Genomic DNA, 46,666 nt, shown 5'->3' on the forward strand with positions numbered 1-46,666 from the left:
ACTACCTTTAGTTGCACCTTGAACGCGGTACGTGCGCCTGTAATTACCGCAGCGTCGTTGAGACGCCTGGCGTTTAACTGAGAGGGCAACTTCTCTGTCTCCGATCGCTTGTCGATCATTAACCCTTCCAGGGCATATCCATGGCCCTGGGCCCGGGTATGCTCCTGGATTACCTGGAGTGTTCTATGTCGTACTCTAAACATATCAAACGTTCTTCAAGCAATGTCATTGACGGACCTGGTAAAGCCATTGATTACGTGCGTGCGCGTGCGCAGCCCTCGGACAGCGACATGATCTATTGTCTCTACGTAGACTGTGAAAACGAGGTTTCCTACATGGATGCGTTCGTGAACGAAACCTCACGCGATGTCGTTACCTACTCACGGCAGATCCTGAAACAAGCTGTCGAGTTGAACGTACCAAGTGTTGTATTCGTTGTGAAACGCGTTGACGACGAGATGACGGATGAGGTGCTGTTTGACAGTGTCCAGCAACACATACATTCGTTGGAGACGGCGCTAACCGTTGCCGGGATCAACGTGCTGGATTGGGTGTTGCTGCCCGATACCTCGCTTAAAGCTCGCTGCCGGCAGTGGTGCACCTCCTTCGGTGAGAACCTGGGGAATATGCGCAATTGGTTTCGTCTGTCTCGTGCTCGCACGTAATTAGTTGTACGTCAATTAAACTTGGGCCGTAAGGCCTATTACGCCGCCCATGGGGATGTTCAGTACCCCCGGGTGCGAGCGTCCTTATGGGAGGGTTATTCTGTAAGGAGTCTATCATGAGATTATCTTCTCGCTTCTCAGCGGGTTCACCCATGTTGAGAGCTAATCACCCTCTGTCCGACGATCAAATTCGTTTGGTCGCTCCGTCGATTTTTGCTGAAGCGCCGCACGACAGCCGATCCGAGCGGTATACCTACATTCCAACTGGAACGGTCCTGGCAGAACTCCGGAAGGAAGGTTTTCAACCCTTTATGGTGTGCCAGACGCGAGTCAAGAACTCGGATCGACGCGAGTTCACCAAGCATATGATTCGGCTTCGCCATGCTAATCAAATTGATGGCAGCGAGGCGAATGAGATCATCATGTTGAATTCGCACGACGGTACCAGCAGTTACCAGATGCTGGCGGGTATGTTTCGGTTTGTCTGTCAGAACGGGTTGGTGTGTGGTGACAAGTTGCTGGATGTGCGTGTGCCTCACAAGGGTGACGTCACTGGGCAAGTCATCGAGGGCGCGTACGAAGTGTTGAACAGCTTTGAACGTGTACACGAATCGCGTGAAGCAATGCGCGCAGTGACGCTCGACAACGGCGAAGCCGAAGTCTTTGCTCGCGCCGCGTTGACACTGAAGTACGATGATCCAGAAAAGCCGGCACCGATTACTGAACAACAGGTAATTCGTCCGCGCCGGACCGAAGATCGTCGCTCTGATTTGTGGACAGTGTTTAATCGCGCGCAGGAAAATCTTATCCGCGGCGGGCTTTCAGGTTATGCAGCAAGTGGTCGGCGCCAGCGGACCCGGCCGGTACAAGGCATCGATCAGAATGTTCGTTTGAATCGGGCGCTGTGGGTACTGGCAGAAGGATTGCGTGAACTGAAGGGTTAACCACTTTTTAATTTTAAATGATCCCTGAAGGGTGTATTCACCTTTCAGGGTGATTGCACTCCAGGGTTTTACGATCTGGAGTCTCTATGAAATTCCTTTCATTAGTATTTTTTCACGACCCTGGGCACGGCTGGCTGCGTGTCCCTTTGCAAGTGTTGGACGAATTAAACGTTCAGGGCGATATCAGCCCGTGTAGCTACATGGACGGAGACTTCGCCTATCTCGAAGAAGACTGCGATTGCGGCGTGTTTACCACAGCGGCGAAAGCTGCCGGATATGAACTCTCGATCACAGACGAATATCAGGAAAACACACCCATCCGATCCATGGCGTGTTATTCGAGCACGGCCACGGTTTAACGACCAATACACTCCCAACCGGAGGCATCGCCGGTTGGGTGATGCCTCCTTCTTTCTAAGGTAGGCACGTATGAACAATTCAATTTATCAACGTAATTTCAATCAATTAATCGCATTAAATATTTGCGACGAACAAGGCAGCTTGCGACCCTGTGGCAAAAGCAGATCTCAAGGATATATGGACCTGGTCTATGAACGGCTCCCTATGATTGACTGTGTAAATGGATTACCCAATAAAGCGATATCGATCGCTCACTATTTCGAGATGAACGGCGACTTATGTCAAGATCCGGAGATGGTGGTGTTGGTCAACGCAAGTAGTAAGACGGCCGAGGCATACCATTTTCAGCAGGCCATGCCGCCGATCTACCAGGAAGTGTACGATGATGGAAACAGAGTCGACCCTGCACTGAAGCAGAATCTGAATACGTTTCTCGAAACCTGGCTTGCGAACCTGGTTAACCAGGGACATGGCGTTGAGTGGGAAGATTATCAGGAGTGATATTAGGCGGCCGAGAGGCCGCCTTCTTCTTGATCTTTTTAACGGAAAATGGTGTGTTCTTAAATTCTAAAAATTCCGCTGCCTATTCAACCGGGGAATATTTTGTTCGATAAAAATCTATGATTGCATCAATTTTCGTATTTAAAGATATTAGATTATTGGTTAGCGAATCCATTTTCCTTATCGTATTTGAAAGGTCTTTTTTGTATCTGCTGTTATTGGCTATGGTGCTTCTGATGAATTCATGCGATGGCTTTTCTTGACACCTTGTGGTGTATACTATTTCCAGAAAGCTATCCTGCTCGCTTATTTCTTTGTCTTTTATTTCTTCCCATAACTCAAAGAAACTTGATAGTGGATGGGAACTATAGGTGGATGGACTATATTTTTTCAGCACATTAAAATAGCGAGTATCACGACTCTTCATTCGACGAAAAGTCTCATCTTTCTCATCATCTGTCTTATCGTTTAGATAAAATCGCTGCGTACGAACTATCGCTGTAAGGTCATGCATTGGAAAATCCAAATCTCGATATGTTTCGATTAATTGTCTTATCTGTTCTCTGATTTTTATGCTCTTCGTAATATAGCGTTTTATCCTTTTATCATACGTGAGATTAATTGTAAGTGCATTTCCTGCCAGGTTTTCTTCGTTGGCTGCGGATGCGTAGAGGCTGTTATCTTTTACGCGATCAATTAGTGATAGTAGCTGCTCGTTCGCGAATTTGTTGGATGTTAATATTTTCTCAATATCCTTCCACTTCCCCTTGAAATAAGGCTCCCAGTAGACTCTTCTGTCGATGTCAAAAGTTCTAATTAATGCAATAACTGAAATTAACATTCCTGCTACAGCTGCGATAACTTTTAAGTCAATGTCGTCCATAAAGCGACCTCATTTTTCCCGTTATTCGAATATTAAAGTGGGTTAAGCCTTTGCTTTAAATTTTGAATTAGTTGCAGTAGCCATAAATACAGAGCGAAACTCTTACCATGGAGTGGCTGCGGGCCGGAATTACACGCGATTACAAACGTTTATTCGGCTATAGTTATTTTGAGAGTCACCCGCCCTGCAGTTTAAATTTCTATCCCTCGTTCCGCATGATCGTACGTCGATGCTGTGAGTCAACCCTTTATTTTGGCTAGATGACCGGCTACACTTTTCACCTTACTGCTGCTTCTAAGGATATTAAGCATGGAAATCAAAGCACCAGTGCTGGCGCTTATCTCTACGGGAATGATCACGGCGATCGGCGCAAATACCGCCATGAGCGCTGCCGCAGTGAATGCTGGTATTAGCAGCCAAGGTGAGTCAAATTATTTTAATAAACGTAACAAGCCAATCCGGTTCGCCAGTATTCCCGAGGGGGCTCTAGATCCCCTTGATAGCAGTCTCGATCCAGCTATTGAAAAATGCAGCGAGAACCATTGTTATCTGGTGAGGATAGCAGCCCGGGCATTACGGGAGTGCTTGCAATGGTTTACACCCAATGATCCGGTACCTGTCTTTCTAGCGTGTCCTGAAGTTCTGCCCAACACCTCCAATCGAGTGCGCCCGAGTTTTCTCAAGCACCTACAGATCCAATCGAAAGCCAATATTGACCTTACAAATAGCAAACTAACGTACACCGGGCGTGCAGGTGGCCTTGAGATGATAGAGCTTGCATTCAAATTTCTCGATGCTACAGGTCGTGATTTTGCCGTGGTTGGCGGGGTGGATTCTTATAGATATTGTTTGCAACAGCTAAGTATCCTGGATAGCGAGGATCGATTGCTAGTCTACGGCTCCGGAGATGGCTTCATCCCCGGTGACGCCGGAGGTTTCCTGTTATTAGCCTCTCCTACCGCTGTACAGAAGTATCAACTATCACCCCTGTTGAATATTGCCTGTCCAGCCAGTGCGCAAGAGCCTGGGCATCGCTATTCAGAAGAACCCTATCGAGGAGATGGACTGGCGGCCGCCTTCCGAAAAGCCCTTGCCAATGCGCCCGGCGTACAGATTGATGCTGTCTACTCATCGATGAATGGTGAGTCCCAAGCTAGCAAAGAGCTCAGCGTGGCGATGGTGCGTAACTCTCAGCGTTTCGTTCCTAATACGCCAATCAAGCACCCCGCCGATTGCTTTGGTGACATAGGCGCCGCCTTTGGTCCCGTACTGCTGGGGCTGATGAGCAAAACAAAAGCATGCTCCAGCTTGGCTTACTGCTCCGCCGATGGTCCCTATCGGAGCGCGGTGGTTGCTTGGAAATGAATCAGGAATAGGAAATCAGAATGACCCAGATTGGAGAATCCGTTGCGATCATCCCGCCCGGCGGGACTGAAAAGTGTGTCTTTTGCCATAAGGATCATCAGAAGAAGAAAGCGGCAAGTAAACATAACTTCGCGCGAGACATGGGCATGCTTAAAAAGGAAGGTCGCGCTTATTCCATTCAGAATTACTCGTCCTATTACCCTGGCGCAAATATGCCACCCTTAACCGAGTGGCAATCCAACATTAGCATTACCGGGGGATATAAGGCCGCCGCACACCATTGCGTTGCGCTGAAGACCGTCAGTGACCATGAAACTTCAGGGGAGTTAAATGAGGCCGGATACAACCCTAACCGGGGAAGTAATTGTTCTTTTCTACCGTATAGTAAGATCCAATTTTCCCGTGCAAGGGCCTACAATAAACCCCTTCAAAAACACCGGGGCGGCCATACCGATGCGTATTTTGATAAAGTTCGTGAACATTTGGATCGAGTCGGGAAGTTGATCAAGGCAGATTTTTGCGATAACGAACAAACCGCCGATAAAGCGACCTTGCTTTACTACATGCAACTTCAAGAGAGTGCCATATGGCGCGGCTTGGCGAAGCACAAAATGAAGGCTTATCACCTCTACAACACTTCCTACCTTGATCCCGATGCGCCGTGGGGTGATCATGAATATGAGGAAGGGAAATCAAAGGAAGATGTCATAGGCTCTGCCTCGACGCCCGATGACGAGATCGCTGAACACGAAAGTGCAGATGATCCAGAATAACAATGGTCATTTGTGAATCAATCTAGAAGCCATCTCAATAATCGTTAAAGACAAAAGGTAATCATTGTGACTGACAAGAACTATTTTATCATGCTCGCCGATCCACCTTGGGCAGGCCCCACCGTTAAGGTGTTGAAGCAGCCCGATGTCATGGTAAACGACGGGGTCTTTTTACCCGGCGTAAATGAAAAGTATGAAATGCTCCTGGCCGTCGATGAGAAGGCCAAAGATCCGCGTGAATTCCCGCCATGCGACATACACGGCCCATCGAGAACACTAATGTTTTCAAAACGATTCATCGAGTTATTGATTGGCATGGGTGTAGATAATGTTCAATACCTGGATGCCGAGGTCACCTACGAATCCACGGGTCAGAAGCTGCCTTATAAAGTGGCTAACGTCGTAGGGATAATCAGTGGGCTGAATATGGAAGAGTCTGACGTTGTATTAAGCCCTCAAGGTAACATCATTGAAATCGAAACAATGTGCTTCGACGAGGACAAGCTCAGTGGGCACAAAATATTCCGGCTACAGGAACACATCATGCTACTGATCGTCCACCGCAGTATTAAAGAAGCCGTGGAGAACGCCGGGCTAACAGGCTTTATGTTTTTGACTGATGATGAATATGAACCTGGCATGATTTAGCGCGGCCTGATCTCACAGCGAAGTTTTAGAAACACCGAAGAAGTGCCTAATACCTGTCGCGCTGCTCGTCGTATCTCCTCTGGAGCACCTTGGTATTTCAAAGCCGCCGAGCATCGCAACAGAGTTTTATTTTCTTATGGATTTCCTATTGCCGATGTATATCTCACGTCTCCTCCTTGCAATTCTTTTCATCTATTTGCTCGCACCCGACAGTGTTGCTATAGCTGCTCCAAAGACTTTTTCCCAGGCAAAGCAGCTGATGCCTTCAGTCTACGGCGATGTCCCGGAAACCTTTTACTGTGGCTGCGCGATAACCTGGACCGGTGGCCCGTCGGGCCGGCCGGATCACCCGTCCTGTGGGTATGAAGTTCGAAAGCAAACGCAATTAGTGCGGGCTGAGCGCATTGAATGGGAGCATGTGGTAGCCGCTCATACGTTCGGTCAGCAACGGCCCTGCTGGCGCACCGGAGGGCGAGATAACTGCACAGCCAATGATTCTTTATTCAAGGCAATGGAAGCGGATATGCATAACCTGGTGCCGGCGGTGGGTGAAGTTAATGGTGACCGGTCAAACTTCCGCTTTGGCGTCCTGCCTTCAACGCCGTATCGGCATGGTCAGTGTCCGGTAAAGATTGATTTTCAGCAGCGGGCCATTGAACCTCGCCCAGAGATCCGCGGTGATATCGCGCGAATCAACTTTTACATGTACGACCACTATGGCTTGAAGCTCAGCCGGCAGCAGCAACAGCTTTTCCTGGCCTGGCACCATGAAGACCCGGTATCGAAATGGGAGCTTACGCGTAACGACCGGATTGCGCGCGCCATGGGGCGAAGCAATCCCTATGTGACGGGGCTGAAGCAGTGGCATCTGAACAAGGGTGGAACTGCTGCAGCGCCGAGAGTCGCATCAATGGTTGATACCGAGCCCGTGTCAGAGAACATCCGAGGTAATCGGAATTCGAGGGTGTACCATCTGCCGGTGGGGTGTCCCAGCTATAACGCCATAAAAACAAATAACATCGTGAAGTTTGGGTCAGAGCAGCAAGCAACTGATGCGGGTTATCGGAAAGCGAGAAACTGCGAGCAACGAGAGGTTAACATTTGCGACATATTAGCCCCGTAATACTTGAGCAATTGGTGACTAAGCAGGCGCCCTGACGGTTGGAAGCCAGAGGGATTCTGGCCTGGTAGGGTGCAGCGCTCGGAGCGATTTCTCTGTATATTGTCCCACAAGTTAAGGAACCCCCTTATCTGTGCAAAAAGCGTTCAACTGGTGTGACCATGAGGTCATCGATGAGCTATCACTAGTAGCGCCCTGCGATAATTACGGCCGAGGTCCGCAGGCGCCCTTTTTCAATAAAGGTGCGGAAAGTTGGTAAGGGTGATCCCGAGGGAACTGTGTCTTTACGTGGCAAGGAAATCGGGGACAGACTATACAGGTAGTAGGCCGGGTTTAAGCTGAGAGCCGCGGAATGTTGGCTATTAACGCTGCCAGTCGGTGCTAAACCCGTGTTGGATCAGCAGAAATACCGGACTCGAGGGGCTCTGAGGTCGAAACGGTGTCGCACTGCCACTCCATACACGGATGTCGAATGAGATTATCTGACTAGGCTGACTGGTAGCTCGACTTAGGTTTACCTTTTGCGCGATTCGTGTGGGCAAAGATTCCGGATGCTAGGAATCAAGAAGCGCGCCTAATGATCGAATTGAAGTCGAAGTCAACGAACGATATGAGTAGAGTGATACTTTCGAATATGAAACATAAGAATCGACCCGTCGCAGTAGATCTATTCGCAGGGGCTGGAGGGTTTTCTTTAGCTGCGATATCGGCGGGGTTCAATATCAGTTTTGCAATCGAGAACGACGTATATGCGGTTGAAACTTACAAGGACAATATTCTTCGACGATCCGGCGGAAAGGACGCGAAGGTCTTTGAAAAGAGCATATTGAGTTACGATCCAGAGCACATCCGCCAACAGTGCCTGGACGGAACGGTCTGCGACCTCCTGCTGGGCGGCCCGCCCTGCCAAGGGTTTTCGAGGCACAGAATTTTAGACTCCGGAGTGGGTGATCCTCGTAACGAGCTAATTCTCGCATATTTCAGCTTTGTAAAGGTGATTCAGCCCCGGATATTCTTGATGGAGAATGTGCCCGGAATTCTTTGGGAGCGCCACAGACCATATATTGACAGATTCTATGCCGAGGGTGAAAAGGCTGGCTATAAGATTTTCCAACCTGTCGTGCTGGACGCTAGGGATTTTGGAGTGCCTCAACGACGCAAGCGTGTATTTATCCTTGGACTGAAGGGAGACCTGGATGATCGCTCATTTGAGTGGCCACCTAAAGCGACTCATTGCCCTCCGACAAAAAAAGACACTGGCCTGAAACCTTGGGTTTCTTGTGCGCATGTCTTTCGTAAGTCTCCACTAGGAGACGAAAACAAGATACATATGAAGCATAGTGCTGAATTAGTGGAGGTCTTCAAAAGGACTCCGGCTAACGGTGGGAGCAGAAAAGATTCCGGCCGAATTCTAGATTGTCATAAGGATCATGATGGTCATAAAGATGTATACGGTCGAATTGATCCGCGACTTCCCGCTCCTACAATGACGACAGCATGCATCAATCCATCGAAGGGACGGTTCGTTCATCCGACTCAGCATCATGGGATCACCTTAAGGCAAGCTGCCAGAATTCAAACGTTTCCTGATGATTTCATTTTCAAAGGAGGTCTGACCGCTGGGGGACGCCAGATTGGAAACGCAGTTCCTGTACAACTCGGTCTGGTGTTAATTCGTCACCTAAAAAAGCATTTGATAGATAGGCTTGGGAGGGAGCAGAGATCTACGGCGGAATCTTCTAACCTGGATAGGGAACTGGAGATCATATGATTGAAAGTCTTTCATTTCGGACGCAAGCGCGTACGCTAGATCATTTAGGGCGTGAACAGATAGCTGATTGCCCAACAGCAATTTCTGAACTGTGGAAAAATGCCTACGACGCGTACGCTCAGTCAGTAGCTTTACATATTTTTGATGATCCAGAACCTGTAGCGGTCATATTCGATGATGGCCATGGCATGAGCTATGACGAGTTTGTTGGGCGTTGGCTTGTTGTAGGTACCGATTCGAAATATCAGCAAGTCCAGGATAACCCGGCCGACAGGGGAGAGTTACCGAAGCGCACCAAGCAAGGTCAAAAAGGTATAGGTCGATTATCTTGCGCTAATTTGGGGCCACTGCTTCTGCTGGTTTCAAAGCGAAAACATCAAGACTTCGTTGCAGCCCTTGTTGACTGGCGCATTTTTGAGAACCCCTTTCTCGTATTATCTGATATCGAAGTGCCTGTCACTCGATTTACGGACCGCGACCAGCTTTTCAAGCTCCTGCCCAACTTATTCGAACGCTTAACCGATAACGTCCGAGCCAGTGAAAAGAAAACAGAGCGATCAGAACGTTTACGTGCGGCTTGGGAGGCTTATGATCATGTTGCGCTGGAAGACGGTCAGACACCAGAGAGGCCATCCGACGCAATTGCTAATACTATCATCAATGCGCGTTTTGAAACGCGGCATTTGGAGTCGTGGGGAGTTTGGACGGGGGAGTCTGAACAGGGAACGGCGCTTCTGATTTCTGATATAAATTATGATCTTAGAGCTCAGCTTCCTAGTATTGACGAGGATGGTAACGTTAAAAAGATTCGTGACTCATTCAAAGCTACGCTCTCGGCTTTTGTAGATCCGTATGTGGATGAGACGGCCAGCGAATATAATTCATTTTATCCACAATTTTCCTACGAAGTTAAAACGTGGTCAGATAGTAATGCCAGATTGATAGTTGACGACAATCGGGAAATGTTGAGCCGATCTGTTACGGACGAAATGGAGCATGTGCTTAGCGGAAACGTAGATGAGAATGGAGTTTTCCGGGGCCAAGTGAAGGCATTTGGAGAATGGCGCTCCCTAGGTAGTGATTACGTTATTCCCCCCCCAAAAGATTATATTCCTCCAAGTGGTCCGACGACCTTCGTTGGACCGTTCGCTTTATACGTAGCAACGTACGAGCGTGACAGACTCAGTTCAACACACAACGACCATGACCACGCAAGACTTAGGGAAATGCCCGACGAGTTGACTGGGTTTTTAATGTACAGGAACGGTCTCCGAGTATTGCCTTACGGCCGTGTTGATAATGATTTTTTTGAGATCGAGACGCGTCGGAGCGTATCCGCAGGTAGGGAATTCTGGAATGCTCGACGAATGTTCGGGCGTGTTGCTATCTCGCGAGAGCTTAATCCCAACTTACGGGACAAGGCGGGTAGAGAGGGGTTTATCGATAATCGTAGCGCGAAAGCACTAAGGACCTTAGTTATACATATTCTACGTCGCGTTGCTTATGAATATCTGGGGCAATCAGCAGACCTTAGGCAAGAGCTACTGCCGGATATCAAAGAGCGAAACCTCAAGGAACGAGCCGAGGTCGAGAAAAAACGACTCGCCAAAAAGAATGCAGAAAAGTTTCGGAGTCGATTGAGAAGAAATCTACCTGAGATCACTAAAATTCATGAGGAAACCAAAGTTCTCGTCGATGGGTTAGCAATTAAGGATGCGTGTGACCTTGATAACGCTCAATCTCTGATAAATGAGATTAATAGCAAATTGAGTGAGCTTCGGATCACGGGTGCTCCTGCGAAGCTGGGATCGAGTGAGGATGATTATCGTCAATTTAGAACTCGTTTCTCAGAGTTGCAGGCAACAGTGAAGGCCTTGTCGGAGATGCGGAGTGAAGCAATCGAGCGAATCAAACCATCTAGCCCTGAAGAGATAGCTGAGAAGCAACTGAAAAGCCTTGCAAGCCGCATGCACGCGCGCTTGAACTTCTGGCGAAAATCAATCACTGCACTGCAACAATCCGAAGATGATCGCGTGAGCTCTCTGTTTGACGAGCGAAACAAAGCTTTTCATGCGCTTGCGATGCCGCTGGTAGAGCAGGTCAAAAGAGGCCGATTGAGTCTGGATGAAGCACTAGAGGAAATGGGAGCGATACACGAGAAGCTTGAGGCCGAGAACGAAAACACATTTCAGTCATATCTGGACGCTCTTGAATTGATGAGTGAAAATATCAATATTGAGTTGATTGCTCGACAGGGAACAATAGAAAATATCGAGTTAAAAGATGATCTAAACCGGCTAAATCAGCTTGCTCAGCTCGGGATAACTGTCGAGATCTTAGGGCACGAGCTGAACACTAATGAAAGAATGATTCGAGATGGATTAATGCAGATCAAAACCTTGGGGAGCATTCCGGGTGCGAGAATGATCGAAACAGGCTTTGAGGCGCTCAGTCAGCAACTCGAATTTCTATCACCTCTTAAGATCTCGGGTAGTCGTACTAGAAGAACTATCACAGGTGAAGAAATAGCTAGTTATTTGAGAAGCTTCTTTGAGTCAGTAATCAAGTCCCGAAATATTACCATTGAAGCATCTGAGGATTTTTTACGGTTTAGCATTACAGAGCAGCCGTCACGGCTGATACCAGTATTCGTAAATCTTGTTAATAACAGTGTTTACTGGCTCGCAACATCGCGCACTCCGCAGCCTACAATCGAGCTTTCAGTTATCGATGAGAAAGTTGTTATCTCGGACAATGGGCCGGGCATTGATCCTCTAGATCAAGAAAGCTTGTTCAAAATGTTCTTTACACGGAAGGTAAGTGGTGGGCGAGGAATAGGCTTGTATCTATGTCGGGTTAACCTCATGGCTGGCGGTCATCTGATCGAATATTCAAATAGCAGGAAGTTTCAACGTTTATCAGGCGCAAATTTCGTCATTGATTTCAAAGGAGCACATTTTGTCTGAAGGGTTAACATTTTCTGATCTGGTGCGTGAAGCGTTCATTGATCCTCTGCGATCTGTGTTGATTATTGATGATCAGTATCCAACTTGGGAAGAAATTCTTAATGGTGTAGTCGATGAGCACGCTCTGAGCAATGGCATGCACGATGGTATACCCAGCAAACAGTGGCGCACTAACCCAGCTGCTCCTCTTTCAGTAATCAAGCAGTTTAGAGGTCGGAATCCCGGATTTGTTATCGATATTCATGATGCTGAACTGCCTCCTAAACTAATTGCATCGGAAGCATCTGAAACTCCGACTGCTATAGCAGATCATCTACATCAATCTGACCTTCTCGTTTTGGATTACAACTTAGAGGGCGAGAGTTCCGGTTTGGGTGGAACTCTCGCAAGAATTATTCTGCAAACTGTACTGAGAAGTAAGCATTTTAACTTGGTCGTCATCCACACAGGAGAGCACGATTTAAACCAGGTTCTGTATGACTGTTTACTTTCACTCATGATGCCTTGTAGCTCCGAATTTTCCGAGAGATTGCAGTTAGAAATTGAGATTTTGAATCAGAAACTTCAGGAAATGGAAGATGAGGGCGACTTCGACAGGAAGCAGTTACACATGTTTTTTGGCATCAATGAGTATATCCAGTATAGGCTAAGCGATGGAAAGCGCGCTGAATTGATTCGCGAATATATGAGAGGCCAAGGAGACTTGGCCGCGCTGGGCGATTTGGCGACACGGCTTGCCCTCAAGCCAGGCGAGCGTCGATCATTTTTATGTTGGGCTATTCGCGAATTCGAAAAAGAAAGGTCTACTCTATTCTCCTCAGCTCCCCATGAGGGGCTCGCCTGGATGAGTGCCACCGATTGTAAGTGGTTGAGGACTGTCGGAGGGTTTGTCACTTTTGTAGGAAAAGGATCCAAAGATTTAATTGATGAGTTGTTGAGAGCTCTAGAGAGTTGGCAACCAAACCCCTCCCGACTACTCTCCGCAAAATATCGCCATGAATTAAATCGCATCGGAGTAGAAGCAGAGGATCGAACGCTGCTAAAATCTCATGTTTTCGCGCACTTCTACAGCGATATTTGTAATCTTTATTCGCAGGATCTAACTGAGCCCGCAAGGACGCGTCTTACAGTTGCAAAGTTAAAGGAGCACGTCGCTCGGCAATCTGAAGCTATTTCATTTCATATCGAAAATGAAATCGTTGGTTTTGGTGAGAAAATAATCAAAGCCGATATGACTGCTGGAAATTTATTCTCCACATTTTACGGTGTGGATCTCAGTGATTCACAAGTAAAGAGAACCGCTGTTGCGCATTACAACAGCTATATTTCGACGCTTCCGCTGAAAAAAGTGGATGATCAATTGGATAGTGGCCACATCCTTGATATTAATGGTGAGTGGTGGGTATGTGCTACTCCTGCTTGTGATCTTCAACCTAATCAGAATACGATCGCATTCATCGGCAATAGCGACGACCTAAGACCTTTCACAGCATTGCGCCTCAATAAAGTAGATATTCAGTGTCTCTCCCCCGGGCACATTAACAGTGGAGAGTACTGCTTTGTTGAGGATGAACCTGGGGAAATTGTCGCATTAGGTTTACGTCTACTGCATGTTCTTCCGACCACGCCACCAAGTGATAAGGTTACTTGGCGGACCTTTCTAGCTAAAAGTGGTGGCTTAATTCAGCAGGGACATATAGGTCTTATTAGACCCAAACTTCAAGCCACAAACTTGGTTACTGAAGAGACGAGTGCCAGAGTTGTTTCAAAATTAAGATATGAGTATGCGCTGAATTATATACAGAAGGTTGGAGCAAGCGTGTCCCGTATTGGTTTGGGTTACACTTCAGTTATGGACGACGAATAAATATAGCGTCGCCGTATGCCTCCCCCAAAGGTGCAGTTTGTCTTGGACCATGCGATACCCGAAGTTGAAAAGAGCCATCAACAAATAAATGAATCCAAAGGCGGCTCAAAAAAATAGCAAAACAATCGCATGCGCAGGAAACACACTATGTGAGTAAGTCTCACAATCAATAATCTACAGAGATAGCTATGGCGGCCAAATCGAAAGACCTACGGGTACAGCAGGGAATTTTTTTCTACAGTTACGCGATTGCGTCATTTTTGATAGTGATTTTGGTGATGTCTTTTCCGGCCTTTAGCAAAAGGTGGTCCGAATAGCCTGCAGTGCTGAAATGCACGCTCTGAAAACTAATTTGCGGGCCGGGGCCGCACTATTGAACTGTTAAGCATATAGATTCTGAGTTAAATGAGTGATCCTAAGAAGGAAGCTCATAGACTCGAATACAACACATAACAAATTCAAGCAAGCGGAACTGCCGTACCGGCGGTCCCTTCTTGAGGTGTTAGCACCCAAAGGAAAATTGCCATGCATCTAAATTTAGCCAACGAAGTTTTGTCGGTGTTGCATCAGTTCGCGGAAGAGTCCGGATACTCCTCTTATGCAAGCGCCAAGAAAATCGGTGAGTATCTAGGAGTTACAGACAGGGAAAAATTAAGCAATACCGTCAAGCTACTAGAAACTAGAGGTCTCGTGCGTGTGATTTGGCTTCGAGATCCACAGTTATGCCTTTCTGAGGAGGGAGCTCTATTCCTTGAGTCAGGCAACGGCTTGGCAGATCATGCCTCCCCAGGCGGAGTCGTAACCGTAGACCAAAGCACCCATTTTCACGGCCCCATAACGGGAAGCGCAGTAAACGTCCGGTCGACAGGCGGCACGCAAAGCATATCAACTGGCGCCAATCCGGAGGCAATCATCGGAATGATCATTGATCATCTATCGTCAGACAACACAATCCCGGTGACAGAGCGTGACGACTACATCATTGATGCAGAGAACCTCGGAAGAGAACTTAAGAAAAACAAGCCGAACCAAAGTGCCGTAAGTAGCTACCTAACAAACCTAGGCTCAGTGGCATCAATTGCAGGGCTAGTTGCGTCGCTAGTTAGCCTGCTTTAGAGGCATGAGTGGTAACATCATCACCGCAGACAACTAAAAGCGCCGCTCCTTTGTTGTGCCGCTTTATGTTGCCGGTTATGGCGAACGTTATAAATCAGGGCCGAACAGTGACAATCTACCACTACACAGATGCAAATGGATTAATCGGAATAATAAGAAACAAAACTCTATGGGCAACCGACATTAGATTCCTCAATGACCATATGGAATTCTATGCAGGTATTGAGTCTACAATTAAACTCAGCAAGGAAATGGCTGACACCTGTCAACAAAGCAGCGATCACGTATACAATTCAGCAAAAAAAATATATGAGCTCTTTCCCAATATATTAAAAAAAAATCTAGCAAGAAGATGTATATATATAACCTCATTTAGCAAATCCAGGGACAATCTTAGGCAATGGATGTCCTACTGCCCTCCAAATGGAGGTTACGCAATTTCTTTCAACAAAGAAAAAATCTTAATTTCAGGTAAAAAAGAGCGAAAAAACAAAGTTGTCTGTCGACTTGAAGAAGTCGACTATCAAGGAGAAAAAATTCGGCAAATATTAGACATAGAATCAATCATAAAAAGTCTAAAAAATAATGGCTTTAGCGCAGCAAAAACAGCAATTGAGATAATGAATAATGCCTTATTTCATTGCTGCGCAATAAAGAGAAAAGAATTTTACGACGAAAGAGAAATAAGGCTAGTAACACAGTCCGACCGGAAGAGAGAGCATGCAGTACAATTTCGATCAAAATCCGGAGTCTGTTTTCCGTATTTTGAGTACCCAATTGAGCCTGCGTGGATAGAGGAAATAATTATAGGACCAACTGCAAATATGGAACTCGCCAGATTGGGCATTGAAGAGCTACTGAGAAAACACTCGATTCAATGCAAAATCGAAGAGAGTGAATGCTCTTTGAGATTGTTGTAGCTATAACAATTTGTACCAGTTGTTCCCTTCGCTCACTGGAACGGGCTAAGCCCGCTATTTATCCTTTTGCTTCATTTTCCGCTTTTGGCCGAATTGCGACTTTTAAAACGTCGGCTGTTAAGGTTAATCAAATAATAAACATGCTACGGTTACAACCGGTCAAGGTTCTATAGGAAGCCTCGACGGCCACACTTAGAGGTCAGTCGGCAGCTACTCGTTGGACCGGGCCCACCGGAACGCCGGACTTAAAGGATTTAACTTCGACCACCTGCAGGTCTGCGTATATCTTCGGCGCATTCAGTACTCGTGCAATATCGGGGTGCTCCTCATCCGCGTCACTGAGCCATAATTTCAGGAATTCCATATTATTCGGTAGGAGGAGTGGGAAAGCGTCTTCGTGAAACTCGGTAAACCGTGGATGTGGATCGCGTGTAATAATCGCGCAGCTGTACAGTCCCTCAGGAAAGGCGTTATAGATCGCTCCTATGATGAGGGGGCGGTTACTGGTCACAAGATATTGATGCTTTCGTTTACCTATTTCCCGGGATTCTCCGAGTCCGGATGCGACGACAAAGCCACGACGGTACCGGATCGCCTCACGCCAGAGCGGGAGGCTCAGGTGGCGAGCGTTGAATGAGGTTAGATGGCCCACTTCCAATTGCCCATTTTTAAATGTGCAATCAAACCACCAGATTGCCTCCACCCCTTTGATCATGCCTCCCTCCTGGATGACCAGGTCCTTGATCGTACGCCCGGGATCACGGCCGAACGCGGGGTAAAAGTGCTGCAGCTCCCCCGTCGCTTCGCCAGGGCGTGGGTTATAGTCCGTAGGTCCCAGTAATTCCATAAATTCCTTAAGTGATTGGGACCCTATATGACGTCTCACGTAACCGCACATTGTCGTTCTCCTGACAAAATGTTCTAAGCAATCGTATTGACCGTCTCACAGTCAGCTGCACTATACTGTATATAAATACAGTAAAGCCAGTTGATGTATGACGTCGATAACCCCTGATGTTCCTCCGCCCACCACCCTGGAGCAGTTATTGCGCCGGGAGGATTTGTGGCGTGGCGACTCCCAGCGCTTCGCTGCACTCCGTAGTGTAGTAGGTACTGGCTTTGACCTGTTAAACGCTGTTTTGCTCGGCCGGGGCTGGCCGACAGGCACATTGATCGAATTCTGCCAGGACGGCTGGCAGGCTGAGTGTCAGCTATTACTCCCCGCTTTACGTGAGGGAACGGGGTTGATCGTTTTGCTCAGCCCACCGGCGACGCCGTTTGCCCAGGCATTTCTCCAGGCAGGCATTGATCTTGATCGCGTGGTCGTTGTGGAAGCCACTGACGCCTCTACATTCCTCAAGTCATTTGTAGAGCTGTCCCGTGCGGACGCGTGCGATGCCGTACTGGCCTGGCAGCCCAAGGAAACGCTGACGTACACCCAGTGGCGCAAATGCCTGCTCGCGGCATCCGAGGGCTGTGGTTTATACGTCGCCTTTCGCCCGGGTGCCCATCAGCAATTAAATTCTCCTGCGAGCCTTCGTCTGCACAACCACCTCGTTCCATCTGGCCTGGAGGTGACCGTATTCAAGCAGAAAGGCCAGTTGAAAAATGTTCGACCGGTAACGGTCGAGTTGCCGGTGGAGTGGCAGGAAGCGACGGCCTATCACCTGCTGGATGAGGGCCATTCACAGCGCGGTACTGGACGATTGGCGCCGCGCCGGTTGGCAACCGTGACGCCCATCCGGGGACAGTCGTGAATGCGGGGAAGACCCGCCTGTGGCTGGCGTTGCGTTTTAGAAGGCTGCCACTGACTGTATTGGAGATTGCAGACCCCGAATTACCGACGGCCGTGATTGACGGGCAGCGGGTGAAATTTACAAATTCTGCTGCAGCCGCTGTTGGCGTACAGCCCGGTATGGATGTCACGACAACCCAAATCTTGGGTGCGCGGACTGTTGCGAGAAACTTCGCCTTGGAGCAAACGGCAATAGAGGATCTTTGTGAGCAGTTGTATCAATTTACACCCCACATTGAACGCTATTCAGATCGTGGCGAGCCCGGTCTGGTACTGGAGATCTCCACGTGCCTACAGCTATTCGGAGGGCTCCCTTCGTTTATGCAACTGATCCAGGCCTTCCTGGATGCCTTGCCTTACGGCCAGGTGGATCTGGCCTTAGGGCACACTACGGAGGCCGCCTGGCTCTTGTCCCATCATGGGTATCCGTTACGCGATGATGAGTTATTGGTATCACCGCAGTTGTACATTGATCGCCTCAATGCATTACCCATCACTGACCTGGAGTCTGATCCAGCCGTGGTGGAGCGGCTCGTGAAAAGTGGCTTTTGCGTACTGGGCGATATTGCCAGGCAAGCCGGAAGGTCGTTTGAAAGCTTTACCCGTCGTTTCGGTATCGCATTCACGGAATATATCCAGGATGTATATGGAGGGGACCAGGGCGCTGGTCAAGGCCAACTATTTGCGAAGCCAGTCGTGACCTTCACGCCAGCCGAAATTTTCACCGAGGAAGTGCAGTTCGAATACCCGGTCAGCTCAGCTGGCCAGCTGCACTTGCCCATGGAATTATTGCTGCAACAGCTGGCGACATTTTTGCGAAGTCGGCAGCTGGAGTGCCAGCAAATTGAATGGCAACTATTGGACATCACACGACGTGTCGAAGCCATTACCGTATCCAGTGATATACCGCAAATGCAGTGGCCATTGCTCTACGACCTGACGTTGACGCATCTGGAAGGTCGTGAGTTACCTTTTGAAGTCGATACGCTGCGTCTGATATGCGATGAAACCAACAGCGCACAAGGTCACGCACAAACATTACATTTTACACCGGGTAAGCGCCAGCGAGCCGCGTCCCAAGACTGCGCGCATGCGCTTGCAAAACTTAAGGCTCGTTTGGGGGAATCTGCCGTCTACAAAATCAGTTACCAGGATGCACGCTTACCTGAACACACCAATCGACTGATCGGTACGGCAGAGAAATCGTTTCAGGCGTTATCCGCGACGCAGGAACAAGGCTTACGACCTACCTGGTTGTTCTCGACGCCGGCACCTATTGAGCATCGGGGCGACCGATTATATTGGCGGGGTTACCTCAGTCTCCTCACAGCCCCGGAGAGAATTGTCGGTGATTGGTGGGAGGAGAGCATTGTCCGTGATTATTTCCTCGCGCGGCGCCAGGACAACTTGCGTGTGTGGATCTACATGGACCTGCACACCAAGCAATGGTTTGTTCATGGGGTATTTGCGTGATGCGCTACGCCCACTTACACACACTCACCAATTTCACGTTCCTCACCGGCGCCTCGCATCCAGAGGAATATGTGTACCGAGCTTACGAGTTGGGCTATGACGCCATTGCGATCACCGATGAATGTTCATTGGCAGGTGTGGTGAAAGCATTTGTGGCTGCCGAAAGCCTCGATATGAACTTGATCATCGGCAGCACATTTATGTTATCCAACGGGATGCCGCTATTAATCATTGCGCCGTCGCGTAACGCCTATGCCGAATTATCCGGATTCATCACGCTCGCCCGTCGACGCGCAGCGAAGGGCGCTTATGAGGCACATTTTGAGGATCTGCGTTTTCGCTTGCGGGAATGCCTGGTCATTTATCTCGCCGACGTTAAGCACACCGTGGATGAAGAAGTCATTGAAGAATTACAGCGCGCCTTCCGAGGGCGGGTGTGGATTGGTATGAATCATCAGTTGCTTGGTGGCGAGCAGCGGGATTTTCAGCGGTGGCTTGAACTTGGTATTACGATGGGCATTCCGCTGGTCGCTTGCGGCCGCGCGCTCATGCATGCCAAAGAACGAAAACCCTTACAAGATCTCGTCACCGCCATTCGTCACAACACGCCGTTAGAATCCATGGGCACGCGTTTGGAGCTCAACGGTGAATCCTATCTGAAATCGTTGTCGCAGCTTGAACGGCTGTATCCGGAATCGCTTTTGGATGAAAGTTGTGAAATCGCTGATCGATGTCATTTCTCCATGAACGAATTGCGGTACCAGTATCCCCAGGAGCTGGTGCCCGAGGGGCTGACGCCCATCCAGCACCTTCGCCAGCTGGTCGATGCCGGCAAACACATTCGTTGGCCAGAGGGCGTGCCAACCGACACAGAGAGCCTGATTAATAAAGAACTGGAGCTCATCGAAGAACTGGCTTACGAATTTTATTTCCTGACCGTTCACGACATTGTTCGCTACGCACGCGAGAAAAATATTCTTTGCCAGGGGCGAGGATCTGCAGCAAATTCCGTGGTGTGCTATTGCCTGTTTATCACCGAGATCCGGCCAGGCCAAATCAATGTCCTCTTTGAGCGTTTTATTTCCCAGGAGCGCGACGAGCCGCCGGATATTGACGTGGATTTTGAACACGAGCGCCGTGAAGAAGTGATCCAGTATATCTACGAAAAATACGGCCGGGAGCGTGCTGCCATTGCAGCAACCGTAATCACCTATCGCTCCAAAAGCGCCATTCGCGATGTCGGCAAAGCCATGGGATTAGAGCCATCGTTGATTGATCGGTTAACACAATCCATGGCCTGGTGGGATAGTGCCAACACGATTCCGGAGCGGTTGGAGGCAGCAGGATTGAAATCAGATAACCGGCGAATTTTTTGGTTTCTGACATTGGTCGAGCAGCTGATTGGATTTCCCCGACACTTATCGCAACACACGGGTGGGTTTGTGATTTCCCAAAGCCGGATCAGCGATTTGGTCCCGCTGGAAAATGCGAGCATGCCGGATCGCACTGTCATCCAATGGGATAAAACAGACTTAGAGTCGATGCGTTTACTCAAGGTAGATGTACTTGCCCTGGGTGCCCTGACTGCACTGCGCAAATCCCTGGAATACATTCATCAATACGATTCATCCATTCAATCAATCGCGGATATTCCCAGGGAAGACCCGGATACCTATGACATGCTGTGTGCAGCCGATACAGTGGGGATTTTTCAGATTGAATCGCGTGCGCAGATGTCGATGTTGCCCAGATTGCAACCGCGGTGCTTTTACGATTTGGTGGTGCAAATTGCGATCGTCAGGCCTGGGCCGATTCAGGGAGATATGGTTCATCCCTACCTTCGCCGTCGAAATGGGCTTGAGCCAATTACCTATGCCAGTGATGCCATCAAAGACGTGTTACAACCGACCCTCGGTGTGCCTATTTTCCAGGAACAGGTCATGCGTCTATCCATGGTAGCTGCTGGCTTCACCGGTGGTGAAGCGGATGAACTGCGACGTGCGATCACCAATTGGGGTAAAAATAGCAAGCTGTTGTTGTTTGAAGATAAATTAGTGAACGGCTTTCTCAGCAATGGCTACAGCCGGGATTTTGCCGAACGGATGTTCGAGCAAATTAAGGGTTTTGGCGGATACGGATTTCCGGAAAGCCACTCCGCATCTTTTGCACTCATTTGCTATGCCGCCGCGTGGGTCAAACGACATCACCCCGCCGCATTCTACTGTGCCATTTTGAACTCTCAGCCCATGGGGTTTTATTCGCCGTCACAACTGGTACAGGATGCGCGTCGACACGGAATTAAAGTGCTGCCAGTCGATATCAACACGAGTGTCTTTGATAATGTACTGGAACGTGATGGACATGGAAGATGGGGGATTCGACTCGGCTTTCGACAAGTGAATCATTTACGGGGAGATAAAGCGCGCAGCATTGAACGCTGCCGAGGTGCTCAGCCCTTTCACTCGCTGGCCGAGCTGGCCAAGCGGTCATCCCTTACGGCTTCTGACCTCGAATGCCTGGCCTCGGCCGACGTATTGCGATCGCTAGCCGGCAATCGCCACCAGGCGCAGTGGAGCGCGGCCGCGACCCTGCCTAGCCATGATCTACTCAGTGAGGCGGACAACAGCTGGAATGATGAATTGCTTTTGCCGGCACCGACACTGGAGAAAGATGTACTCGATGATTACGCGTCCGTGAGGCTTACGCTACGAGCGCATCCGATGGCATTGCTGCGATCTGATCCACCGTTTCATCGTTGCCGGAAGCAAAACGAACTGGCAGGTTTACGACAAGGGCAATTTGTTCAGGTGGCGGGACTGGTGACTTGTCTGCAGCGACCCGGCACCGCGAAGGGAACCTTGTTTGCCACGCTTGAAGACGAAACGGGCAGTATCAATGTCATCATCTGGGCGCGCACCCAGGAAACCTTTCGGCAGGTCATCCTGACGTCAAAGCTGATGCTGGTGAAAGGCACGGTGGAATTGAATTGGGATAACCCCTCTAGTCCCGTCATCCATGTGGTGGCAGGGTACATCCAGGATCTCTCAGAGAGACTGCCAGCATTGTTGTTGAAAAAGCGGGAATTTCATTAGAAGCGTGGGGCTTGTTATGCTTCAGCTCATCAGCAAACCAGTTGGAAAGGTAACAAGTGAAACGTACAGCGATTTCGTGACATCATAATTCTACGATGCCAGTATGTACTTTAATCAAACCCGTAGATAAATCTGAGGAAAATAATGGAGCCGAGAACAAAAATAGGTGAAGCCCAAGTACAGGAAGCATTTGTCGAACACTTAAGGTTCAAGATTGGGGAAAAATACGGGCCTAATTTTCCATATGCTTATGGTGCGTTCAACGGCAGTCAGGATAGGAAATATGCGGACTATTTCGCAGGCGTGAATGCCAGAAACATACTAATCGAGTTTAAAGAATTTAAATCTGAAATATCATCGGAGACAAGGAAGCCTTTAAGAAAGAAGCTCTGCAACAGTATAAGTGATGAAAATCTGGAAAATTCTCTCAATGCGCATTTTATTTCTTGGCGAGTTGATGATCCAAATGGAAATAGACTCAGGTTACGAATTGACACATATCTACCTACCGTCTGCCCATTGTTCGATAGGCATTTCGATGGCGGTAAAGAAAAGTGGATTCAACACTTTCTGGATGGCTTTTTAGATCTGGAGGTAGGGGTAAGCAACGAGGAATTTGAAGTATATATCAATGAGCTCTCCCGTATCGCAGGTGATGCCGGAGAAGGCAACGCTAGCTTTTACGGAGTTCATTTGACGTTTGACCCAGAAGTCGGTCTGGACCTAGAAATTTTCTCCAAGGTTTCAGATCTCATCGAATTTTCGAATGACATGAGCGCTAATAAACCCACCGTTTCTATGAATGAGGAGCCATCACCAGATGACGAAGGGCCAAAACCTTATCGCGGATTCTCAATGTAAGCGCTCAACAAGCGCAGCGGTCGGTCAGTACGCTAATAATCCGATGAACCAAAGCCAATCCACATAACTCAAATGGTCGGCTGAAAACGGGTGGTAGTTTGGTGAAACTTACTTGGGCTCCCACCCTAAATAACGCAAGTTGATATTATCTCTCGCTGCCGCCGCCATTACCAACGAAAGACATTCCACATACTCATCCGTCAGATCGGGGAAACGATCAAGTTCTTCTATCAAATCGCAGTAGTCATCATGTGAGAAAGATATGTCCCCTGTCGTTGTGGTAGGCGCAATTATTGTGATCTCTTCAGGAAAAACGATCTCGCCATTCTCTGCCTCAAATACAGACTGATCTGAAGAATTGGTGATCATGATCTGGGGTGCGACGCAAATATATTTAACAGCCATCTCAATCGCATCATGGAGCTCTTCAAAGGCGATGCCGATGTGATACACGCCTTCGCTATTCTTAAAATACAAGAAGTACATTATTTCTGACCTACACCTTTTGTGAAATATTTTCATATCGCTTGAACGCGATGTACAGCCCAATAGAAATCAAACCAAAAAACAAGAAGCCGCAAACACTTGCATAGAGGACAGGTTTCACGATCATTTCATTCAAAGGATCGTTCTCAATGACGACCGCTATAATCGACAAAGCGGACGCCATCGAAAAGCAAAAGAGCGCTTTCAATAGGTTGGCTTTCGCACGACTGTCTTGTTGCACTTTTTCAACATACCGGAAAAATCCACCCAAAAACGTGATATAGAGGAATAAGCCAAATAACGTCAGGAGCCATACGGAAATAATTAAAGTATCTTTATTCAGGAACATAAATTATCTCCAAGCGGCTTCTATTATTCGCAGGGTGTTCAGCCTTTTACCCAATTGGCAAGGCGAATCCCAGGCACGTTTTCAAATTGCTTAATGTTGTGCGTCACTACCACTAAGCCTCGCGACCTCGCGTGACCAGCAATCATTTCGTCATAAGGGCCAATCGGGCGCCCGATTTTCCTGAGCTCTGCCCTTAGCTGCCCGGTATGGGCCGCCGCCTCATTGTCGTAAGGCAATACGTCCAACCGTGCAGCAAACCCTTCAATATCCCGCAAGTTGCGCTCCACAGCGGCCGATGCCTCTGCTCCATACATCAACTCCATCAGGGTGACTGCTGAAATGCACAGTTGGCCATCGTGCGCCTTGAATGCCTCCCGTACTTCACTGGGTTTGTTCTTAATGGTGTAGATGGCGATGTTGGTGTCGAGCATGTACTTCAGCATCAAAGTGCCTCGCGCTCTTGATGCTCGGGCTGCTCGCGACTCGCCATGAAGTCATCAGAAACACCTTCGCCATCAAACCAACTGTCCCAGGACTCGCCCGCAGGGGTGATTATGCGAGCGCGCCCCTGGATGACGATATCCACTTGCTTCACTGAGTCTGGATAGGCTACAGGCTTGGGAAGCCGCAAGGCTTGGCTCTTATTGCTCTTGAAGATACTTGCTCGTTCCACGGTATACACCTCTCTGAGTAGGTAAGTGCAGAATAAACATGCTAGTAATAGATTGGGGATATGTCAATGGTATATCCCAAGTCATAACGTTAATCGGTGAGGAGCTACTGGAGGGTGAGCGAGTAAACATGATTCCGGGAGCTTATGCTAATGCCGTTCAGCACCCTACTGCGGGCGTATAAGTCGAAGGATTCGGCAATTGAAAAGACGCATATCGCCGGTGTAATCAGTGTGCCCTCTGCCTATACTTCGGCTAACACACCCATTGGCTCTCTGCGCTTGCCCGCTGAGCTTGGAATTATTGAATCAGCAGAAGTGTTGGTTTGATCGAATTTTTCAAACCAATTAAGAATAGCCAGCTGCTCTTCCACTTTCTGGCTGTAGAACGCGTGCAGCACATCAAAACTTGCCGAGCTCCGGCATAAACCTTGTAGTCGGCTATTGAGCAGCCTGAGATTCGACAATACTTTTCTCTTTGCGGCTTTTACTTCAATAGCATCCTTTCCAATCACTAACTTTGTCACGGTTCGTCCCTGAATGGCTAAAGGACGCTATGCTAACGCATTGATATTTTGGCGCCAGTGGCAAAATGCGGCAGTCTTTGTAGGATATGTCTCACAAGCCCCTTAAGGACTCTTAAAGCTTGGGAACAGTAGCGAGCACAACGATGCTCTTCGCCGGTAAGACGCCCACCCAGGGTGTACCGGGACGATATAAATCGTGCGACGCATTGATTGGAACGCTCGCCGACTTTGATATGGTAATACTTCCTACCAGTAGCCAATGCCGAGTTCTACTAATATCACCCCTAGGGATTGCACTGCAAATTCAGCATCTTGCTCACTGTCCATTCTGACATTACGAAGGTTAACTTTAAACCCAACTCTAATTTTGTAAGCAGCTTTGAGGTAAAAGACTGAAGAATCAGCACGTTTCGAACCAAATTACTTCCCGAAATAGACCACTTGTAAATCCATTTTTTTGGACAAGAGAATGCGGCGCGGCTATATGCCTGTACTACTCATATTTTTGCCTTTCCTATAGGCCAACTTCCCGATTTTGTTTAAAGTTAACCGTGATTGCATACCTTTTTACTGTGAGTAAAAAAGGTCAGCATCGCCGCTGCTTTGGTGGCTGCTTCAGGCCTACCATCAGAAATTGCAATTCCGGCCGCATTCTTTGCAGTGATTCAGATGATCACTTCGCCTATTGCGGCCAAGATTCTTGCAAAAAGCTGAGAACTCTGGAGGAGCGACTGAAGAATTGTCAATAACAAGTCTCCCTAAAGTAACTACGTTTCTAAACGATCCAATCCTATGTGGAGAAGGAAAAATCGTGAAGAAGCAATACTGGCGGTGCTGAGTTAAACTGAACGTAAGGTCTGGACACGCACTCATAATGATCTCCGTGAAATCGCGGCCCTTGTAGCGAACGATGCGCGCTATCATGTAAGTTCCTGTGCTTATTATCAATTCGCTCCAGGAAAAATTAAATTTAAATTAACCCAAATAAATATTCTAGGCTGCTCATGAAATCTTCAAAGAAAGGCATACAGAAGTCATCGAAGAAAGGCATACAGAAGTCATCGAAAAAGAATTGGCTGAAATCTGCACCTGCAGTCATGCTAGTGTTAATGCTTTTGTTGGTTTTCGTTGTGCTAGATATTTATATCGCCAGTAACGCAAACACTCATACAGACCCTAAGGATCAACGGCACAAACATAAAGAATAGTAGTGGTGGCATCTTTACTTGTAGTGAATTCGCTAAATTGACCTAGGCAAGTGTTAACCGCTACAACATAGTTCAGGTAATAGGGCGATAGGGAATAATAATCAAATAAGCGAGGAGGCGAGAATATTTGTTACGCCAAATGGAATAGCTTGGCACCGCTTAAGATTAATAGTTGACCCCACTCGACACTGATGGACATAATCCCAATGCCCATCCTTCAAAGAATAGCGATATTGTTGCTTTAGCTTGCATATCAAATTGTTTATGTGAACCGGCAAAAGTCTCCCGCACCAATTTGACTGCGCTCAACGGCTGCGTGGTAAGCCATACGGCCATTGTCCCATGTTGCAGTGTGGAATATTGGTCACGTCTATCACCGCAACTTCCTTTCCTTGCCATCAAGAATACGCTGCGATTTTGGAGACAGCTCATCCAATATTCCGCACTGGTCGATAGATCTTGCTTGACCACATTTCTGCCGCAGGCGCTTCAGATCCCCATGAAGCTTCTGGAGATCAGCCATCCGGGTTTCGACCATGTCCAGATGTGCATCAATCATGTCATTCACCGCTTCACACGGTGTATTGGGTGAATGTTGTAATGCTATAAGGTGTTTAATCTCGCCTAACGTCAGATCCAGCGCACGGCAATTCCTGATGAAGGACAGTTTTTCAAGCGCGGCTGTGTCGTACAGACGGAAGTTACCGTCAGTACGTGCAGGCAGGGAAATTAAGCCTTCTTTTTCATAGTAGCGGATCGTTTGGATTGAACAACCGCTGCGCTTTGAAAGCTCACCAATTTTCATAGATTTTAACCTTGACTCTATAGCTGCTATAGAGTGTAGCTTTGGTGGGTCCACGCAACAAGAGCCGTCCGACCATGTCATCAGATTCGAAGACCTGCTGTGGCTGCAACGCTAAAGACGCTGCGCCATCCCTATCTGAGCCGCAAACGAGAAGCGATATTCAGGCTGAGGTGAGTCATGTAAGTACATTTAACGCCCCTAAAATGGATTGCCCGTCAGAAGAGAACCTGATTCGCACTGCGTTTGCTGGGCTTGAGGGAGCCGTCACCTTCGAGTTCGATATTCCTAATCGTAAGGTAAGTGTGTATCACCCGAATATGCCGGAGAAAGTGGAAAAAGCCATGATGTCTGTTGGGCTTGGAGCAAAGTTAATCTCGACTGAATCGGTGGACCGCGAGGCGGTTCAAAAAGCCGAGGCGGCGGCGAAGTCCGATGAGGTACGCGAGGCGCGAGTACTACACCGGTTACTGGCAATCAACGCTGCCATGTTTGTGTTTGAACTTGGCGTGGGCATTGTGGCGCAGTCCACGGGGCTTATTGCTGATTCTCTGGATATGTTTGCCGATGCAGCGGTCTACGGCGTGTCACTATATGCAGTGGGCAAGGCTGCCAGACGTAAACTCAAAGCGGCCCATTTCGCAGGCTGGTTACAACTTGCGCTTGCCTTGGGGGTCCTGCTTGAGGTGGTGAGGCGAGCGATCTATGGAGGCGAGCCGGCGTCAACCCTCATGATGGGTGTGGGCGCAGTGGCTTTGGTGGCCAATATTACTTGCCTCTTGCTGATCTTCAAATCGCGTAACCAGGGGGCTCATATGAGAGCCAGTTGGATATTTTCGGCGAATGATGTGTTGGCCAATGCCGGCGTCATCTCTGCAGGCATCCTGGTGGCGGTGACCGGGTCCCACACGCCAGATCTGGTGATTGGGGTTATTATTGGGTTGTTCGTATTGAGCGGCGCTCGGCGTATACTTTTGTTAAGATAGCGGACTATCTTTAAAACCAAGAGACTGGACGAACTATAAAAGTGTTTAAACGTGCTCTGACATACGTTGTGCTGATACTGGTTGTTCTGCAATCCGGTATAGCGATGGGCGACGCACATCAGTTGCATCAGTCGGGTGTTGAGCATGTTGCTTTCGATGAAACTCACCCGCCTCATGAAGAACTTGAATCTGATGAGCACCAGATTGAAGACGCCTCTTCCTTGCAAGAGTGGGATTGCCATCACTGCTGTCATTGCCACGGCCACTTTTGTCCTTTCATCTTAGTGTCTGCCGAACGCTTTGTATTATCCAAGGGTTCTTCCCCCGTGCCCGATTATTCTGAAAACGCCTTTCCCGATACTGTTGAAGCCTTCCTGCGTCCTCCTAAAGCATAAGCCTTGAGTACCGCTTTTCACCCGCATTTGCGGAAACATGACATACATCAGGACTTATCCAATGCGATTGACCACTCTTAACAGGTGTCATAGACCCTGTCTGTGGCTTGCGTTATTACTCTGTAGTTTGACCATCACGGCGAACGCAGAAAACAGCGATGCCACGCTGACCTTGAATGAGGCGCTAGCCCGCACGCTGTCGCACAATCCACAACTTTACCAATACCGCTTTACTAAAGAAGCACTGGAAGCTCAGAGACAAACGAGCGTCTTACGCCCTGCTATGGCACTTGAACTTGACGCTGAAAACTTCGCTGGATCAGGTGATACCCAGGGATTTGATACGGCAGAAACTACTCTGGCCTTATCCTCAGTTATCGAACTGGGCGGCAAGCGCCAGGCCCGCGTTTCCTATGCTGATGCGCGAATCAACCAGGCTGAATGGGAACAGCAAGCCACCACGTTGGATGTACTGGGTGAGCTGACGGCGCTCTATATCGAAAGTCTTGCGACCCAGGCCAACATTCGACTGGCAGAGGAGTCGCTGGGATTATCCCGGTCATTGCTCAAAACGGTAAAAATGCGCTCCAAACAGGGTGCGACACCCGAAGCGGAAGTCATGCGCGCTCAAGCCGCTGTCGCGCGTGCAGAAATTCGTCTTGCTGCGGTAGTGGAACAGTTCGAACGCCAAAAAGTGCAGCTTGCACGGTTTTGGGGGGACACCACTCCGGCCTTTAGCACGTTGGAGGGAAGTCTGTTTGAGTTCGGAGCCAATCAAGGTTTTGAACAACTTTATGCGCGAGTAAAGACATCTCCGGCAATTCAGGTGTTTGCGAGTGAGGCGCGGATCAGGGATGCAGAAGTGACACTGGCACGCGCTGGCGGACGTAGCGATCTGACCTGGCGCGCGGGTATCACACGCTTCGAAGAAACAGGCGATACCGCCTTCACGGCCGGACTCTCTATTCCGTTGTTTTCCAATGCACGCAGCAGCGGCGAAGTAAAAGCCGCCCTGGCAAATCGCAATGCCGTGGACTATGCCCGTGAGGATCTGCTTTTGCGTGTACATGCTCAACTTTTTGAAGCCTATTCACTGAGAAAGCAAAGCATCGCGGCAGCCACTAAAACCCAAAATGTGGTGATTCCGGCGCTGGAAAATGCGCTCAAGCTGACCCGCGAAGCATACGAAAACGGGCGCTATCGCTATCTCGATTTAATCGCCGCCCAGGAAGAATTGCTTGCGACCAAACAGGCGCACATTGATGCGGCATCGACAGTCCTCATCAGTCAGGCGTTGATAGAAAAATTGTCCAGTGAAGCCCTTAACCACTAATTCAATCTTTTTAATTGGGTTTGATAACGATCAGGCCCCAGGAATTTATGACTATGAAAAATCCATTTATCACACTACTCACGGCGTTAACCATTCTTTTCAGTATTTACGTTTATGCGGCTGACGATCATCAACATGAAGATAATGATAACCATAAACAACATCACGTAGAAGGCGATCAAGAGCAACATGACGACGATGTCGATCACGAAGAAAAGTCCACGGACGGTCACAAAGGGGATCATGATCACAGTGATCACGCCGATGAGAACGTGAATGAAAAAACACAAGGAGTTAAATAATGAAAGATTTAACACGGTTGTTTTCTCATTTAACACCTAAAAACAAAAAGCCTATTGTGGGCATACTGCTTTCCCCTATTTTGCTACTCGGTGCCTTGTCGATAAACGCCGGGTCGGAGGATGAACACGACCATGAGCATGAAGCGACCGAGCAACATGCACCGCATCATGAAGATGGTGACCATGACGAGCACGAGGGTCATGTTGATCACGATGAAGACGGACACGATCATGATGAACATGGCCATGGGAATGAAGGAGAAGATGAGCATGGACACGGAGCAGAAAACAGCAGCCGTATTGATGGCGACATGGCTCAACAAGTCGGCATCCTCACCCGCAAGGCAAACACACAGGAGCTTCGCCAAACCATTACCGTTTACGGTTCGTTGGTGTCGGCACCCGAACAGCTGAGTCATGTGCGTGCCCGCTTCGAAGGATTGGTCAAATCTGTGCGTGTGACTATTGGCGATCGCGTAAAAACCGGTGATGTCCTAGCGGAAATTGAATCCAATGAAAGCCTTAAGACCTACCAAATCCGTTCACCTATTTCCGGGCGCATTGTGCAGCGTCACGCCAATATCGGAGAAGTCACCCAAGATCAAATTCTGTTTTCCGTTGCCAATTTTGACACCGTGTGGGTGGAACTGCGTGTTTATCCCGCGCAACAGGCTGCAGTCAAAGAAGGTCAATCCGTTCATATCTTGACGGCCAATGGCAGTGTCGAATCCACCGTCGACCATGTTGTGCCTTCGATGGAGTCCTCTTATCAGCTGGCGCGGGTCAAGCTGGAAAATAGCAAACAAATCTTGTCTCCGGGTTTGCTGGTTGAGGCACGTGTGGAAGTCGGTCGCGTTCCGGTTTCTCTCGCCGTTGCGAAGGACGCGGTACAAACGCTGGGCGGCCGTCAGGGCGTTTTTGTAAAAACCGGTGATGAATATCGTTTTACACCATTGGTGCTGGGTCAGCGTGATGATCACTTTTATGAAGTGGTCGATGGGCTTAAATCGGGCGATGAATACGTCAGCGAAAACAGTTACCTGATCAAAGCCGACATCGAAAAATCCGAAGCTGAACACGAACATTAAAAGGGGCGCATCATGATTGATTCTATCTTGCGCCTGGCAATTGAAAGGCGCTTACTGGTTTTATGTTTTATTTTTCTCATTGTCGGCGTGGGCATGTGGAGCTATCAAAAGCTCCCGATTGACGCGGTACCCGATATCACCAATGTTCAGGTACAAATCAATACGGCCGCACCGGGTTACTCGCCGCTGGAATCGGAGCAGCGCATTACCTATCCGGTGGAAACCGCACTGGCCGGCTTGCCCGAGCTCGCTTACACGCGGTCGCTGTCACGTTATGGCTTATCTCAAGTCACGGTCGTGTTTGAAGAAGGCACCGATATCTATTTCGCACGGAACCTGATTAACGCCAGACTGGGCGCAATTAAAAGTGTCTTACCACCAGGGCTCGAACCGGAAATGGGACCCATCTCCACCGGGTTAGGCGAGATCTTTATGTACACCGTGCAGGCTAAACCCGATGCCCGCATGGTCAATGGTGAGCCCTACACCGCAACCGCATTGCGGGAAATCCAGGATTGGATTATCAAGCCTCAGCTCGCACAGGTGAAAGGCGTTGTCGAGGTCAACAGCATTGGCGGCTACAACAAGCAATACCATGTGATGCCAGACCCCACAAAGCTACTGCTTTACAAGGTCAGTGTTGAAGATGTCGTACAAGCGTTGCAGGAAAACAACGACAACCGGGGCGCAGGGTATATCGAACGAAATGGTCAGCAGCTTTTGGTACGTTCGCCTGGTCAGCTCGCCACGGTGGACGATATCGGCAATGTGATCATTGCGGAACAGGACACAGTACCGATAAAAATTAAAGACGTGGCCGAGATTGCGATTGGTAAAGAACTGCGCACCGGCGCCGCAACGCGAGATGGCGTTGAGACAGTGTTGGGTACTGCCATGATGCTGATCGGCGAGAACTCCCGCACAGTTGCTCAGGATGTGGCGAGCAAACTCGATGATATTCAAGCCTCATTACCCGAAGGAGTGATTGCCGAAGCCGTTTATGATCGCACCGCGTTGGTCGATAAAGCTATTGCCACCGTGTCGAAAAACCTGATGGAAGGTGCATTGCTGGTTATCGTGGTGCTGTTTCTCTTGTTGGGTAATTTTCGCGCGGCCTTGATTACCGCAGCCGTCATCCCGCTGGCCATGTTGATGACCATCACGGGCATGGTGAAAACGGGGGTATCGGCCAATTTAATGAGCCTCGGTGCGCTCGATTTTGGGTTAATTGTCGACGGCGCCGTGATCATTGTCGAAAACTGTGTTCGACGTCTGGCCGAGACGCAACACAGAAACGGTCAGCAAGACCTGCGTGAAAGATTGAATACCGTGTTCGATGCAACGTCAGAAGTCATTCGACCCAGTTTGTTCGGTGTAGCCATTATTACCATCGTCTACATACCGATCTTTAGCCTCACAGGTGTTGAAGGCAAGATGTTTCACCCGATGGCGGCGACCGTGGTCATGGCGCTGTTGTCTGCGATGGTGCTTTCGTTGACGGTGGTACCTGCTGCTGTTGCCGTGTTTATGAATGGCAAAATCAGCGAAAAAGAAAGCATCGTTATCAGCAAAGCAAAATCAGCCTACAAACCGCTGCTCAACCTCGCTCTGAAATTTCGCTGGGCCGTGGTCGGTTTTGCCTCTGTGCTGGTTGTGTTTTGTTTGTGGTTGGCGTCCACGCTAGGCTCTGAGTTCATTCCTCAATTGAACGAAGGGGACATTGCGCTGCACGCCATGCGTATTCCAGGCACGGGTCTGGAACAAGCCGTGGAAATGCAGGAAATTCTTGAGCGGAGAATTAAAGCGTTTCCGGAGGTGGATAAAGTCTTTGCCCGCATCGGCACGGCCGAAGTGGCAACAGACCCCATGCCACCTAACGTCGCCGATAATTTTGTGACATTAAAACCGCATAGCGAATGGCCGGACCCATCCAAAACCAAAGCCGAACTCGTTGAGGAGATGGAACGTGCATTGGAAGAATTGCCGGGGAATAACTACGAGTTTACCCAACCGATTCAAATGCGGTTTAACGAATTGATTTCCGGCGTGCGCGCGGATCTGGGCATTAAGATTTTCGGTGATGATCTGGATCAGCTCGTGTTAACGGCCAACGATGTGCTTAAAGTCGTCAACTCGATTGAAGGCGCTGCGGACGCTAGAGTCGAACAAGTGACAGGGTTGCCGACACTGTCTGTTATTCCGAACCGCACCGCCCTGGGGCGCTACGGCTTGAATGTTGCAGAACTTCAGGACTGGGTATCCGCAGCGATTGGCGGCGAATCCGCCGGAATTATTTATGAAGGGGATCGGCGCTTTGAATTGGTGGTGCGCTTGCCGGAGACTACACGCCGCGATATCGATCGTTTGAAGTTTTTACCAGTGCCACTACCGAACGGCGATTATGTTCCCCTCGAAGAAGTTGCGACCCTGGATATCTCACCTGCGCCAGCGCAGATCAGTCGTGAAAACGGCAAACGCCGAATCGTGGTGACGGCCAACGTCCGGGGGCGTGATCTCGGGAGTTTCGTGAACGAGGTGCAAGCGAGCATTCGTGAAAACGCGGATATTCCGCCGGGCTACTGGCTGGATTACGGCGGCACGTTTGAACAGTTGGAATCTGCCAGTCAGCGGCTGTCCATTGTGGTGCCGCTAACCCTGTTGGTGATATTGGGAATTCTGGTCATGGCCTTTGCCTCACTCAAGGATGCCTTGATTATTTTCAGTGGTGTGCCACTCGCTCTGACTGGCGGCGTATTGTCTTTGTATCTACGCGATATGCCGTTATCAATATCTGCAGGAATCGGCTTTATTGCACTCTCCGGTGTGGCTGTACTCAATGGACTTGTGATGCTCGCTTTCATACGCCAGCTGTGGCATGAAACCGGGGATTTGACCAACTCAATTATCGACGGCGCGATGATTCGTTTACGCCCGGTGTTGATGACCGCACTGGTGGCAAGTCTTGGCTTTGTGCCAATGGCATTAAACACGGGTACTGGTGCGGAAGTTCAGCGACCACTCGCCACAGTCGTTATCGGGGGTATTATTTCGTCAACCATTCTGACGTTGCTGGTACTACCCGTCCTGTATCAATGGGTCCATCGCCGGGATAAGCATATCAGAAAATAATGGAAGGGCCCCGGCTCCCGCCGGGGTTCACCTCGCTTGTTTATTTAAATGGTTCAGCGCAGGAGGCACAATGCATTCTCATTCACACGACAATGACAGTAGTACACGCATCGGCTGGGCATTTTTTCTCAATGTCGGATTCACGATTATTGAATTTATTGGCGGCGTGCTTACCAATAGCACCGCGATTATGGCGGATGCCGTTCACGACCTCGGTGATAGCCTGTCGATTGGTTTGGCCTGGGTGTTGGCAAAGCTCGGGAAAAAACCAGCTTCCAGTTCATTTTCCTATGGCTATAAACGTTTATCGTTGCTGGGCTCACTCATCAACGGCATCGTCCTCATCGCCGGCTCAAGTTGGGTGTTGTATCAATCCCTTCCTCGCCTTTTCAATCCGGAAATGCCCGTGACCGAAGGCATGTTGGCATTGTCCATTTTCGGTATCGCCGTGAATGGATTTGCCGCATTCAAATTAAGTAAGGGGAAAACGCTAAACGAGAAAGTACTCAACTGGCACTTATTGGAGGACGTCCTGGGATGGGTGGCCGTCCTTATCGTTTCTATCGTTCTAATGTTTGTGGAGTGGCCAATACTCGACCCATTGTTAGCGATCGGCTTCACGATGTTTATCCTGGTAAATGTCGTCAGGAATGTAGGCTCTACGTTAAAGCTATTTTTACAAGGCGTACCTGATAAGGATCTTGCCGAAAAAATTGCAGCAAAACTCGGAAACATTTCGGCAATTAAAAATTTTCATCACTTGCATTTGTGGTCGCTGGACGGCGAAAGTCATGTATTAACGGTTCATCTTGAACTCGCTGTGGGGTTTTCACTGGAAGATCAGCGAAACCTAAAGCGTCGCTTGTCCGAAGCGCTGGCCGAGTTCGATTTGAGCCACACGACTGTCGAGTTCGAACTTGAGGAGGAGCCTTGCCGGGACGAAATGACGCATAGCGATGAACACGTCGAAGCTCAATCATAAGCTCACAAATCGAGACACATCCCAGGAGGTTGGCTCTAGATTCGTGAACAATGTCCAAAAAATTGAGCGAGCGATACAGGGTCAATTATTTCTTTTCATTATGCTTGGTTCCGCGTTCCTCGTGAATGTCCATGTGAGCATCGCGCAAAATATCGATAGCGCCATAGGGCGCAATTCCCGCTATAGCGATTCCGATCAGCAAGTCAGGCCAATTGGAATCTATCCAGAGAACAATGATGCCTGCCAAGATGACTCCGCCGTAGGAGACTAAATCGTTAATGCTGAAGGTCGCCGTAGCGCGCACATTCACATCCTTATTTTGGAAGTTTTTTAGCAGATAGAGAGATAGGAAATTCACGACTGCTGAACGGCAGTAATCCTATCATCACCGCGACCCGCCAGGTTTCCATATGCGTGAGCGAGTGAGGTCGAGCAGGCTCAAACCGTAGACAATGGCGTCGGACGATCCGGAGACCAGGGATGTTGGCTTCGTTTTTCCGGTCAGGTATGTAAACCATTGGTTACCGAAATTGCTCGAACAATCATCAATGTCACACAGGCTGACGTGAAATTGAAGGGAGATATCTCCATACCATCTCACGTATTAATTCAAGCATTATTATGAGGAGCATCGTTATTGAAGGGTGATGGGCGTAGTTCAACATTAATAATGTGGTAGGGCTACGGGAATTTGCACCTTCTCCAATGAGATTACTCATTCGCGAGATACCGCCTTAAGTCGGCAAATTGCTTCCACCATACTGATTCAGTTCATCAGAACCAGATAGATTATCCCAGCTAAGACTATGCGATATATTACGTATGGCCACATGCCGAAGCGATTGAGCCACTTCAGAAAAAAGTGGATAGCGGCCAAAGCCATCACAAAGGATGTCACCCCGCCTACCAAAAAACCAACCCAATTAACGCTGACCTCATTAGTCGCTATCTCCAGAAGCTTGGCACTGGCCGCCAATGCCGTGATAGGGATGGCAAGCAAGAAAGAAAACCGAGACGCAGCTTCACGGCTGAGGCCCAATAACAATCCGGCTGTGATAGTCGCCCCCGAACGAGATGTGCCGGGTACTAGCGAGACGGCTTGTGCGATTCCCACAAGAACTGCATCCCACCAGTTCAATGTAGTAAGTTCCCGTTGTTGGTTGGGACGTGAATCTGCCCACCCCAGCACGAGGCCGAAAACTAGTGTGGTAAAGAAGATAATGTGGACTGAGCGCAATAGGGTGTCGATAAGGTCGAGAAGCAACAGGCCAGTCACGGCCGCAGGCAAAGTGCCAATGATCAAGAAGAACGCCAGCTGGCCTTGCCCAATGAAGCGTCGTTGCGTCATGGACGCCGCACCATCTCGAACTAGGACGGTGACATCCTTATGAAAATAGAGGATAACCGCCAGCAGGGTACCAACATGCACTGCCAGATCAAAAGCAACTCCCTGATCGGCCCAGCCTGCCAAAGCAGGTACCAGAATCAGGTGGGCGGAACTGGAGATGGGTAGGAACTCGGTAATTCCCTGAAGAACACCAAGCAAGAGTGCGTGAAGTAAATTCATCAATGCTCCTTCCAAGCGACCAACTTTAACGGTGAATACTATCCTAAGCTCGGGGAGCGGGCACGCAGGTCAATCCTGATTTTCCTCATCGCTCTTCAGAAAGCGCGTTTCTCCGGTAGTGGCATTTAACTGGCGGATATCTGTCGGTATGCCATGTTCATCCAATGCGACCAAGCCAATACCTGAGCCATTCCACAGTCGTTCGCCTGCGTCCCGGCCGGTGGGCAGCCGAGGCATGACCCGCGTGCGTCGCCGTTTGGTGAACCAATTGAGTGGCGAGCGCGGTGCGTAGAGCCAACGGTTAACCCGATCTAGCCATTCCAGCAGGCTTTTCGGAAACTCATTTTTGATCCCGCTGCTGGTGATTTGCCAGATCCTTGGGCTGTTACGCCGATGCGGCAGGCATACATCATAAACAAACGAATAATGCACATCGCCGGAGAGAATAACGAAGTTTTGCGGCGTGCCAGTATGGGAAAAGATGTTTAACAGTACCTTCGCAGTGCCCTTATGGGCCATCCAGTTTTCTGCGTCCACAACCAGCGGGCGTCCGAAGAAAGTGAAAATGCGCTGTATCACTTCGATCAGCTTGACGCCAAACATGGGCGTGGGGGAAACAACGATGACGGCCTCTTGTCCCATCACCGCTTGCTGAAAGTCCGTGAGCGCCTCCCAGTCCATGAGGCCAGATGGCCGGGTCTGGGAAACTTCGCTGCGCCAACGGCGGGTACGGATGTCCAGGACCACCAGGCGTGGATGAGTATTCAGCGTGTAGCTCCAGCACGAAAATTGAAGTAGCCGGTCGATCAGCTCTTTATGGCTCTCCTCATTGATAAGGCCTCCATCCTTGGGTGGCTGCAGCACATTGTCTATCAGCGGTAGGATGTCATCAAAGGCGGAAGGGGCATTGCCCCATGCTTGAAACAGAAGATAGGCGATGAGGGCATTACCGACGATACGCTTGGAGAACGGATGCCCATAAGCGGTGGATTCCCACGCTGCGGAGAGATTCCAGTCGTCGGTGATGTCATGGTCATCAAAAATCATGTAGCAGGGCAGATGCGCTAACGACCGGGCTGCTCGCGGCAGTCCCGCCACAAATTCATTGATGTTCTGTTGTTCGAGATGGTAACGCTCTGCATCTTTGGGCGTTAACGCGGGCGCGGTGGGCTGTATCAACTGCCAAACAACGGGCGACCATACCAGAAGGTACATGGCGCTAACTTCCGCCAGAGAAATAAGATGGTTTTGGGCATTAGCGGTGGTAAATATTGGTTTGCGCACGCCACCAAAGAAACGCTTGATCAAGTCTTCATTGGCTTCGTTTGCGGGCAGGAGATCTTGCCGATGATAATAGGTGCCTGGGTGGTCGCGCAGAATCTTACTGTTGGGAACGGTGCTGCTTTCCAGTATTTCATCAAACAGGCCGAGATGTTCTATCAGTGCGTGGATGGCCCGCAACATGGGCCCAGCGACATCATCGGCGTAGACCTGATCGCCGGTCAACAATAGCAGCGCAGGCCGGGAGTTTGCATCGTTGTTGCTGCTTTGAAGCTCATGATCTACCCGCAGCAGTCCGTCGGTAGAAGGATGATGAGGGCGTCTGCAAGAGCCGTGGAGGATGCGGTCCAATCGACTCTTGATAACAAAATTCGGCCGTGTAGTCCCAGGCAAACAAAGGTGCGGTGCCCAGTGGTGAATCCACCGCTCTGTCGCCGTTGTCGCGGCACAGGATGCTTGAGGCGTTTCGATAACGCCCACGTCATAACCAATGCGGATGTCCAGGGGCAGGAGCTCATTCAAGGACACATCGATGAGGTGAACAAAAGCATGAGCGCCCAATTGCACACGATGGACTTCTTCCTCGGTAAGCACTCGATCCAAAAGCGTCTCAGTGGGGTTCTCCTGGTATAGCCGCAACCGCAATCGGAGCGCGCTGGAGCCTACCAGCCACAGCACCAATCGGTCGCTTGAAGTGTGTCTCAATAGCGGGCCGGCGAGTACCGGCGGTAGCATCTCCGGGTGCTCTTGTGTGGATGTACATATTTCCATGCCTCAGTCGGAACTCGTATCGCGCTCCCATTTGATTTGAAATTCTATTTCTTCTTCATCGTCAGAACGTTCATGCTCGATGGTGAATTCGGCCCGTACCGGTACGTAGATACGCTCGCCGGCAATCTGGATATCGAAGCGGTCGCCGTTTTCAATGGCGTCCGCCAAACGACGCAGCTTTGCGACGAAGTCAGTCTTGGAATAACCCTTCTCGATATCGCGTTCTTGTTTGTCAGTCATGCGTAAGTCTCCGGTTGTATCATTCACACTAACAGTGCGCATTAAAGAATTTCAATGCCTTCACATTTATAATCACCAATGAAGGTGTCTTCCTGTAGCACCTCGCCATCGAGGTTGAAGCAAAAAAGATAAGATTCGGTGCGATCGCCAATTTCGATACTTTTAAGTCCGATACATTCATCCGGGTGACCCGGCAGGATCTTAAACGAAGATATCCCGCGCTCTGGATCACAATCACCGACAGCAACAGTGCGGATATCACTAAAGTCTTCGCTGGCGATGATCAGCGTGTTATTGCCGCAATCCGTTTCATCTCGTACATTATCAAACGGAGTCTGCGAGATTTTACGGGGAAAGAACAGCCATTGCCTACGATATGGATGCCACTCCGCTGCCTCATGAGTGACGTAGCCGTTTTCGCCAATACCTAGAGCCTCTCGCATGCGGCGGTAGCGATCGCGCCAATCAACGCTGGTGAGGCCGTACTCGCGGGTGAGGATCTTAATCCACTCCTGCGAGCGTTTTCTGCCGTGGCTCCCGATCACCAGCTGATCGCCCCAGAGCGTAGCCCATTCGCTTTTGAATCCTTTGAATTCCTCATCCCCGCTGCCGGTCATCAGGATATGGCGCGGGACGAGCTGGGTCTCATTGCGGATTTCGCACACCAGGCCGGTACGGTCGTCGAAGGTCATCAAGCGTGAACCGTACATAACCAGCTCCGAGAACTCCGCGCCACGACCACCTTCCGCGATCAGGCTAATAAGCTGATGTTCGCCGCCCTGCTCCGGTGGAATCACTTCAAACTTGTAGCGGATTTTTCCAGTCGCGGCATCTTCGTACCGGTGCAAGCGGTCATAGCGCAGCTTCGAGGTCCAGGCGGTCTGACCGCTATCCAGCGCTATTTGAGAGGCATGATCCTCGTCAGTGATGATTGCCAGCGTGTATTCGTTAGTTTGGTTGTCGTAGCGTTCGAGACGTTCAATATCTGCTTGTTTGGTCATAGGGTTTCCGTTTGTAAATTCAGAACGTAGGTTACGTGACCTACAGCTTCAGAACAAATTCCATGCAAGAGAACTTCATGCGTCGATGGACAACGCAGAAGCCTGAGAGTTGGGAAGCACTTAATCTTTAGGGGCAGGGTTTTACACACGCTGTTGCAACTAAAGCGGCTGAAGTGGCAATAAATATCGTACCAGTTTCAAGGTGGCTCGGAGCGCCCATCGATTGGTTGCGCAGACTGATGGCAGTAACGATCTGCTTTTGAACATTCGCTGCATTTTATAGGCTAACAGGCTTGCCTGCACGGATACCTGCTACGATTGCCACCAACTCTTTACCTCCACCACGATGCACGAGCTCCCCGAGCTTAGTTAACGCAGCGTCATCCAGACTGCGTATAACAGTTCAATAGTGCGGACCCTCTGGTCCGCAAATTAGCAATTGTAGGTTTTTCTATTGATGAGCCTCGACACTGGCTTCCAAAAAAGTACGTACATTACTCCAGATACACTTCTCGTAACTACACTTGAACTGTTTATAGGGTTTGGCGTGATTCTCTTTCTTAATCAACCTCTTGAGCTTCTCAAAGTAACTAATTCCTTTTCTATACTCGTTTTTTATGTGTTCACGTAAGTTATACTCAGCACGACCTATATCTAGCTCGCCATGTACACTAATAAATTTTGAATTCATGTAGTCATCCGTATACTTATCTTCAAGAAAGTACGTTTTAACGTTAGGGCTTCCAGAAAAAACTCGCCAAATATTTCTGCTTTTAGGAACAACATAATCTTTTTTTTCTTTCCTTATCTTGTACGCTGGAGCTATACCGTGTTTCGCTGAAATCTCCATTAGTGCTTTGTATATAGTAGGGCCGTAACCATTGACAGCATGAACGTTCTCAACATGCCACGTATCCCCTAAGCCTACCTTTATTGCTGCGATTAAATAATTTCCATCCATCAGAACAATCATCGGAAACGGAGGTTGCCTTGTTGACCCCTCCAAATGTACAGTCTTTAGATATGAATATAGGCAAAGCTCTCTGATACTATTTATGGTCAAACAACTTCCCCCAGCCTTATAACGTTGACATATGTAGTGGGTAAAGCGCTCTTAGCGCGAAGCGGAAGTCGTGACACGATCAAACTTTTCAAACCACGCAAGAATGTTCAACTGCTCCTCCACTTTCTGGCTGTAGAACGCGTGCAGCGCATCAAGCTGGCAGAGTTCCGGCATAAGCCTTGTAGCCGGCTATTGAGCAGCCTGAGATTCGACAAGACTTTTCTCTTTGCTGCTTTTACGACGATAGCATCCTTTCCAATCACTAACTTTGTCACGGTTCGTCCCTGAATGGCTAAAAGACGCCATGCTAACGCATCAATATTTTGGCGCCAGCAGTAAAATGCGGCATTTTCTGTAGGATATCTCTTACACGTCGCATATGTGTAAGAGATTTCGTCGACTCCCTGTGTTCGGCATATCGAGAATGAAGGTGGCCGAATGAAGTGGCGGCGATTCGTGGGCACCCGAACAGAACTTTCGCCAATATCGTATGTGAAAGTCGTGAGCAATAGGGAGTTGACGCTAACCCGAACCAACCAACTGCGAGATAGGGAATATAACGTGTGTTAAAAACTCCAGTTATCTGGCTCAAAATCGATATTCTCTGGCTCACCATCCTCGTATGATTGGCTATCGGTTTCATATTGCACCTTCAGGATCTTATGTCGAACAATTGAGTTAGTCGCATACGCGAGCGCATCAGTTGCCGGGGAAAAAATGACAATATTGGAGCCTTCTTCAATTTGCGCTGAAGAGTAGAGCACGGCTTCGATGGATAGATACGATGAGAGGTACTCTGCAATAACCTGCGTAGTTAGATAATCTTCAGTCTGAGACGGCAAAATCGGCATACTTATTTTTTCATGCAGTGATTCAAGAAACTGGATGCGGCATTCATTTTCCATAAAACTCGGATCAAAGTAACTTAGTCTATGTGGATGAAAAATATCGGCTAGCTTGGTAAAATCCAGAACGCGCAGCGGTCGAATGATATTGAATTTTCCGCTCACTACTGTACCCCCAACGGGGGGCCGTAATTCCGCAACACATGTCTCCCTATCAAATGAGCCATAGAATGCTGCAATACTAGATGGATTCATTCTGCCTGCTAAAGCTTTTTCCTTAGGAGCTATGAATAGTTCTTTCTTGGGATTTTTGGAGATTGCTTCAAAATCGGCCGATGAGTGATAAATGCGAGCCCTAAATATGGCGACACTCTCCACGGAGTAGATGGCCTTTTCATTGGCCGATCCAGGCACTAAGTAGTCTGCGATATCCTTAAAAAGCCAGTCTAAAAAGGGTTTAGCTCCTTCACAAAAGAAGCGACGAGAATAACGGATTTCGTCAGTGAACTCTGTCCATTTGACTTCAGCAATTGGAGGTAAAACTGGCGATCTAATATAACGAGCGTCACAATTGTACCGACTTTCCCCTTGGCTCATAAATTCGAAACCAGCATCCTTCATAAATTGGTCGTGTACAGCCTCAACAATGTCCTCGTTTTCGTCTGTATCAAGAACTGTCGCAATCCAAAATTGAAGGTCATCTCCTTCCTGATGATCAAACTGTGGAGAGTCACTATCGTAATTATAAATAATTCCGCCGGGCCGAATATACTCATCAAAAAGACACTCAATCTTTTGTTTAAGATCATGCAATGATGTGCATTTCTTATATTCTCCACAGATGACACATTCATCAGAGTGACCATCTTGACTAATTTCATGAACAAGAAATGGTTCGCCAACGCAATCACAACAGACTGAATCGCCCATAGTGAGGCTCCTAAGGAAGATAGGGTACTAACCACTGAGGTATGTTTGTTGAGGCGTTGTGAATTAAGCCATTTCGATAACCTGCCAACCACCGGTAGTGTTCGGAGTTGTCATAGATATGGGCACTTTCGAACGCTTTAATATAGATTCTGAGGTTACCCATTGAGCGCGGATAGCGTCGCTTGACGTCTTCCAAGGGAATCGCATGGCCGCCAAAAGACACCCGTTTAGCGACTCGCTGTGCGCTCATGTCAGCACTACTCAAACAAACATAGATAAAGATCGTACGGAAGCCTGCTTCCTTGGCCATCTTGGCATAATTCAAGTAGGTGGAGCCGGAGATGGTCGACTCCACGATGAGAGACTGACCGTTTTCTATATGTTGTTTAACCAGCTCCAAGGTACGCTTGCCTGCAGAAACTTGTTCCTGGTCTACGGTGGCAAAGGAGCCGGTCATACCCTTGGCAATCGCATCCGGGTCAACAACTTCGATGTTCGGAAAGCGATGTTTAATGGACAGGGTGAGGGTCGATTTACCGGCGCCGTTAGGGCCGGCAACGAGCACAAATTGTGGTCTTGACACGAAACATTCCTTATTGGTTTATCTGGCCCAACCTTATTTGGTGGGGGGATGAATGGCCTTGCGACGCTCAGCCGCCTTGGCTTCCTTGTACGCATCATCGCCGATACGCTTGCGGCCAGCATCGGTTTCCAACTCCCGCAAGAACTGTTCAAGCTGAATATCACCCAGCGTTTTCGGCTTTTTCGGCTTTTCCATGGCACCTCCTCAATGACGTATGGAACAGGTATGACGATGTCTACTGTATGGCATATCCCATGCTAGTGGGCATCAGGGGAAATAGATATACATTCTGTCACATGAGTATATTTTGTAAACTGCGTGAATTTAGAGCATATCCCCATTAGTGACCACTGAACCTGCATCCTCACAGGTTGATCACCTTTTCACCATGTCGTAGACTAAAGGCAGGAATCTGAATCGCTGGACAGCGAGGTAAATGTAATGAACACCAACAAATTGTTAAAAGTATCAAAAGCGACTGTCGTGCTGGTTTTCAGCGTGGCTTGGATACTTTTGAAAGCGATATTCACCTTTCTCACGTTAGCTCAGGCTACGCCGGTCCGGATAGTGGGTGAAGACTCATCAAAATCTCATTCCCAATGGGCGACTTTTGATGACGATGACCCTCGTCACTACCCAGGTGGCAAATAGCTTCTTCATCTTGGTGACTTAGGAGGAGTGGCTGCCGCCGCAACTGGGTTGGCAGCAGTTGTTAGCACGTTGCTCATTGCCGCACTGCCTTTTACGCCCGCCATTCCGACCAACATCGTAAAAAGTAGGGGCAATACGAAAAAAAGTGAGCGAATCACATAGCGTATTGCCTCCACCGTGACATCCATCCCCGTATCATTGCTAAACCGTACGCCAAGAATTGTCGTGGGATCGCTGTGATCTCCCCACTGCGTAACAGCTGCCAGGAAGAAGTTATCCATCCAGACCGCTATGGCGAACAGGAAGCTCCAGAAGAACACGCTGAACTTCACCGCCAGGAGCGTTACCAGGACGTCCAGGCGGTAGCCCGACAATACCAATAACAAGGGTGTGACCACCGTAAAGAACATCAGGATGACCGCTTGGACGAGGGGGCCGGCATCTCGATACATTCGCGCCTTGGTACGGTCAGGGATCGACATGAATGCTGCTGCGGAAGCATTTATCGCATCAGCTGTTCCGCGCCAGAAGCCGTCCCTCGGATAGTTGTTATTAATCTGCAGCCGCTGGATATCAGTGTTCGCTGAGAGCAGCGCCCTTAAGAGGTCATCTTGAGTTGACTGGCTGGTACGTGTCAGTACCTGCATGATCGCCGACCAGGTGCTCTGTTCCTGGGAATTCCCTAGTTCATCCGCGAAATAATCCAGCAACCGTCCGTGCAACCCATCGGACTCATCCAACCACCATTGCCGGCAATAGGGAAACCCTCGCCCATCAGAGTACTCTGGCGTAACGATGTTGCTGTCACGGTCACGGTCGTAGCGGATGCTCCACAAGCCCTCGGTCGTTCGGTAGTGACTGTAGTAACTGCTGTGTCCGAGAAAAAATCGGCTGCCGGGCCACATAATGTCCTGGTCGATATCCTTGATCTCCTGGGGCACCGGCGGCTTGTCTCGCAGGTACCGGTTGAGGCTGGGCCGCCAACAATCCCTATAAAACATCGCTGTCTCATCACGCAGCTGCTTATCGTGGATCTGCAAGGTGGCCAGCTCGGTAGAGATGCGACGCAGATCCGGCTGACACGGCAGAATGCCGGCGGCCGTCGTGGACAGGCCTGACGAGAAAAAATCCCAGATATACCAGATGATCGGCACCTTCGGTGTACGGCCGTCCAGTTCCAGTGCGTCGATACGATCATAGGTCGTACCAGTCTGACCGATGCGGATCTCTTGGGTAGTTTGGGTCAGACTATCGCCATTAACCTCGCATTGATGGATGTTTGCCCTGACACTTTGAGGAGCGAGATTGATGGCCGGGTTGCAGCAGAGGATCAACACAAAGAACGCGACATATAGCTCAATCTCCGAGCGTGCAAACGCCTGCACACCAATATCGGTTTTATCACGACTTTTCCTCGCCTCGATAAGATTGCGGATCACAATAAATGCGAAAGGAATCAAAGCCACACCGGTGCCAGTTAGCAGATCCCATAAGCTGTTGAACATGAACCAGCCGAGCACGGTGGTATACAGCTCTATGCTGCTCGAAACGATCACAGGAAGCGTCCTATCAACTGGAGTGCATCAAACGGAAAGAACAACTCATACACGATAAAGATGCGCAAAAATGATCGGCGCCAGGACAAGACCGACGCCGTGAGTTCGTCGTTAGTCACACCATCGCGTTGCCCACACCAGCTGGCAATCTTTGGCCATACCACAAGCAGGAACACGCCGTAGCACAACCAGCGAAAACCCGTTAAAAACCAAAAATGATCCTGAACCAGGTTACCGATATTCAGCACAGCATCCGGACGCTGAGCCAGCCACGAACCCAGCAACCCGAGAACAACCAGAACACCCACGAGAACCAACAATCGATATAACCATTTCTTGAACCAGGCTAATCGCGGTTTTGTCGGAGCTGACTGCTGTAATGACTCCGTTAGGGTGGATTGTTCGCTCATCTCAGCCACCTCAATTCAACTCAATGCCGCCATCGCGGATGCGCGGTGTTGATGGCGGTGCTGGATTGATATTGGCGGCGTCCGCTGCAGCCGCGCGTTGTTCGTGACGCTCTGTCAGCACACGTGCTGTACTGGCTAGGACCTGTTGACGCACATGCTTCTCATACAAAATGCCGTCGATCTCGCTTTGCAATTTTTGAATCGATGTATTGATTGCTGTCTGCGCTTCCGCGTTCGCCGCGACGTTCGCTTCCTGCTGGCCCGCACGCAACAAATCAATCGCCACCAGTGCTTTCTCAATCGTGCGAGCCAACGCAATTTCCGTCGCCAGCCGATTGGCTAACAAGGCACGCTCCGGAGCCGGTTCCTCACGTAGCGCCTGGATGACGGG

45 protein-coding genes are annotated in these 46,666 nt (G+C 49.2%); 25 read left to right on the plus strand and 20 right to left on the minus strand.

What is annotated here, in order from left to right:
- Positions 1–185 precede the first annotated feature (185 nt).
- From ACSV5M_RS20205 to ACSV5M_RS20220, 4 genes are all read left to right on the plus strand, one after another.
- Positions 186–665 carry a JAB domain-containing protein gene (locus tag ACSV5M_RS20205; RefSeq protein WP_439178525.1) on the plus strand — a complete coding sequence of 160 codons (480 nt, stop codon included), beginning with the start codon at positions 186–188 and terminating at the stop codon, positions 663–665.
- Between the two features lie 116 nt (positions 666–781).
- Complete coding sequence (locus ACSV5M_RS20210; protein WP_439178527.1) at positions 782–1,609, plus strand: DUF932 domain-containing protein; 828 nt, start codon at positions 782–784, stop codon at positions 1,607–1,609.
- An 86-nt stretch (positions 1,610–1,695) separates the two neighbouring features.
- The gene (locus ACSV5M_RS20215; RefSeq protein WP_439178529.1) at positions 1,696–1,968 is read left to right on the plus strand and encodes a hypothetical protein; all 273 of its coding nucleotides are present in this window, start codon (positions 1,696–1,698) and stop codon (positions 1,966–1,968) included.
- Positions 1,969–2,038: 70 nt separating this feature from the next.
- Positions 2,039–2,470, plus strand: a complete 432-nt coding sequence (locus tag ACSV5M_RS20220) for a DUF6908 domain-containing protein (RefSeq protein WP_439178531.1) — start codon at positions 2,039–2,041, stop codon at positions 2,468–2,470.
- Positions 2,471–2,552: 82 nt separating this feature from the next.
- Here the strand turns inward: ACSV5M_RS20220 and ACSV5M_RS20225 are convergent, their stop codons facing one another.
- The gene (locus ACSV5M_RS20225; protein WP_439178532.1) at positions 2,553–3,353 is read right to left on the minus strand and encodes a hypothetical protein; all 801 of its coding nucleotides are present in this window, start codon (positions 3,351–3,353) and stop codon (positions 2,553–2,555) included.
- A gap of 309 nt (positions 3,354–3,662) precedes the next feature.
- On the opposite strand from ACSV5M_RS20225, the gene ACSV5M_RS20230 reads away from it, so the two are divergent.
- The 9 genes from ACSV5M_RS20230 (at position 3,663) to ACSV5M_RS20270 (ending at position 15,899) form a co-directional block, all read left to right on the plus strand.
- Positions 3,663–4,718: a hypothetical protein gene (locus tag ACSV5M_RS20230; RefSeq protein WP_439178534.1), complete on the plus strand. Its 1,056-nt coding sequence runs from the start codon at positions 3,663–3,665 to the stop codon at positions 4,716–4,718.
- Between the two features lie 20 nt (positions 4,719–4,738).
- Positions 4,739–5,491, plus strand: coding sequence for an AHH domain-containing protein (locus tag ACSV5M_RS20235; RefSeq protein ID WP_439178535.1), 753 nt, complete (start codon positions 4,739–4,741; stop codon positions 5,489–5,491).
- A 66-nt stretch (positions 5,492–5,557) separates the two neighbouring features.
- Positions 5,558–6,139, plus strand: a complete 582-nt coding sequence (locus tag ACSV5M_RS20240; protein ID WP_439178536.1) for an imm11 family protein — start codon at positions 5,558–5,560, stop codon at positions 6,137–6,139.
- 154 nt (positions 6,140–6,293) lie between these two features.
- Positions 6,294–7,262, plus strand: coding sequence for an endonuclease (locus ACSV5M_RS20245; RefSeq protein ID WP_439178537.1), 969 nt, complete (start codon positions 6,294–6,296; stop codon positions 7,260–7,262).
- A 574-nt stretch (positions 7,263–7,836) separates the two neighbouring features.
- Positions 7,837–9,030 (plus strand): DNA cytosine methyltransferase, encoded by a 1,194-nt coding sequence (locus ACSV5M_RS20250; protein WP_439178538.1) that lies wholly within the window; start codon positions 7,837–7,839, stop codon positions 9,028–9,030.
- Complete coding sequence (locus tag ACSV5M_RS20255) at positions 9,027–11,996, plus strand: ATP-binding protein (protein WP_439178539.1); 2,970 nt, start codon at positions 9,027–9,029, stop codon at positions 11,994–11,996. The genes ACSV5M_RS20250 and ACSV5M_RS20255 overlap by 4 nt, the downstream gene beginning before the upstream one ends.
- Positions 11,989–13,863 (plus strand): response regulator receiver domain, encoded by a 1,875-nt coding sequence (locus tag ACSV5M_RS20260; RefSeq protein WP_439178540.1) that lies wholly within the window; start codon positions 11,989–11,991, stop codon positions 13,861–13,863. The genes ACSV5M_RS20255 and ACSV5M_RS20260 overlap by 8 nt, the downstream gene beginning before the upstream one ends.
- 525 nt (positions 13,864–14,388) lie before the next feature.
- The gene (locus tag ACSV5M_RS20265; protein WP_439178541.1) at positions 14,389–14,979 is read left to right on the plus strand and encodes a hypothetical protein; all 591 of its coding nucleotides are present in this window, start codon (positions 14,389–14,391) and stop codon (positions 14,977–14,979) included.
- 107 nt (positions 14,980–15,086) lie between these two features.
- The gene (locus ACSV5M_RS20270; protein ID WP_439178542.1) at positions 15,087–15,899 is read left to right on the plus strand and encodes a DUF2971 domain-containing protein; all 813 of its coding nucleotides are present in this window, start codon (positions 15,087–15,089) and stop codon (positions 15,897–15,899) included.
- A gap of 199 nt (positions 15,900–16,098) precedes the next feature.
- On the opposite strand, the gene ACSV5M_RS20275 is transcribed toward ACSV5M_RS20270, so the two are convergent.
- Complete coding sequence (locus ACSV5M_RS20275) at positions 16,099–16,797, minus strand: SOS response-associated peptidase family protein (RefSeq protein ID WP_439178544.1); 699 nt, start codon at positions 16,795–16,797, stop codon at positions 16,099–16,101.
- A gap of 97 nt (positions 16,798–16,894) precedes the next feature.
- Between ACSV5M_RS20275 and ACSV5M_RS20280 the strand changes: the two genes are divergently transcribed.
- The 4 genes from ACSV5M_RS20280 (at position 16,895) to ACSV5M_RS20295 (ending at position 23,120) form a co-directional block, all read left to right on the plus strand.
- A complete protein-coding gene (locus tag ACSV5M_RS20280) occupies positions 16,895–17,656 on the plus strand; it encodes a translesion DNA synthesis-associated protein ImuA (protein ID WP_439178545.1) in 762 nt (253 codons plus the stop codon).
- Positions 17,653–19,167: a Y-family DNA polymerase gene (locus ACSV5M_RS20285; protein ID WP_439178546.1), complete on the plus strand. Its 1,515-nt coding sequence runs from the start codon at positions 17,653–17,655 to the stop codon at positions 19,165–19,167. Before ACSV5M_RS20280 ends, ACSV5M_RS20285 begins: the two co-directional genes overlap by 4 nt.
- Positions 19,167–22,259, plus strand: coding sequence for an error-prone DNA polymerase (locus ACSV5M_RS20290; protein ID WP_439178548.1), 3,093 nt, complete (start codon positions 19,167–19,169; stop codon positions 22,257–22,259). The genes ACSV5M_RS20285 and ACSV5M_RS20290 overlap by 1 nt, the downstream gene beginning before the upstream one ends.
- Before the next feature lie 144 nt (positions 22,260–22,403).
- Positions 22,404–23,120, plus strand: coding sequence for a hypothetical protein (locus tag ACSV5M_RS20295; protein WP_439178551.1), 717 nt, complete (start codon positions 22,404–22,406; stop codon positions 23,118–23,120).
- Positions 23,121–23,228: 108 nt separating this feature from the next.
- On the opposite strand, the gene ACSV5M_RS20300 is transcribed toward ACSV5M_RS20295, so the two are convergent.
- The 6 genes from ACSV5M_RS20300 to cadR all read right to left on the minus strand — a co-directional run bounded on the left by ACSV5M_RS20300 (position 23,229) and on the right by cadR (position 27,165).
- Positions 23,229–23,606, minus strand: a complete 378-nt coding sequence (locus ACSV5M_RS20300) for a hypothetical protein (RefSeq protein WP_439178552.1) — start codon at positions 23,604–23,606, stop codon at positions 23,229–23,231.
- Between the two features lie 10 nt (positions 23,607–23,616).
- Positions 23,617–23,955, minus strand: coding sequence for a hypothetical protein (locus ACSV5M_RS20305; protein ID WP_439178554.1), 339 nt, complete (start codon positions 23,953–23,955; stop codon positions 23,617–23,619).
- Positions 23,956–23,993: 38 nt separating this feature from the next.
- Positions 23,994–24,398, minus strand: coding sequence for a type II toxin-antitoxin system tRNA(fMet)-specific endonuclease VapC (gene vapC / locus ACSV5M_RS20310; protein WP_439178555.1), 405 nt, complete (start codon positions 24,396–24,398; stop codon positions 23,994–23,996).
- Positions 24,398–24,628: a type II toxin-antitoxin system VapB family antitoxin gene (gene vapB / locus ACSV5M_RS20315; RefSeq protein ID WP_439178556.1), complete on the minus strand. Its 231-nt coding sequence runs from the start codon at positions 24,626–24,628 to the stop codon at positions 24,398–24,400. The genes vapC and vapB overlap by 1 nt, the downstream gene beginning before the upstream one ends.
- A 242-nt stretch (positions 24,629–24,870) precedes the next feature.
- Entirely contained in the window at positions 24,871–25,152 is a 282-nt protein-coding gene (locus ACSV5M_RS20320) for a hypothetical protein (protein ID WP_439178557.1), read from the minus strand.
- 1,581 nt (positions 25,153–26,733) lie between these two features.
- A complete protein-coding gene (gene cadR / locus ACSV5M_RS20325) occupies positions 26,734–27,165 on the minus strand; it encodes a Cd(II)/Pb(II)-responsive transcriptional regulator (RefSeq protein ID WP_439178558.1) in 432 nt (143 codons plus the stop codon).
- A gap of 74 nt (positions 27,166–27,239) precedes the next feature.
- Here cadR and ACSV5M_RS20330 point away from each other — a divergent pair, with 74 nt between their 5' ends.
- The 7 genes from ACSV5M_RS20330 (at position 27,240) to ACSV5M_RS20360 (ending at position 35,377) form a co-directional block, all read left to right on the plus strand.
- A complete protein-coding gene (locus tag ACSV5M_RS20330) occupies positions 27,240–28,148 on the plus strand; it encodes a cation transporter (RefSeq protein ID WP_439178559.1) in 909 nt (302 codons plus the stop codon).
- Between the two features lie 104 nt (positions 28,149–28,252).
- Entirely contained in the window at positions 28,253–28,543 is a 291-nt protein-coding gene (locus ACSV5M_RS20335) for a hypothetical protein (RefSeq protein ID WP_439178561.1), read from the plus strand.
- A gap of 61 nt (positions 28,544–28,604) precedes the next feature.
- Positions 28,605–29,876, plus strand: coding sequence for a TolC family protein (locus ACSV5M_RS20340; RefSeq protein WP_439178563.1), 1,272 nt, complete (start codon positions 28,605–28,607; stop codon positions 29,874–29,876).
- 53 nt (positions 29,877–29,929) lie between these two features.
- Positions 29,930–30,178 (plus strand): hypothetical protein, encoded by a 249-nt coding sequence (locus tag ACSV5M_RS20345; RefSeq protein ID WP_439178564.1) that lies wholly within the window; start codon positions 29,930–29,932, stop codon positions 30,176–30,178.
- Positions 30,178–31,266, plus strand: coding sequence for an efflux RND transporter periplasmic adaptor subunit (locus ACSV5M_RS20350; protein WP_439178565.1), 1,089 nt, complete (start codon positions 30,178–30,180; stop codon positions 31,264–31,266). Before ACSV5M_RS20345 ends, ACSV5M_RS20350 begins: the two co-directional genes overlap by 1 nt.
- A gap of 12 nt (positions 31,267–31,278) precedes the next feature.
- Complete coding sequence (locus ACSV5M_RS20355) at positions 31,279–34,395, plus strand: efflux RND transporter permease subunit (protein ID WP_439178566.1); 3,117 nt, start codon at positions 31,279–31,281, stop codon at positions 34,393–34,395.
- 70 nt (positions 34,396–34,465) lie between these two features.
- Positions 34,466–35,377, plus strand: a complete 912-nt coding sequence (locus tag ACSV5M_RS20360; protein WP_439178567.1) for a cation diffusion facilitator family transporter — start codon at positions 34,466–34,468, stop codon at positions 35,375–35,377.
- 85 nt (positions 35,378–35,462) lie between these two features.
- On the opposite strand, the gene ACSV5M_RS20365 is transcribed toward ACSV5M_RS20360, so the two are convergent.
- The 9 genes from ACSV5M_RS20365 to ACSV5M_RS20405 all read right to left on the minus strand — a co-directional run bounded on the left by ACSV5M_RS20365 (position 35,463) and on the right by ACSV5M_RS20405 (position 43,853).
- Positions 35,463–35,735, minus strand: coding sequence for a hypothetical protein (locus ACSV5M_RS20365; RefSeq protein ID WP_439178568.1), 273 nt, complete (start codon positions 35,733–35,735; stop codon positions 35,463–35,465).
- 408 nt (positions 35,736–36,143) lie between these two features.
- Positions 36,144–36,944: an undecaprenyl-diphosphate phosphatase gene (locus ACSV5M_RS20370; protein WP_439178569.1), complete on the minus strand. Its 801-nt coding sequence runs from the start codon at positions 36,942–36,944 to the stop codon at positions 36,144–36,146.
- A gap of 69 nt (positions 36,945–37,013) precedes the next feature.
- Positions 37,014–38,792, minus strand: a complete 1,779-nt coding sequence (locus ACSV5M_RS20375) for an alkaline phosphatase family protein (protein ID WP_439178571.1) — start codon at positions 38,790–38,792, stop codon at positions 37,014–37,016.
- 207 nt (positions 38,793–38,999) lie between these two features.
- The gene (locus ACSV5M_RS20380; protein ID WP_439178572.1) at positions 39,000–39,236 is read right to left on the minus strand and encodes an amphi-Trp domain-containing protein; all 237 of its coding nucleotides are present in this window, start codon (positions 39,234–39,236) and stop codon (positions 39,000–39,002) included.
- Positions 39,237–39,277: 41 nt separating this feature from the next.
- On the minus strand, positions 39,278–40,237 hold the full coding sequence (locus tag ACSV5M_RS20385) for a hypothetical protein (RefSeq protein ID WP_439178573.1): 960 nt from the start codon (positions 40,235–40,237) through the stop codon (positions 39,278–39,280).
- A 451-nt stretch (positions 40,238–40,688) separates the two neighbouring features.
- Positions 40,689–41,198, minus strand: a complete 510-nt coding sequence (locus ACSV5M_RS20390) for a hypothetical protein (RefSeq protein WP_439178574.1) — start codon at positions 41,196–41,198, stop codon at positions 40,689–40,691.
- Between the two features lie 668 nt (positions 41,199–41,866).
- Positions 41,867–43,075, minus strand: coding sequence for an RES family NAD+ phosphorylase (locus tag ACSV5M_RS20395; RefSeq protein ID WP_439178576.1), 1,209 nt, complete (start codon positions 43,073–43,075; stop codon positions 41,867–41,869).
- 10 nt (positions 43,076–43,085) lie between these two features.
- Complete coding sequence (locus tag ACSV5M_RS20400) at positions 43,086–43,658, minus strand: AAA family ATPase (RefSeq protein WP_439178578.1); 573 nt, start codon at positions 43,656–43,658, stop codon at positions 43,086–43,088.
- A 33-nt stretch (positions 43,659–43,691) separates the two neighbouring features.
- Positions 43,692–43,853 carry a hypothetical protein gene (locus tag ACSV5M_RS20405; protein WP_439178580.1) on the minus strand — a complete coding sequence of 54 codons (162 nt, stop codon included), beginning with the start codon at positions 43,851–43,853 and terminating at the stop codon, positions 43,692–43,694.
- Positions 43,854–44,099: 246 nt separating this feature from the next.
- On the opposite strand from ACSV5M_RS20405, the gene ACSV5M_RS20410 reads away from it, so the two are divergent.
- Positions 44,100–44,309 (plus strand): hypothetical protein, encoded by a 210-nt coding sequence (locus ACSV5M_RS20410; protein ID WP_439178582.1) that lies wholly within the window; start codon positions 44,100–44,102, stop codon positions 44,307–44,309.
- Positions 44,310–44,314: 5 nt separating this feature from the next.
- Here ACSV5M_RS20410 and ACSV5M_RS20415 read toward each other — a convergent pair whose 3' ends face one another.
- From ACSV5M_RS20415 to ACSV5M_RS20425, 3 genes are all read right to left on the minus strand, one after another.
- The gene (locus ACSV5M_RS20415) at positions 44,315–45,865 is read right to left on the minus strand and encodes a conjugal transfer protein TraG N-terminal domain-containing protein (protein ID WP_439178583.1); all 1,551 of its coding nucleotides are present in this window, start codon (positions 45,863–45,865) and stop codon (positions 44,315–44,317) included.
- Entirely contained in the window at positions 45,862–46,275 is a 414-nt protein-coding gene (locus ACSV5M_RS20420; protein WP_439178585.1) for a hypothetical protein, read from the minus strand. Before ACSV5M_RS20420 ends, ACSV5M_RS20415 begins: the two co-directional genes overlap by 4 nt.
- Before the next feature lie 10 nt (positions 46,276–46,285).
- Positions 46,286–46,666, minus strand: a 381-nt coding sequence (locus ACSV5M_RS20425; protein ID WP_439178586.1) for a hypothetical protein, incomplete at its 5' end; no start/stop codon positions are given.

Source organism: Cellvibrio sp. ARAG 10.3 (assembly GCF_051846955.1).
Taxonomy (GTDB): Bacteria; Pseudomonadota; Gammaproteobacteria; order Pseudomonadales; family Cellvibrionaceae; genus Cellvibrio.

What these genes read in the sequence shown, in the direction of transcription:
- ACSV5M_RS20205 (WP_439178525.1), top strand. Translation starts at nt 186, where the DNA reads ATGTCGTACTCTAAACATATCAAACGTTCTTCAAGCAATGTCATTGAC.
- ACSV5M_RS20210 (WP_439178527.1), top strand. Translation starts at nt 782, where the DNA reads ATGAGATTATCTTCTCGCTTCTCAGCGGGTTCACCCATGTTGAGAGCT.
- ACSV5M_RS20215 (WP_439178529.1), top strand. Translation starts at nt 1,696, where the DNA reads ATGAAATTCCTTTCATTAGTATTTTTTCACGACCCTGGGCACGGCTGG.
- ACSV5M_RS20220 (WP_439178531.1), top strand. Translation starts at nt 2,039, where the DNA reads ATGAACAATTCAATTTATCAACGTAATTTCAATCAATTAATCGCATTA.
- ACSV5M_RS20225 (WP_439178532.1), bottom strand. Translation starts at nt 3,353, where the DNA reads ATGGACGACATTGACTTAAAAGTTATCGCAGCTGTAGCAGGAATGTTA.
- ACSV5M_RS20230 (WP_439178534.1), top strand. Translation starts at nt 3,663, where the DNA reads ATGGAAATCAAAGCACCAGTGCTGGCGCTTATCTCTACGGGAATGATC.
- ACSV5M_RS20235 (WP_439178535.1), top strand. Translation starts at nt 4,739, where the DNA reads ATGACCCAGATTGGAGAATCCGTTGCGATCATCCCGCCCGGCGGGACT.
- ACSV5M_RS20245 (WP_439178537.1), top strand. Translation starts at nt 6,294, where the DNA reads ATGTATATCTCACGTCTCCTCCTTGCAATTCTTTTCATCTATTTGCTC.
- ACSV5M_RS20250 (WP_439178538.1), top strand. Translation starts at nt 7,837, where the DNA reads ATGATCGAATTGAAGTCGAAGTCAACGAACGATATGAGTAGAGTGATA.
- ACSV5M_RS20255 (WP_439178539.1), top strand. Translation starts at nt 9,027, where the DNA reads ATGATTGAAAGTCTTTCATTTCGGACGCAAGCGCGTACGCTAGATCAT.
- ACSV5M_RS20265 (WP_439178541.1), top strand. Translation starts at nt 14,389, where the DNA reads ATGCATCTAAATTTAGCCAACGAAGTTTTGTCGGTGTTGCATCAGTTC.
- ACSV5M_RS20275 (WP_439178544.1), bottom strand. Translation starts at nt 16,797, where the DNA reads ATGTGCGGTTACGTGAGACGTCATATAGGGTCCCAATCACTTAAGGAA.
- ACSV5M_RS20280 (WP_439178545.1), top strand. Translation starts at nt 16,895, where the DNA reads ATGACGTCGATAACCCCTGATGTTCCTCCGCCCACCACCCTGGAGCAG.
- ACSV5M_RS20290 (WP_439178548.1), top strand. Translation starts at nt 19,167, where the DNA reads ATGCGCTACGCCCACTTACACACACTCACCAATTTCACGTTCCTCACC.
- ACSV5M_RS20295 (WP_439178551.1), top strand. Translation starts at nt 22,404, where the DNA reads ATGGAGCCGAGAACAAAAATAGGTGAAGCCCAAGTACAGGAAGCATTT.
- ACSV5M_RS20300 (WP_439178552.1), bottom strand. Translation starts at nt 23,606, where the DNA reads ATGTACTTCTTGTATTTTAAGAATAGCGAAGGCGTGTATCACATCGGC.
- ACSV5M_RS20305 (WP_439178554.1), bottom strand. Translation starts at nt 23,955, where the DNA reads ATGTTCCTGAATAAAGATACTTTAATTATTTCCGTATGGCTCCTGACG.
- vapC (WP_439178555.1), bottom strand. Translation starts at nt 24,398, where the DNA reads ATGCTGAAGTACATGCTCGACACCAACATCGCCATCTACACCATTAAG.
- cadR (WP_439178558.1), bottom strand. Translation starts at nt 27,165, where the DNA reads ATGAAAATTGGTGAGCTTTCAAAGCGCAGCGGTTGTTCAATCCAAACG.
- ACSV5M_RS20330 (WP_439178559.1), top strand. Translation starts at nt 27,240, where the DNA reads ATGTCATCAGATTCGAAGACCTGCTGTGGCTGCAACGCTAAAGACGCT.
- ACSV5M_RS20335 (WP_439178561.1), top strand. Translation starts at nt 28,253, where the DNA reads ATGGGCGACGCACATCAGTTGCATCAGTCGGGTGTTGAGCATGTTGCT.
- ACSV5M_RS20340 (WP_439178563.1), top strand. Translation starts at nt 28,605, where the DNA reads ATGCGATTGACCACTCTTAACAGGTGTCATAGACCCTGTCTGTGGCTT.
- ACSV5M_RS20345 (WP_439178564.1), top strand. Translation starts at nt 29,930, where the DNA reads ATGAAAAATCCATTTATCACACTACTCACGGCGTTAACCATTCTTTTC.
- ACSV5M_RS20350 (WP_439178565.1), top strand. Translation starts at nt 30,178, where the DNA reads ATGAAAGATTTAACACGGTTGTTTTCTCATTTAACACCTAAAAACAAA.
- ACSV5M_RS20355 (WP_439178566.1), top strand. Translation starts at nt 31,279, where the DNA reads ATGATTGATTCTATCTTGCGCCTGGCAATTGAAAGGCGCTTACTGGTT.
- ACSV5M_RS20360 (WP_439178567.1), top strand. Translation starts at nt 34,466, where the DNA reads ATGCATTCTCATTCACACGACAATGACAGTAGTACACGCATCGGCTGG.
- ACSV5M_RS20370 (WP_439178569.1), bottom strand. Translation starts at nt 36,944, where the DNA reads ATGAATTTACTTCACGCACTCTTGCTTGGTGTTCTTCAGGGAATTACC.
- ACSV5M_RS20380 (WP_439178572.1), bottom strand. Translation starts at nt 39,236, where the DNA reads ATGACTGACAAACAAGAACGCGATATCGAGAAGGGTTATTCCAAGACT.
- ACSV5M_RS20385 (WP_439178573.1), bottom strand. Translation starts at nt 40,237, where the DNA reads ATGACCAAACAAGCAGATATTGAACGTCTCGAACGCTACGACAACCAA.
- ACSV5M_RS20390 (WP_439178574.1), bottom strand. Translation starts at nt 41,198, where the DNA reads ATGGATGGAAATTATTTAATCGCAGCAATAAAGGTAGGCTTAGGGGAT.
- ACSV5M_RS20395 (WP_439178576.1), bottom strand. Translation starts at nt 43,075, where the DNA reads ATGGGCGATTCAGTCTGTTGTGATTGCGTTGGCGAACCATTTCTTGTT.
- ACSV5M_RS20405 (WP_439178580.1), bottom strand. Translation starts at nt 43,853, where the DNA reads ATGGAAAAGCCGAAAAAGCCGAAAACGCTGGGTGATATTCAGCTTGAA.
- ACSV5M_RS20410 (WP_439178582.1), top strand. Translation starts at nt 44,100, where the DNA reads ATGAACACCAACAAATTGTTAAAAGTATCAAAAGCGACTGTCGTGCTG.
- ACSV5M_RS20420 (WP_439178585.1), bottom strand. Translation starts at nt 46,275, where the DNA reads ATGAGCGAACAATCCACCCTAACGGAGTCATTACAGCAGTCAGCTCCG.